We start from the raw sequence: 48,801 nt of genomic DNA on the forward strand, positions 1-48,801 counted from the left end.
CGCTAATATCTTACCTTAATTATAAAGTTTGAGCAACTATTTTATATTTCATGAACGAATTGGATTTCGGGAGGAATATACATGGCAAAATCGATTGATTTTCACGCGATTGAAGAGGCTATCTACGATCTGATGCTAGGCAAAGTGATTATTGTCGTGGACGATGAGGATCGCGAGAACGAAGGTGATTTTGTCGCTTTAGCGGAACATGCGAATGCCGATATCATCAACTTTATGATCAAGGAAGGCCGTGGTCTCGTGTGCGTGCCGATCACCGAAGAACGGGCGGAGCAGCTGGATCTTCCGCCCATGGTCAGTCACAATACGGATTATCACGGCACGGCATTCACCGTCTCCATCGACCATTATGATACGACGACCGGTATTTCCGCTTATGAGCGGGCCCGCACCATCCAAGCGATCATCGATCCTACGTCGAAGCCGCAGGAGTTTCGCCGTCCAGGGCATATTTTCCCGCTGGTTGCCAAAAAAGGGGGAGTTCTACGGAGAACCGGTCACACGGAAGCGGCTGTCGATCTTGCGCGCTTGTGCGGCTCATATCCGGCGGCTGTGATCTGTGAAGTCATCAAGGAAGACGGTGCGATGGCACGTGTGCCTGATCTGATGGAAATCGCAGCCCGGCATGACCTGAAAATCATCACCATTCACGACTTGATTCATTACCGTAACGAGAAAGAAATGCTTATTCGTCGTGAAGTGGAGGTCAAGCTGCCGACCGAATTCGGCATGTTCACGGCGATTGCCTATACGAACGAGATTGATGATAAGGAGCATGTAGCGCTCGTCAAAGGAAAGATCAATCCGGAGTTACCGACACTCGTCCGCGTGCACTCCGAATGCTTGACCGGCGACGTGTTTCATTCGCACCGCTGTGACTGCGGATCGCAGCTTACCGCCTCGCTTCAGCAAATCGACGAGTACGGCTCTGGCTTGCTGCTGTATATGCGGCAGGAGGGCCGCGGCATCGGACTCATTAATAAATTGAAGGCTTATTCGCTGCAGGAGCAGGGATTGGATACGGTTGAAGCCAATTCGAAACTTGGGTTTGCCCCCGATCTTCGCGATTATGGGATCGGTGCCCAAATTTTGAAGGATCTTGGCGTTCGCCAAATACGGCTGCTTACGAACAATCCGCGCAAGATTAAAGGTTTGGAAGGTTACGGTCTGGAGGTTGTCGAGCGTGTACCGATCCAAATAGAAGAGAATGAAGATAACGCAGGCTACCTGCATACGAAGAAGTTTAAGCTTGGTCATATGCTGAACTTTGATGCTGTACGATAACATACTCGCGAATGGAAGAATGAACGGGCTTTGGAGTCCATGCTCCAAAGCCCGTTTTGCGTCGTTTACTCTATGCAGGCGGTTATAAATCTATCGATTGGATTCTATTTCACTTGAAACGAGCAGATACTTTTTTCTATAATAGAAGAATATATTATCCGAAGTAAAAAAGGAGCTTTCAATGGAACAGTTAATCCTAGAGTTCATTCATTTTTTAAAGGGGCTGTCATACGCTGGTATCGCTATCGCTTTAACCTTTGAATTCGTGCCAGCTGAGCTCATTCTTCCATTAGCAGGCTACTGGGTCTATCAAGGGGACTTCAAATTGATTCCGACCATCATAGCCGGAACGATTGGCGGCACCACAGGCCCTCTCACTTTGTATCTGCTGGGACGGTATGGCGGCAGACCGTTTATTGAAAAATATGGGAAATACTTTTTCATTCGCTCCCATCAATTGAATGCATCGGATCGTTTTTTTGAGAAATATGGAGGCGGCGTGGCCTTTTTCGGAAGATTTATTCCAGGGGTAAGAACGTTAATTTCGATCCCATGCGGTATAGCCAAGATGAATGTCACCAAATTTATGGTTTATACGTTTTTGGCCATGCTCCCGATCACATCCCTTTATGTATATCTGGGATACAAGCTAGGCCCGCAATGGGAAAACGTAGCTTCTCTGGCTAAGCAATACATGACGCCTATCGCCCTTGTGATCGTGGTAGGAATACTCATTTACGCTTTAGTGAAGCGCAAGCTGAGGCCGGCTTAAAGATTCCGCCTTACTATATCCTCCCGGAACCCAACGCATTAAAGCATGAGACAATGGTATATGATTTATTAAAGGAAAACTCCCACACTTTAGAAGCATGGGAGTTTTTGCGTTCCTTATTCCTCGGAAACAACAGGAGCCGGAGCAGGGGATTTAATAATCTCCACCTTACGAATGCGGTTACGATCTCTTTCTTTGACGACAAAAGTCAGATCGTTGAATACCCATTTACTACCCTTTTTCAGAGTCGTATTCTGGTTGTACAACCAGCCGCCGATCGTATCAAAATCTTCATCCTCGAAAGGTACATGAAGCAGCTCGCTCACCGTGGACAAGGGAACCTTACCGTCAACAATGATATGCTCGTTATTGATGATTTCGACATCAGGTTTTTCTTCGGCATCGAACTCGTCCTGAATTTCTCCGACAATTTCTTCTAGAATATCCTCAATCGTGATCAACCCTGAAGTGCCGCCGTATTCATCGTGAAGGATCACCATATGATTCTGCTGCTTCTGCATCAGCATCAACAGCTTTTGAATAGGCGTGGCTTCCGAAACCGAGAGAACAGGCTGCAGCAATTGGGATAGTTCAATTTCAGGATGATCGCTTCGTTTTAGAAAAAGCTGCTTGGTATTAATAAATCCGATAACATTGTCTTTCTCCGTATCAATAACAGGGAAACGGGTGAATTGCTCTTCCTTAATGATGGTCATGTTTTGTTCGGGAGTATTCTGGACATCCAGACATACCATATCCGTACGCGGCACCATAATTTCACGGGCGAGCATTTGGTCGAACTCGAAAATCCGATTAACATATCCATACTCGGATTGATTAATATTACCGCTTTTATAGCTTTCAGACAAAATGATACGAAGTTCCTCTTCCGTATGTGCTTCTTCATGTTCTTTGGCCGGTCTTAAACCGAACAATCGAATCAATTTGTTAGCGGAACCGTTCAGGACCCAAATAAATGGATACATAATTTTATAGAAGAAAATCATCGGAGGGGCGCAAATGCTGCTGACCATCTCCGCTTTTTGAATGGCAAGTGATTTTGGCGCCAGCTCACCTACTACCACATGCAAAAAAGTGATAAGGGAAAAGGCTGTGATAAAAGATATGAATGAAACAACATCAGCGGGCAGTAAACCTGCCAACAAGGGATTTAACAGTTTCTCGACGGTGGGCTTTCCCAGCCAGCCAAGTCCAAGGGCCGTGACGGTAATACCTAACTGGCAAGCGGATAAGTATCCATCGAGATTGCTTGTGACTTTTTGAACGGCAAGCGCGTTCTTCCTGCCTTCAGCCACCATTTGATTCACCCTACTGGGTCTTAGTTTCACGATGGCAAATTCTGTTGCTACGAATAGAGCGGTACCTAGGATGAGCACAACAATAAGCAGCAAATTAAGGGTAATCATACCAATCTCCTTTTAGTTTCACCTGATATATCATAAGATCATAAACGAGTTCTTATGAACTTATATTATAAAAGTTCATTAAAACTTTCAAGCTCGATTTTGAGTCAAAACTGTTGAATTTATGCTAAATTAACGCAGTATGAGGTTCGGGAGCGGGTTATCCTCAAATTATATTGCATTTTGACCCTATTAGCCTTCCCCCATAATATAGAAAAAATAATTTTAGATTTTTGAAACCTTTACTCAGAAGACTCGTAATACCAGTCATAGCCGCAAGGAGATAAAGACAAACAATTCTTTATCATTCTATGAAGGCTAACTCCAAAGGGGAGTAGCTGTACAATAAAGTCGTCATTTCGAGAGCAATCTCCGGCTTTATTGGCAACGTTACGTTGTTAGCGAGACCTTTGCCTAAGTATAGGTAGAGGTCTCTTTTTGTGAACCTTTACCTTACTGGTAAAGGTTTTTTATTTTTTAAAATAGGATGAGGAGTGGGTCTAATGGAAATGTCTTTATTGTTGGAGTATGGTTGGGTGCTATTGATCCTTATAGGGATCGAAGGTCTGCTTGCGGCCGATAATGCATTGGTGATGGCGATTATGGTAAAGCACTTGCCGGAAAAGGAAAGAAAAAGAGCCCTATTCTATGGGTTAGCGGGCGCTTTCGTTTTCAGATTAGCTTCGCTATTCGTCATTTCCTTTCTCGTTGGCGTGTGGCAGGTCCAAGCGATCGGAGCTCTATACCTTCTCTTCATTGCGTTGAACCATATCTTTAGAAAGCTTGTAATGAAAAAAGCTAACGAACGCGCGGAAGCAGAAGAGTCTCCATTGAAAACGGAGAAAAAAGGTTCCGGGTTTTGGACAACTGTTATCAAGGTAGAGCTTGCGGATATCGCGTTTGCGGTGGATTCCATTCTGGCGGCCGTCGCACTCGCAGTCGCGCTTCCCAAAACAAACCTTCCTCAAGTCGGGGGGATGGATGGCGGACACTTCTGGGTGATTTTTACAGGTGGATTCATAGGCTTGATTATTATGCGTTTCGCGGCTTCCTTCTTCGTTAATTTGCTGCAGCGCAAGCCAGGTCTTGAAATCGCGGCTTTCTTCATTGTTGGATGGGTAGGCGTGAAGTTGTCCGTATATACTCTCTCTCATCCGTCATTAGCGATTCTTCCAGATGGGTTTGCAAGCTCGACAGGATGGAAAATTACCTTCTATTCGGTCTTGGTAATCATCGCATTAGCCGGTTGGTTCTTGTCTAAAGAGAAAAGCGAAGAGGTAAAACCAGCAGAAGCCGTACAATAAAATGAGTAAACACACGGAGGGGCACTTAATGGGTGCCCTTCATGTATGTCTATCTTCAGATTGACAATAGGTGCGATTCCGGTATAATTAGCATAAGATTTTGGACGAGGGAGAATGTTATGAAGACTAAGGGTATGATCGAGGCCGAGGTCAGCAAAGCATTAACCCTGTGGGAGAAGGATTTTCTAGGCCGCGGGTCAGTTGAGGTTAGGACGGACATCCTACGCAATATGATCGTGGTCATGCTAAGGGGAGTGCTTACTCCTGCTGAGAAGCTTCTTTCAGAGCAAAAGGACGGAATGCTTTCGGTTAAAAAGATACGCTCGGAAATGGTGGAAGCGGGAATATCTCAGCTTAGTTCCCTCATTCTTGAGATCACCGGCTGTGAAGTCGTTTCATTTCATACGGATATCTCGACACGTACCGGCGAACGGATTATGGTGTTTATGTTAGATGAAAATTTGGGCGAAAGGTTGCCTGCCAAACGATAATCAGCTAGGAGATCAACAAGGCACCGCATGACGGTGAGTTGAAGATAACCGGCCAATATCTGCTTCATGCAAAAGATTTTGCGTGAGGTCGGACATTTGTCGGTTTTTTTGTTTTTTAAACCAGAGTATGCGTAGGAGGAATAATGATGTGGGATATTTTTATAGCTAATATGACGTCGCCGGCAGTTCTATTTTTTGCTCTAGGCTTGATAGCTTCCCAACTAAAGTCCGATTTGAAAATTCCAAACGGATTGAGTGAGACGCTAAGCATTTACCTCTTGGTGGCCATCGGTTTAAAAGGAGGGATTGAACTCTCAAAATATCCGTTGTCCGTGTTGGTGAGCCCGATCGCGGGAGGTCTTTTGCTGGGCTTAATCATTCCGCTATTGACCGTGTTCGTACTGCGCAAGCTAAAGCTAGATATGTATAATGCGGTAGCCTTGGCTGCGACTTATGGATCGGTGAGCATCGTAACCTTCGGTGCCGCGGTTGATTTTTTGGAGAAGACAGGAACATCCTATGAGACCTATATGAGCGCTATTGTAGCGATTATGGAGCTGCCTGCACTTATGATTTCACTATTCTTGTTAAACATGTTCAAAAACGCAGCCATTCCAAGCTCCGCGGCTCCATCAACCCTGTATTCCAGCCTGCTGCCCATCTTTCGCAAGGGGTTCGATTTCCATGTGATCAAGGAGTGCCTTTCCGGTAAAAGCGTTCTTTTGCTGCTGGGAAGCTTGTTCATCGGCTTATTGTCCGGCCAAGAAGCGCTGCCGATCGTAAAGCCGCTATTCATAGATCTTTACCGCGGTTTTCTGCTGCTGTTCCTGTTGAGTATGGGAATCGTATGCGGCGCTCAGATTAACGGGCTCAAACGGAACGGTTTCGTGCTGATCGGGTTTGCTATAACGGCTCCTCTGCTATATGGGGCATTAGGCATTTTGGTCGGGAAAGCCGCGGGCCTATCTATCGGCAGCGGGATGCTGATGGGGGTTTTGGCTGCCAGCGCATCCTATATAGCGGCCCCTGCCGCGCTCAAATCCTCAGTGCCGGAGGCTAATCCGTCGATTTACTTAGGCTTAGCCTTAGGGGTCACCTTTCCATTTAATCTTGCCATCGGAATTCCTTTCTACCTGTGGCTTACCCAAGTACTATATTCATGATCACGCTGGCGTTGATGCAGCTTCTGGAATTATCTCAAGACGAAAGAAAGAGCTGACGCGATACTCGCGTCAGCCCCCAAAGGACTCACGGAACGCTTTGCCGAGCACATTCGGCTCTACGTTCCATAAGGCGGCAACCTCGCCGCATACATTTTCATCGAACCAATCCGCCAGAACCTTACGGTTGCTGCCGTGCTCGGCAATATAAGGAAGGTTCATCAGAACCTTCTTATAGTACAGTTCATCCGCCTGCTTGATCAAATCGAGTGTAATATACCCCCCCATCTTTTTCCGTGCTCGGTACAGCTCGCGGCTGCACGTGCGGCGGATTTGCCGCGCGGACGGCAGAGACTTGTTATGCTTCATTGGGTTGACAGGATTCATGAGATCGGCACCCTCCTTCCTTGCTATATGCTATGCGGAAGGAGGGGTGCGGGTACACGTGGATCTATCGGCGGTTACGGCTTTCTTGCTTATTCTTCCACCACCAAATAGCCGATCATGGGGCCGTTATGAGCAATATCGGGGTGCGTGAGACATACGATCCGGTAGATACCGGGCTTATCGGCCTGGAAGGAAACGATGGTTTCCTGTCCTTTCTTCACCTCGCCCTTAATATTCATTCCGTCAATGATAAAAGGATGGCTGGCTCCGTTCACTCCATAAATGCTCAGGCGGATACGTTCGCCCTTTTTTACATAAATGGTACCGGGATCCCAGCGATAGGCTTCAATCGTCTTGCCGTCCTGACCCGTCGTTTTGAACTCGCCTGTCACCAGGTTGATTGTTCGTTCCGGAGCGCTGGAGCTCATGGCGGGGCGGATTTCGTTCTTCCCCCAGAAAAGCAAAGCGGTAGCGGCCAACAGCACGGCAGCGGCTCCGATTTTAAATTTGTTCAGGCCCTTCTTGCTAATAACGAATACTTTGCTCATGATCATCACCTGTAGGGTATAGTTTGTACCAATGTATGCGGGTACTTGTCTGATCATGACACGGCCGAATGAATATGCTTCCATATAGAAGAACCAGCGGGTTTACTCAGCGAGTCATGCGGTGGTAAGATGTATACGACTTAAGAGCCGGCTGGCGCAGCCATGCTTTTGCAGGAGCATCTGCGGATGCAGTAAGAATAATTATGGGCTAGAATACAATAGGCTAATAGAGACAAGTATGGAAATTCGTAAAGAAGAGAAAGAGGCTGGAAAAACATGAGTGAGCTGCTGCATGGCTTGGTGGGTTCGGCGCTGTTATTTATTGAAGGATTGGGTGTTTGGGGGATTTTGATCGGTCTGATGCTGGAGGTCATTCCTAGTGAGATTGTGCTGGCCTACGCAGGATATTTGATTTCGCGCGGGGAGATTTCTCTGATCGGAGCCATCGTGTTCGGACTCCTCGGCTGTTTATTGCAGCAGATTATTTTATATTGGATCGGTCGCTACGGCGGACGGCCCGCGCTGGACAAATTCGGCAAGTTTTTGCACTTGAAGAAAAAGCACCTGGATATCGCCGAAGGCTGGTTCAATCGATACGGTCCGGTCATGGTGTTCTTGGCTCGCTTCGTGCCGGTGCTGCGGCAGGCGATTTCTATCCCTGCAGGCATGGCGCGAATGCCGCTGCCAAAGTTTATGTTCTACACAACACTTGGTACCATCCCCTGGGTCATCATCTTCGTTTATCTCGGACGGTCGCTTGGGGATAATTGGGAGCAGATCAATGAGGTGGCAGGACCTTATATAAAGCCTTTTATTTTTGCAGCCATCGTTCTTGGCGCTGTGTACATCATATTTAAATGGACCAATCGCAATAAAGCCGTACCAAGATAAGAAGATGTACTTCGTTTGTTTGGTTTCCGTTCCGGTTGGAGCGGGAACTTTTTTTTGGTACAATAACCCATAGCAGCACATCTTTGAAGGAGGAATGGATTCCGATGAGCAAAAACTTAAGCAGCAAGCTTCGCAAAGGCCTATCCCCGCAGCAGTTTATGGACGGGATGACCAAGAACCAGGAGCAATTCAAAGAGTGGTACGATCAGTTCAAGTGGGAGAATGAAGAGGATAAGGAGTTTTTCGAATCGCTGAACAACCGCGATGACCTTCGCTGCCTTATTCTGGCCGCCGATTGGTGCGGCGATGTGGTGCGCAATGTACCGGCAGTATTCCGGGCATTGGAAATCTCGGGAATCCCGACGGAAGTCCTGATCAAAGAAGAGCATCCGGATGTCATGGAGCAGTTCCTGACCATGGGGGGAGAGGCGATTCCGATCATCATTTTCACCGATTTCAGTGGGTTCGTGCTGGGGCAATGGGGACCTCGTCCGAAGCACGTGCAGGAAGTGATGATTAAGTTCAAACAAGAGAATCCGGACCGCGGGGCTGCGGACTATCAAGATAAAATCAAGATCGCGAGAGAGGAAATGGGCCGTCAGTACGGCGAGGGCACCGGTTATCAGACGGTCATCGTGAAAGAGCTGCGCGAGCTGCTGTCCTCCTTCTAAGCCGATGACGATGGAAACCAAGGAACTTAAAATCGAAACGTTCTCTCTCGGGCCCCTGCAGACGAACGCGTACTTGATCTCGCTGCCGGGTGAGAACAAAGGGGTCGTGATCGATCCCGGGATGAACCCCAAGCCGCTCCTAAAGCGAGTCGCCGATATGGAGATTGAAGCGATACTACTGACGCATGCCCACTTTGATCATATCGGCGGGGTGGAAGAGCTGCGCCGATTGAAGGACTGCCCGGTCTATTTGCACGATGACGAGGCCGAGTGGCTGGTGAATCCGAAGAAGAATGGCTCCGCCAGATGGCCGGATTTGACCGGACCGATCACAACCGACCCTGCGGAGTACTCGCTAGCTGACGGACAGAATTTGTCTGTGCTGGGTCTCGGTTTCAAAGTATTTCATACCCCAGGCCATTCTCCGGGAAGCGTCAGCTTCCTCTACGGCAAGCATTTGTTCGGCGGTGACGTGTTGTTCAAGCTTTCGGTAGGACGTACAGACCTGCCGGGCGGCAGTCACCAAGAGCTGCTGGATTCGATCCACGGCAAGCTGTTCGAGCTGCCGGACGACACGATCGTATACCCCGGCCACGGACCGCGGACCAGTATTGGCTTTGAACGAGAGCATAATCCGTATGCGTAATCCAAGACGTCCTTCATTCTGCTGGGAACAGCGGGCTGAGGGACGTTTTTTTGAATCCAGCCGATGGATGGCGAACGTCTATTTTTCCAGGCATGGGTGAACACCGTGTTCCCGATAGGTGCATCACCATAGACTAATGGTGTGTTCAGGCAAGAGCACTTCAACAGTCCGCAGGAACGCATGAACGCGCAGGAATAGGATGGAAGGCTCTCACGTCCAGCGCTTTCGCCAAATTTTACGGAGGTGTTCATTCTATGGAAAAATATCAACCGATGGCTATGCCAAAACCAATGTCGGCTCAGATGCCGAGCTATACTCCAATGTCGGCTCAGATGCCGAGCTATGCTCCAATGCCAAACGTAGGTCCGGCCCCTACTGCCGTGTCGCCTGTAGCCATGCCTCAGCCGATATATCACGCACCGATTAATGTGCACGCCAGCTATGAAGAAATCAACATCTATGCACCGAAAAAACATCACCATCATTGGCATGGACACGGATTTACCTCAGCGGCACTTATTTTGGTACTCTACATTTTGCTGGTCATTGTCCTGCGCAGCATGCATCGCATTTAACGTTTTTGTGGGCGCAGGCGGTTACGCTCGGTAGTTGAATACCGGCTCCACCGCCACTGCGACAAGGCTCCCTGCGGCAGTAAAATCGGAATCGCGGCTGATGCTCGTGAAGACGGAACTGCCACTTAAGGATGACACTCGGTCATTCATTGCAAGAAGCGGGGAGCCTTGCGAGGGTGGAATCGTTTCATCGCTTCAAAGTCGGTTTAGTAAAAGCGTTGACAAAGAGCCGTTCTTTCACTTAATATTTAAACAAACGTTTAATTAAAATGAACGTTTAACGAAGTGAATACATAAAGGGAGAGAACTAACATGCTTCAAGCTTTACAAGCGTATATGAAAAATTCTGCAACGAAAATAGGAATCATCACAGCCATGATGTTTCAAGTGATATTCAGTCTCATCTGGATGACCGGATATGAGGGTGTGAATGAGAATATAAAACAGCTGAAGATCGCCGTCGTAAACGAGGATCCCGGACTCGGCAGGAAGGTGGGAGAGCAGCTTGCGAAATCACTTCCGTTTCATTTGATCTACGAAGGCTCGGCAGAGAAAGCCAAGGAGATGCTCAACGGCCGGGAGGTACAGATGGTACTGCATATTCCCTCGGATTTCACCAAGCAGATGCAAACGCCGGGTCAGCAGGCGAAGATCAACTATATGATCAACGAATCCAATCCGGCTCTGATCAAAAGCATGATGCAGAGTGTTGCCGGCGGCGTGACGGCTTCTGTGAGCAAAGAAGCGACGGTATCGGGGGCGCAGGCTATTCTGACGCAAGCCCGCGTCCCCGCACAAGAAGTGACAGCTATGGCGCAGGGCTTAACCGATAAAGTGGCTTCGAATTTCGACTATACGAATCCGGTACAAGGCATGAACAATCAGATGGTTCCGATGATGATGGTGCTCGCTTCGTTCGTGGGCGCCATGATCATGGGGATGAATCTGCAGCAGGCCACGGGGATGCTCGGAGCAGGCTATTCCAAATGGAATAAATTCGCAGCACGTATCTTCATCAATGCGTCGTCCGCCCTTGTGATTGCATTGATCGGGTCGTCGCTGGTGGTTGCCTTGGGAGGGCAGATGTCTGCCGGCTTCTTGTCTTTCTGGCTGTTTCAGACGTTGTTTCTGATGACGTTCATGTTCTTCTCCCAAATGTTTCTGATCGTATTCGGCATGGCCGGCATGCTGTTTAACATCTGCATGCTCTCGATTCAATTGGTATCCTCCGGGGCCATGATCCCGCGTGAGCTTCTCGGCAGCTTTTATTTTGCCATCAGCCAATATCTGCCTGCGACTTATGCTGTGGAGGGCGCCATGAACCTGTTGTTCGGCGGGCCGGGAGCGGGAAGCGATGCAGGCGCTCTGGCGCTTATCATGCTCATCTGCGCGGCGATCGGGCTTGTTGCGACAGGCTTGCGCAAGGAGAACGGAAGGATTCCGGGTACAGCTGCAAAAGCGCAGACAGCGAAAACCGCGGTAACGGGAGCCTAGGCAACGGCAAATCCCGAAGGCAGCGGATCTCCCTGTCTTCGGTGGCTTGCACTTAGCTGGGAAAAGTTACATAATGAGGATATCGAACGAGGGTAAGGGGAGGAATTATGACACAGACTGAATCCGAAATGAAGATCCGCATACTGCTTGCGGCCAAGAAGCTGTTTGCACAGCAAGGCTTTGACGGTACAAGCGTACGGCAAATCTGTGAGGAAGCGGGCGCGAACGTCGCTCTCATCTCTTATTATTTCGGAGGCAAAGAAAAGGTGTTCCACGCGATTTTCGAATCTTTTTTCCCCGGTCATCGAATGGACCAATATGAGGAAATGTTGAATGAACCGGAGGAGGGGCTGAGGCTGCTCGTTCATGAAGTCATCCGCTTCAATATGACGGATATGGAGCTTAGCACGATTTTACAACAGGAAATAACGATGAATTCGCCGCGTAAGCCCATCGTTACTTCGTTCACATATCCTGTGTGGTTCAAGGTTCGAGAGCTGCTGGGTAAAGGACGGGATGAGGGCAAATTTCAATTCGATTCGCTTGATCATGCTCTGATGATGGTCATTGGCCTTACCCTGGTGCACAATAAATATGACACGTTTCAGCCGCTGCTAACACAGACAGACCGCGACCCGGATTCCATTGCCAAGCATAGCTGGGAATTTATTATGCGCGCGCTTGGAGCATCCGGGGCATCCGCCTAAACCGTCCGGGCGATTCTCCGCATACAATAAATGGAGATTCAGAGGAACGAATAGAGGGTGAGTGAGCATGTTGAACAGGTTCCCTGCGGTCATCCGCAATGTGAATGAAGGCCTCGATGAAGTCATCAGCGCACTGGACAAAATGAGCTCGATCTATCAGTCGGCAGAGCAAATGTCTCCATTCCTTAAAAAGCTAGCCAAGCTGATTAACGAATCACAGGCGGCAGGCGGAAAGCCGATACGCCTGAGCGGGGCGAAGAACGGAAGAAGCTCTATCTCCACAGGCAGGAAAAGAAATCGCCACACAAGGCGCAGACCGAAGACGAAACGGTTCATGTAAACAGGAAGGAAAGTGAGGATTCAGGTCACTTTCCTTTTCTCATGATTTAAGTTGGCAACTTTCGCTTTTTGGTAAATTCCCTACGTTAAAAGTAAAAAAAATCACTAATAATTAAGATGAACACGAACATTTATTGATTATATCGTTGACAATATTCAAGGATTGGAATATCATTCTTTTTGTGTTCAACATCTTAAACTTACCTTACCGATCGTATATCCTTGACAATACGGGTCAAGGGTTTCTACCAAGGGACCGCAAATTCCTGGCTACGAAGGGTGCTTTTCCGCACCCTTTCGAAGCTGGGATTTTTTTGTTGCGTTCATTATGCTAAGGAGGCAATTTACCTATGAACAATCGATACGATGTCATTATTGTTGGAGCCGGACCCGCTGGAATTTTCGCAGCATACGAACTGACGCTGAAAGCGCCTCAGCTCAAGGTGCTGCTGATTGATAAAGGACATGATATAGACAGCAGAAGATGTCCCATCCTGGAGGAAAAAATTCAGCTTTGTCCGCCGCCTGCGGGCAAAAAAGAGTACGCCGGTTGTTTGCCCGCATGTTCTATTACCGGCGGCTTCGGCGGAGCAGGGGCTTACAGCGATGGGAAGTTCAATATTACAACGGAGTTCGGCGGTTGGCTGACAGACTATCTCACGCCTTCACGCGTGCTCGATTTGATACGTTATGTGGACGGTATCAATCTCAACCATGGGGCAACGGATAACGTAACCGATCCGACGACAGAGGTGGTCCGCTCTATAGAGCAACGGGGTTATGCGGCAGGACTGAAGCTGCTGCGTGCTCAGGTGAGGCATCTGGGTACGGAGCAAAACCTGGAAATCCTGCGTTCCATCAATGCCTACCTGAAAACCAAAATCGATATGCAGTTCAAGACCGAGGTAGCCGATCTGCTGACCGTAAAGACAAAGGACGGGCATCAAATCCGGGGTATCGTACTCAAAAACGGCGAAGAAATCGATGCCGGGAAGGTATTGGTCGCTCCCGGGCGGGACGGGTCGGCATGGCTCACCGAGGTGCTGCGCAAGCGCCGTCTCAAAATGTATAACAATCAGGTGGACGTAGGCGTGCGTGTGGAGACTTCCGATGTGGTGATGCGTGAGATTAACGAGCATTTGTACGAAGGCAAGTTCATTTTCAATACGTCGGTCGGCACACGGGTTCGCACCTTCTGCAGCAATCCATCGGGGCATGTGGTCGTAGAAAATCACTCCGGTGTAATGGCGGCTAACGGCCATGCATACAAGGATCCTGCGCTTGGCTCTGCTAATACGAACTTTGCGCTGCTGGTATCGCATCGGTTTACAGAGCCGTTCGATAAGCCGAATGAGTATGCACGGGAAATATGCGAGCGGGCTAACGATTTGTCGAGCGGCGGTGTCATCGTACAGAAATACGGCGATATTATTCGGGGCAGACGTTCCACGGAAGCTAGAATCAAGGAGGGCTTCCTGGAGCCGACGCTGAAAGAAGCGGTACCGGGGGATCTGGGACTGGTGCTTCCCTACAATACGATGAAAAGCTTGATTGAGATGGTGGAGGCGCTGGATAAGGTGACTCCGGGCATTGCTTCCGAGCACACGCTGTTTTACGGCGTAGAAGCCAAGTTCTATTCCGCTAGACCCAAGCTCACCGAGCAGCTGGAGACAGAGATCGAAGGTTTGTACTGCGGCGGGGACGGAGCAGGCGTCACGCGAGGGCTAGCGCAAGCAGGCGCGGCAGGCGTATGGGTTGCACGGAGCATGATAGAAAAGTTATAGAAGCAATAGAAAGCCGAGGGCGGCGTTTCTCCCTCGGCTTACTCGTATGCTTTGCTTACTTGCTTACGGTTTTGTTGTACTGTTGAATTTTGGTGGAAATTTCCTTTGCTGCGCCGTCAAGAGCTTCCTTCGGCGGCTTTTTCCCGTTCAGGATTTCCTCGATTGCGCCTTCGGTGAGCTGACGGGCTTCGGGGAATACGCCCATGACCGCGCCCTGCGTAGCCTTGTTTGCTTTCGTTTGGTGCAGCTGGTCTACCGCCGTTTCAAACTGCGGATATGTTGTCATGTTGTCCTTAACGAGCTGTTCATCGTATGCTTTTTTCGTAATCGGGAAGTAGCCCGTGTTTACAGACCAGAATGCCTGCTGCTTCGAATCGGTGAGGAATTTGATGAATTCCCAAGCGCCCTTTTGCTCGGCCTCGGATTTATTTTTCAGGATATACAAGCTCGCACCGCCTACGACGACTCCGCCGTCTTGAGCGTCCTTGGGTTTCGGCAGGAAGGCGGTACCGACTTCGAATTTGTCTGCAGCAGCGTTCACGATTCCGCGCAAAGATGCGGTGGAGTCCAGCGTCATGCCGATCTGGCCGGCGGCGAACGCTTTTTTCGTATCGTCCGTTTTGCGGCCGAGGTTGAGCATCGTTTTGTCGTCGATCATTTGCTTCCACCAAGTCATTGTCTTGACGCCCGCATCGCTTCCGAGCATCGATTCCGTTGCGGGGTTCGTCCGTCCGTTGCCATTATTGACGAGCTCGGCTCCCTGATTTGCGAAGAACTGCTCCATGAACCAGCCGTAAATCGCAAAGGAAGCGCCCGTTTGACCTTCCTTGGTCAGCTTCTTGGCGGCATCCGCTACTTCTTCATACGTAGTCGGCGGCTTTTCCGGGTCGAGGCCGGCTGCTTTAAACATATCTTTATTGTAGTAAAGGATCGGGTTGGATGTGTTAAATGGCATCGAATACAGCTTGCCGTCGAAGGTGTAATAGTTCAAAATGTTTTCTTCCAGGGTGGATACATCGAATTTCTCCGCATCGATGAACTGCTGCATTGGGGTGATTGCTTTAGAGTCAATCATGAAACGGCTGCCGATTTCATACACTTGGATCAGTGCAGGACCGCTTTTGGAATCCATGGACGCCTTCATTTTGTTCAGGCTCTCATCGTAAGTGCCTTGAAAAACAGCTTCCACCACGACGTTCTTCTGGGAAGCGTTGAAGTCCGATACCAGCTTGTCTACCGCCTTGCCGAGCTCTCCGCTCATCGAGTGCCACCATACGACTTTGAGCGGTTCGGAGGCCTTCGGCGCTTCTGTGCCATTCGTTTCGCCGGCTGCAGGAGCGGCGTTACCGCCGACGGCATTCGTTCCCCCGCATGCCGCCAGAAACAGCATGACGAAGGCGAGCAGGAGCGTCAAAGAGGATTTTTTGTTCTGCAGTACATGCTTGAATGGCTTCATTACGGTTGATCTCTCCCTAGAATAGATTTATATATAGAGCGCCGGACCAAGATAGAAGACCAATAGCGCGTTCTATTACCCTTTGACCGCTCCGGCGGTCATCCCTTGTACCAGCTGCTTAAGACCGAGCGCCAGCAGGACCAGCGTCGGAAGCATGACCATGACGACGCCTGCAAGCACCAGATTCCATGAGGTCATTTCCTCGAACTGAAGCATGCTGATGCCGATTTGCACCGTACGCATAGCTTCGCCGTTGGTGATGAGCAGCGGCCATAGGTACATGTTCCAATGTGTCAGGAACGAATACACCCCGAGCGTGGCGAGCGCGGGTCTGGACAATGGCAGCACCAGCCTGAAGAAGCTTCGGAGATGGCCACAGCCGTCCATTTTGGCGGCTTCGAATAGCTCGCCGGGAAGCTGCAGGAAAAACTGGCGGAGCAGGAACGTCCCGAACGCGGTAGCGAGGAAAGGGACAATCAAGCCTTGATAGGTATCGAGCCAGCCCCAGCTTTTGACCGTCAAGTAATTGGGGATAATCGCGACCTCCCAAGGGATCATCATGGTGGACATAAACAATGCGAACAGCGCTGCTTTACCTCTAAACCGCAGGAAGGCGAAGGCGTATGCGGCCAAGCTGGCCGTGATGATCTGCCCAAGCATAATGCTACCTGAGACGAGAAAGCTATTCGCAATGAACCGTCCAACCGGAATCAGCTGCGTCACGGAGAAGTAGTTATCAAAGTTCAGACTTCCGGGAAACAGCCTGGGCGGATACGTAGCGGATTCGGCATCCGTCATCATGGCGGCCGACATCGTGTACATGATCGGGTACAATGTGATTACTGCGGCTATTGTTAGCGACGAATAGATCAGCGTATGCTGCAGACGGGACGTCATTGGTAATGCACCTTCCTCTCGAGAAAGCGGAACTGAACTACCGTCAGGATCAGAATGATCGCGAACAATACGAGCGCCTGCGCACTGCCGATCCCAAAGCGGAAATTGACGAACGCGTCCTGATAGATGTTGAATACGATGACATCCGTGCTGTTCATCGGTCCGCCTTTAGTCAGAATGTGGATTTGCCCGAACGATTGAAAAGCACCGATCACCGATACGATTCCCACAAAAAAGAGAGTAGGGGAGATGAGCGGCAGGGTAATTCGGGCAAAGGTGCGCAGCGGCCTGGAGCCGTCGATCTTGGCGCTGTCGTAGATTTCCTCGGGCACGCCCTGGAGAGCGCTGAGCAGGACGATATAATTGAAGCCCAGATTCATCCATACTGTCATGACTGCGACCGAAAGCAGCGCCCACGCCGGATCGGTCAACCAATTGATCGTTCCTAAGCCCAATGACCTAAGAAAGTAATTGAGCGTCCCGAGCGTCGGATGATACAGCATCATCCAGATGACGGAGCCGGTTCCGACGGAAATGGCAACGGGAAGCGAGAAGATGAACCGGAACCATCGAATCCCGCGGAGCTTATTGTGCGACAGAGAAGCCAAGAGGAGCGCCAGTATGATGCAAGTCGGTACGGTCAGCAGGGTGAAAGAAAGCGTCACCTGAAGGCTCTTCACGAAGGCGTCCGAAGTGAATAGCTCTTTGAAGTTGTCTAGACCGGCGAAAGCCGCTATCCTTCCGCGAGGATCCGTCAAGTGAAGGCTGAGATACACCGATTTGAGCAGCGGATAAAACAGAAACACGCTGAACAGCAGCAGGGAAGGTGCCAAGAGGCCATAAGCCAGCGCCTGCTCCTTAAAGCGGACGGACCGCAATGATTGAAGCCTGAGGCCTTTGGAGAGAGCAAAGTTCTTTTTTTTCAAGGTCCTACGCGCCAAGGCGTTGTTTTCCAACATGGACATGAAGGAACTCCTTTCCGGGATGGTTTGCTTCTAATCCATGACTTATTATAGAGCGCTCATGTTTTCCCAAGGTTAATTGGGTGTAAATCATTTGTGGATGTATGGGGGGAATTTACAAAATGTTAACGAGACTTGAGTGAAGTGAAAATTAAAAAGGTTGAACATTTGGGAAAAATATGCTATTTTATTAAAAAATCCATATTATGTGCGGAGGAACCGCCTTATGTCATGCTGATCCGGCATGCGTAAGGCGTTTTTTTGCCGTTCGGGGAACGGCTTTACGGAAGAAAGGGAAGGTGGATTATGGCAAGGCTTCCTATGGGATTGAAGCTCGGAGACGTACTGGCGGGACGCTACAGGATTGCGGCGCAGCTCGGAAGAGGAGGAATGAGCAGCGTATTTTTGGCGGATGATTTAAAGTTGAAGGGAAAACGCTGGGCGGTGAAGGAGACGTATGTGGGCGATGGAGCCGCTCATGGAAGTGACGAAGTGGAAACTGAAGCAGCCAAGAGGAGGCACATTCTGTTATCGGAAGCGGAGACCATGAGCCGACTCAGCCACCCGAACCTGCCGGATATCGTGGATTATGTTCCGCTTACCCGACATGGCTTCCTCTATCTGGTGATGGATTATATCGAGGGAGAAACTCTGCTGCAGCGTTTTGAAAGGCAGGGAAAGCGGATGACGGAGAGGCAGGTCGCCGAGCTGGCGCTGCAGCTGTGTGATCTGCTCGATTACCTGCACTCGATCCGTCCGGAGCCGATCATCCACCGGGACTTAAAGCCGTCCAATCTGATGCTGGACGCCAGCGGTCGGCTGCGGCTCATCGATTTCGGCACCGCACGAAGCTTCAAAGCGGACAAGAGTGCGGATACCGTCTGCATCGGGACGGTCGGGTTTGCCGCTCCCGAGCAGCTGGAGGGACGGCAGAGCGACCCGCGCACCGATTTGTACGGCTTAGGGGCGCTGATGTATTTTCTGCTGACCGGCGGCGTGTACTACAGCGCTCAGCGCTCGCCCAGCGAGGCGGCGGCATTGCCTGCGGGGATCGCGCCGCTCGTGCTGCGGCTGCTGCGCGCGAGCCCTGAGAGCCGCTGCTCGAGCGCACGCGAGGCGGGTTCGGAGCTGCGCCGTTGGCTCGCGCCGGCGCGGCCCCCGGCTGGGCCCGCGGCAGTGGCGGGAGCGGCGTGGACACCGCCGCTCGTAGTAGCGGTCGGCGCGTTGTACCCCGGCGCCGGCGCAACCTTTGCCGCGCTCGCGCTCGCGCGGCTGCTGCACGATCAGGGCGTGCCGCACGCCGTGATCGAGCCGTCTACGCCGCGTGCTGAGCTGCACGCGCTGCTGCTGGCGGAAGGGCATGCGCCGCCAGGGTACCGCTGCTACAACGCTCCGGGAGGCGGCTTCGGCCAGGCCGAGGAGCGCAGATGGACGGACGGCCACACGCTGTGGCTTCCCGCGGAGCCCGAGGAACAAGCCGGGTCGCCAATAGCAGACCCGAGCTACTGGTTCAAGCTGTTCCATGCCATCCGCCGCCCTGTGCTGATCGCCGACATTGGCGCTCAGTGGGAGCATCCTACTGTTAAGCAGCTGCTTGAGGTAGCGACGGATATCGTGTACATCGCCGATCCGTTCGTGCACAAGCTGGAGCTTCCCGCCGTACAGCGAGTGCTTAGACAGGTGCAGGCTTGGGTCGGACCGGGCCGACGGCTGCACTGCTTTGCCAACAAATGCCCGCGCAAAGCCGAGGCCTGGCTCCGCTTATTGCCCCAGCGTCCGATATGCGTGCTGCCTGCTCTGGATATCGCCGTCCTTGCTGCTGCTGAATGGAACGGCCGTCTGCCGCACGATGCGCCGCCCGTTCGGAGGACGCTTCGTGAGTCGATGCAGCCATGGATAAACAACCTGCTGCCGTCCGAAGCGAGCCCGTCCGGCGGAGGAGGCGGTAAGCTGCTGCGGCTTTTTCAAAGGAGTCATCAAGGGAGGAAATATAGATGAAAAGAGCTTGGGTCGTCGCTCTGCTGGGCTGTCTGTTGATGGCCGGATCGGTTGCGGGGTATTGGCAGTTCATGAAGCATACGCAGTTTCAGGTCGCCACCATGGAGACCGTCAAGCCGGTGCGCATGCTGCACAGCGGCGAGGTGATTGAAGCATCCATGCTGCGTAGAGCTATCATTCCGGTTGCGGCGCACCATCCGGAGGCCGTAACGGATGCCGGTTCGCTGATCGGTCAAACGGTGTTGGTTCCCATAGCGGACAACGAGGAGCTGGTCCTCTGGAAGCTGTCGGACCGCCGTCTGGTACCGAAGGAAGGCGAACGGTATTTCAGCTTCAAAACGGATGCGGCTGCGAATGTGGGCAATATGGTTCGGAAGGGCGACCGTGTGGACGTTTGGGTGGAGTTTGAAGCCCCGAAGCTGATCAAGACCGCTTCAGGTGCCGTATGGAGCGTCGGTGCGGTTAAAGTCATTGAGCAGCTCCCGGTCACCGGTGTGAAAACGCCTGAAGGACCGGAGGTGACCGATGCTTCAACAGTGGAAGCGGTCGTGCAATCGAACCGTCAGCAGCTCCAGAATACCCGGTCCAAGCCGAACGGAAAGCCGGAGCTAAACACCTATCTCATGAACGATGAAGTGTATGAGGCATTTGTGCTGGGGAGTATTGCCGGCAGGATCAAGCTGGCTTTGCCCGATCTGACCGAGCCTGGTTCAGACTCAGGGGCCGTCACGGGACTGTTTCGCGAACTGAAGGCAGCCGATGCTTTTACCCAAACGAAAGAACAAATTCAAGTCAGAGGTGAGCTCGATCAAAGGCAGGTCAGTGGTAATGGAAACATTGAAACAAGCTTAGAAACAAGCTTAGAAACCAAGGAGGTGCAGCCTTCATCATGACCAAGCTATTACTTGTTCACCCAGAGACGGATGCGGCAGATCGTCTGAGCGCCATGCTGGGAAGCGTTCGCGGATATGATATTTGCCATACGAGAAACAGGGATCTGTTTTTTTCACGAATGGAAGAGCCATTCGATATCGTGCTCGTGCATGCGGGATTATTATACGACTTGTATCCGTGGGAATGGATGCAGGCGCTGCGCAGAAATCAGCCGCAGGCACGGGTAACCCTTGCGCTTGACGCATCGGTTTATGATTCATTTCTGCTCGAGACGATCAGCCGAATGGCCGACCTGTTTCATTTTAGAACCGTTCCGGTCGGTCTTACCGATGACGAGATGCTTGAAGCGTTTGCCGCTCAAGTGAATCGTCGTCAATCGGACAATCCCGCTCACCGGGGAGGATCGCTCACCGCTATATGGTCTGCGGCGAGCAAAGACGGCGCTACGACGATTGCCGTGAGCACTGCACTCTCTTTGGCCGCTTCGAGTGGGATGACTATTGGTCTCATCGATGGCAACCTGCATAATCCCGAGATTCGCTCCTTCTTGAATCTGACCGATCCTAACTATAGCGGATTCAAGCTGCGGTCAAAGCTGCAAACTCAGACGCTTACCCCGGGCGATTTAGTCGATGCGTGCGTATCGTACCGAAAAATCTCGAATCTTCATATCTTAACCGGTTCCCGGCGGCGTGACACGGCTCTGGATGTGACTCCGGAAATGATGATTCATCTGCTGCACACTTGCAGAGCGGCTTTTGATATCACCATCGTTGATTTGAATTCCTATCCGGACAACGCGGCAACTATTTGTACGGTGCGCGAGGCTGACCATCGCTGGCTTGTCGCCCAGAACAATTACGCATCGTTTCAAATGAGCTGGGGGGAATGGTACGAATGCTATTGGAAGTATGCCGGACTCACTCCTAAGGATATTTCACTTATTATGAACCGTACCATGGCTGAAGATAAGCCCGAGCGAATCGCGGAGCTTCTCCGTATGCCGCTTGCGGCGGCAGTGCCGAATATCCAGGGCGGGCTCGGCCGCAAAGCGGTTCATGAAGGAATTCCCCTTTATCAGACCTCGGGAACGGATAGCTTCACAGAACAAATCGACGGCCTAGCTGCGCAGCTTGCTCCCAAGGATGAACGAATCGGGGCTGGAGCACCTGCGGCAGCAGCGGTACGCCGCAGAGGGGGCTTTCTGCAGCGGTGGACCGCGCTGTTTGGATAAGGAGGGGGACTTTTATGGCACCGATCGAAAGGTTATCGCCTTCCATTCAGCCAAGAATCCGTTTTGATGCGGGACAGTATCTTAAAGACATGATGCAGGCGAAGCAGACCCAGAGCCGGATGGCAGTCCTGCCGTCTCAAACGGAACACCGAATGACGCTCCGGGAAGCTTCCAAACTGGTTTACGAGCATTTGACGGAACGGTCTAAGAAGGATCAGGCGCTGTATGAAGACATTTTACAGGCTGGACTTGGGGATCCAGTGGCCGGGGCGAGAATGAAGGCGGTCATTGATATCCTCTTAATGGAATACCGGATCGATATGGACCCAGACACGCTGATTTTCCCTTTATCCCCGACGGAATGCGTATTTGCCGAAACGTGCGGCGCCGGATTGATTGAGGATCTGTATCGTCTGCCGGATGTGGAGGAGATACAGGTGATCGGCTGCGACATTTTTCTGCTGCGAGGGGGAGAGATGACCCGGCACCACCGGAAATTCGCGTCCCTTGCAGATGTGCTGCTTCTGCAAGACCGCCTGTCGCTTTGCGGCAAAAAGCCGATCAACCAAAGGCAGCCTTTCATCCAATCGTATATGTGGAATCGCTCTCGTCTTGTCATGACTCGTCCGCCGTATTCGGACGTTCCGAGTATCCATATTCGCAACTTCATTGTGAAGGACGTGACACTTGGGCATCTTGTGGAGCTTCAAACGATCGATGAACGGATGGCTCGGCTGCTTCAGCTCTTGGTACGCTATCATGCGAGCTTTTTGATCGGCGGGGGGACAGCAACGGGCAAGACGACGTTCCTGTTTGCGTTGGCGCAGGAAATTCCCGAGAATGAACGGATCCGGACGCTGGAGAAAGAGTTCGAGGTTGCTCTGCGAGATCGGCTGCGTGGTACCCGGAACATTCTTGCCGTGCGGGAAGTGGAGGAAATCGGCCTTACGATGGAAGAATCGTTCAAGCCGCTGCTTGTCATGAGCCCCCATTGGGTTATTGTCGGCGAAGCCAAAGGGTCAGAGGTGTCGCAGATGGTGCAGGGCGCTTTAAGGGGCCACGACATGATGGGTACAATGCACACCAAATACCGCGAATCGTTCATCAGCGATGTGGTAGACATGATAAAGCAGGATGGGCGGCAGCACGATCATAAAGATGCCGTTCGCCGTGCAGCCAGGGCTTTTAACATAGTTGTTTTCCTGCGTCTGATTCGGTGGAACGGGAAGCATGTGCGCATAGCCACGGAGATCACAGAACTGTCCGTGGATGAGCAACACGAGGTACGTATCCGCCCTTTGGTCGAGTGGGATTATCAGCGGAACCACTGGCGCTTCACCGGTCAACCGCTCAGCAAACCTTTAATAGATCATCTGGTAGCAAATGGAGCGAATCCGGACGAATTTCGCGAACTGGGAGTGTGGGGAGAGTGAGCGTATCTGCTGAGCTGATGCATGGCAGTCTGAAAGGCTTATTGCTCGGAGGCTGGGCCGCCGGTTCGTTTCTGCTGCTTGTTCTTTTGTTAAGAACGCTCAACGCGGTGCTGGTACGGAGAAAAAGATTCCGCTCGTTCGGCATACACGACTCCCGCAGGGGGACGCTAGCTTCCATCGCTCAGCTGAAGCCGGTAAAGCATTTGGCTGACGAAATGGAAGTAGCCGACATGAAAATCGGCGTAGAGATCGTCCTGGCCTTCATGCTCCTGCTGGCGCTTACCGGATTCTTCGGATCGGATGCCGCCATGGGATTGCTGCAGCAGAGATACGCTTATGGGGGTATAAGTGCACCCGACTACCATGTATGGTCGCTGAGTGGGGCAGTCGCAATATTGATCGGGTCGCTGCCTTATTTTTACGTCCGGTTTCGGGTGCAGCGTAAGCGACACCGGATTGCGTTTCGTATGATCATGCTGGTCCAGAATCTGATCGGTCACTACCGACCCAGCCTTACGCTTGCCGACGTCATCGTCAAGTCGTCCCGAACGATGCCTGATGAAGTGAAAAGCGAGTGGAGGCGGCTTGAGCTAGCACTGCACATGAAATCGGTAGATGAGGCGCTGTACGAATTCGCGAGGCGAGTTCAAAGCGTATGGGCCGACGACTTGGCCGATCTTCTATTGATCGGAGTCCATTACGGTACGGACATGACGGAGTCGCTGCATCATCTGGTCAGCCGAATGCAAACGGCCAAACGCAACGAGGAAAACCGGCTGGCCATGATTACGGTGTATCGGCTCGGGACCTCGTTTATGATCGGTTTCGCCTTTTTCGTGGTAGGATTCAACATTTATGCTGATGCAGCGAACTACAGCCATTATTTTCTTGATTCCGGCGGTAGAACGCTGCTGATCGTCTCTTTTGCCGTCATGTTCGTATCCATGCTGCTCGTGGTTCGGTCGGGACGGAAGGCTTTTTAACGGAGGATAGCGGAATGCTCGGTGTATTTTGGAACGTGTGGATGGTGTCTCATCAAGCTGTATTTATAGGTATGTTTACGGGCGGCAGCGCCTTGCTCTGGTTTTCACTTCTAGGACGGCTGCGCATGGGCCTGGGGCGTGCAAGCCGGTTAGCTCTTATGCTGGAGCGGATGAAGAAAAGGGAACGGGATTTCCTCTCGATGGAAAAAGAGCTTGAGACGCTGAGTCCTAAGGCGCGTGCTTTTGCGGAAAAAGCTCGTCTCGCAGGTCTTCCGTCCGATTGGGGCTACTATCGGTTTCAGATTTTACGTTCAGGGATGGCTCTGTCGCTTTTATCGTTAGGCTTTGTTGCGCAGGTGGCGAATCTGGAAGGGTTGTACAGCCTGTCCGCTGGATCTTGGATATGGATTACGCTCAAGGGTGGCATCTGCGTTGCGGTGGGTTGGTGGATGCCTCTGCTGTTTGTGCACGCGGTGGCAAGCCAAAGGAAGGGTGAGTATTTGATGGAAATCGCGAAGCTGGCTGAACGTCTCTCGGTATGCGTGAGCGAGAAAGCGGATATTCGCGATATGCTGATCCGCGCGGGAAGGCCATTGAAGCTGCTGAGCCCGCACCTTCAGGAACTGACGATCAATTGGGGCAGGGATCGGCGCGCCGCCATCTGGAGATTTAAGGAGGCTGTAGGTATTTCCGAAGTGTTTCCGCTGGTCAATGCGCTGGAAGCGATCAGCCAGGCTGATGCCAAGGAAGTAGCCCAGGTGCTCAAGGAGCAAACCGAGAGCATTGAAACGACGCTGGCGGCCGAGATCAACCGGAGAATCGAGAACGCGCCTGTCTGGATCAGCTTTTATATCATGATTCCCTTCGGCATGATTGTGCTTCTGTTTTTGTACCCGTGGGTGATTACCATCTCCAAGCAGCTCATGACAAGCTTTCAGGGATAACGAATTAATAATATAAGAGAGGATGATTTTAAATGGGTAAATTGGTTATTGCTTGTCTTCTTACCGTATTGCTGGGGGGCGCTGCCATGTTTATTGCGGGAACGCAGGTAGGGCCAGCCGTTGGAACCAAGGGCACGAGTCTCAGCACGAGCATTTCGACCGCTACAGTGAATCAGGTAAGCGGTGCAGTAACGGCGACTGCGCCTTGAAAGAGCTGCTGAGCCGGGAGGAGGGCAGCGCGCATTTACTGCTGTTCGCTCTTTTCGGCATCATAGCGGCTGTGATCCTCTGGGTTACGGCATTTAACTGGATGATGCAAACGCACAGCCAAAGCAAAACGAAACCGCTGCTAGACCGTATAACTCATGCGGCTTCTTTGAATATAGACCCAAGGGAGGCGGCCCTTGGCCGCTTGGTTTGGGACAGTGTGCGGGGGACGGACGATTTTTACAAGTATTTGCGGCTGAACCTTAAGCTTGGACCGGATTTGACTCCTTTACCGGGAAGCCATCTGAAGGAAGCCCCGATCATTCATCACTTGGAGCATGTGACCAGTCCAACGTATCCTCATGTGCTGAGCCGGACTATCACTGTCCACAGCGCCACCGACAGACAAACGACCCGAAGCGTAAACGTCACCATTTACGGACCGTCCATTGTCGCCATCGTGGAAGTGAACCGTTCCCTTTTGGGCCAGCAGCACAGCGAACCGATCGTCCTCAGCAGTGTGGCAAGTGTGAGATTTCGTTAGGTGGTGCCATTTGGATACGATTACCTGTAAAAAACCGGTACATAAGCTACAATATACCTATGATTGGAAGTGGCTGTCCGGGAGAAAAGTCCTGACTGGTGGACGTTGGCTATACGAAAATTTTACCGATAGCTAACCCAACTTAAAGCTGCTGCGGACAACAAATTAGGGGAGTGTAAATGATGAAAAAATCACTAATTTTTACGGTACTGATGTCCATGCTCGCAACCGGCTGTTCGGTTCAAACCTATACTGTGGTCAATGCAGCCGCACCGATTGCTCTGAAAGATATAGATAACCACTGGGCCAAAGATAGCATCACCAGAGCTATAGAAAAGGGCTACGTCGATGGTTATGAGGATGCAACGTTTCGTCCCGATCAAACCATTACCCGAGCCGAGTTTATTAAAATGGCCGTTACCGCTCAAGGGATCGCTAAAGGGGAGGCCGGTAAAGAGTGGTATCAAGAGTATGTAAACGCGGCACTGCAAGGCAGCATACATAACGAAAAAGATTTCAAAGAATACACTTCGTCGATTTCCCGGTTGGAAATGGCCCGCATCTCTCTGCGGTCTTTGGATAAAAACCAGATCGGAGAATCCGATGATCAAAAGCTGATTTACGATACGGTGAAGCTAGGCTTGATGCAGGGGATGCAGGGCGGGGAATTGGCCTTGGATCAAACTACCACTCGTGCGCAGGCAGTAACAATCATCGAGCGAATTTTGTCGGTACAGAAGGGTGAAAAGCTTCCGGTTGATAAAACTGCACTGAGTTATGCGGAAATTGACTATCGTCACAGCAACATTGAAACGATGACGGGGATGACGCCTACTAATTTGCCTATCACTCACGAAGTCAGCGGAGTTACGATGACGGTGAAGCAGGTAATCGTTGTCGATATGACTGATCCAAACAGCGCTTATTATGATTACTTTAGGTCGCGAGGGGCAACTAAAGAATATCGTGCAGAAGAAAAATATCCGATAACGGAAGACTATTTCATTGCTATTCGTTTGGCCATCACCAATAAGGAAGAACGATCAGATGCTGAGAACGTGTCGTTGAGATTTATTGCAGATATGGGAGGTTTTTATAGTGCTGCTTTGAGGAGCGACATTGCACCTGTAATTGATTATTCGAAACTGGGTACTGTTGAGGGATGGTATTGCTTTGCGAAGAAAAAGGAAAAAGTAGAAGCAGAAATTAAGCAGTATAAAAGTTTTCCATTATACCTTACTACGACAACAAGTGGAGCTGATTTCATCTTCTCTAAATAAGGAAGTGAACTATTACTCATGTTTCGAAGAAAACGGACATGGATTTCCCTAATAGCCATAGCCATTATTAGCGCTATGGCCTTTTCTCTAATATTAGACACTACACATGCGCAAACAAAATATGTAAATTTTGCTACTAATAATTTAAGCGATAATCCTGTAGGCCCAATAGATCTACCAACCGAAACTCTAAACTTAAATTTAGACATCACAGGTCCTGGGCCTGTGTTGAGCGCTAAGTTATACATGAAAAAATCAGATGGGAATTATGAACTTCATACGACGCTACGCAAAGGGGCTAGCAGTATAACAGCAACCGTTAATGGTAATATGAAACCCGTCTACGGCTATAGTTATACCAATCCAGGACACCATGTGTTTCGCTTGCCCAATGGTCAGCGATGGGAACATAAAGGTCAAGAGACTGATGTAATGCAATTTTCAAACGAATCAACTTTCGAGGGAGGATCATATTCTAAATACCCCGGAAATATCCCTAATTGGGGGTGGATTAAACACAGCGATACGAGTTATACTCCGGTTTCCGAATATCGAACGGATTTAAGATATGCATATAACTACGATAACGCGAAATTGCCGGAAGATCGTAGACCTGATCTTAGGCCTAATGATAATTATGTTGGGGCAGCTGTTACCCACGATTATGTTGTAAGGTCACCAGAAGTATGGAGGATTGCTAGAGATGACGTCAATAACATGCCGAACGGAAAGATAATAGAAAGTGAAAAAATTGACAAAAACACAATCGAAATTTACGATGCAGGGCCTGTAGATGATTATGAAAATAGACCCAACCCCTTTTACTGGGGTAAATCCAAAAAAGAATTAGGCAAAGGTGATGTTAAAGTTCGCATGCATTTGTCTAATGACCTGAGACAAGCTAGTACACAAGAATTTTTTGATGGTGACTACTACATCAACCCCAGCTCCCTCGTCCCACCTTATGGTCATGACCGTAACTATCTGATGGGAGTGAGAACATTCTGGAAAGCGTTGACCTACACATACGAGGGATACGTTGAAATCGAGTATGATTTATCCAAACCTGATCTAGTGGCGCAAGATATAAAATCGCTTAACGGACAACCCGAAATCGGCGTTCCTGCCACCCTGCAGCTGACGATCGGATCCCAAGGTAAAGCTGTAAAACCGGACGACGCGTTTGTGGTCAAGGTGTTTCTCAGGAACGCAACGCAATTATACAGTCATACGTTTCGAGGGAGCGATTTTTCTGGCTCATTAACGATCTCCGACACGTTCATTTATACGTTCCCAAGCGTGCAGCCGCAAGAGTTTATACTACACGTGGACTATTACAACCAGATCGCTGAAGAAAACGAGAATAATAATAAAAAGAACGTTACCATTACGCCTGGCTTTGGAATCAAGGGCAAATTCAACCTTACCCCATCGACAATCAAATACAGGGAACCATTTACGCTAACTCCAAGGGATTTTGAAATTCCAGCCGGCTGTACCTATAACGGACATTATTACAAGATCGCACGTACGAATGGCGATTGGTGGATTACACCGAAGGTCATGGGGGAAATGACATCTTCTACTCACAGCTATCCAGCCTATAGAGATTACATACTTGTTGGTGAGAATAGGATAACTCTCAAAATCTCCACGAATTGCGGAGATACGGATTGGATCGATGAAAAGCCACTCAACGTGATTGAAGATCCGAATAACGAGCCTCCGGTGTTTACGGCAGGATGGTTCTATGACGGCGATCGGAGAAGTGTGCAACCGCCCCCGTATTTCGTAGTCGGGGATATGGTAAATGTCCGCATCATTAATGAACCGAATGCGACGCCACCAAGACCGTATGATCCGGATAATGATCCGATCTTTTATCAGTGGCATTTTTTTACGAATACGGATCCTTGGATTAAAAAAGTAGGGGAGATTTTGAGGGGGCAATACGGCAATGTTCTCAATGATGAACATTATGGGAGGATTCTTGCCGATGAAGCAGGTGAATTTTTCGTTCAAGTAACGGGTAGCGACGGCCGTGGTGGTGAAACGACGCGAAGTGCTTGGATGAGCGTATTGGAACCGAATCCGATTCCGGTCTGCAGCGTACCGGCAAAAGTGAAAGAAAACCGACCTGTACCCGTTGGATCTATTCATGCTAACAAGAGTTGGAGCCCTCCTAATCGCTCCATTGACCATGCCAAAGATGTGTGGACGAATAAGCTGGATAGATATCCGAATGGCACGCTCCAGGATGTCATCGCTACGGTCACTTTGGAGAAAGTTACGGACAGCTCCGGACTTGAATCAAAATCAACCAGTACATGCAGCATCCTGGTCCATCCAGACTTCCCGCCGATAGCAAAAATCCCGGTTCCAAGCGTTGGCATCAGGAATCAAAAGATTCATGTTCCAAATCAGTCATACTCTCCGGATGGAGATATTGTTGTTTTCATGTCGTACAAGTACAAATACGACAGCAATAACAACGGTTTTGCTGATGATACGTGGCAATTGCTAACGGGTAGCATGAACGGATTTGACTTTACGCCGATGAAGGTTGGAAGGTACTTATTTTACGCTTATGCTTGCGAAGATTACGGAAAATGTGGAGATACAAGGGAACAGCCGGAAGCGAGTCTTATGCTGGATGTTCTCAATGATGCTCCGGAAGTATCCTTTACAGTGGATGGGAAAAATCAACAGCCGGATTTGAATCCACCCCAGGCATTCCCGGCCAGTACGATTTTATCCCGATGGTCGTTGTTTCATGTCAACTCGAACCAGTCATTAAGTAACCGTTCCTATGCTTGGAGCATTAAGAATGGAGTTCTATCCGCAGGAGCAGGGAAGGGGATGGAAAAGCAGTACGAGTATTGGAACAGTCAAGCACAAAACAACTCGACTAGCGGACCGTATATTACTTTTACAGCGTTTCAAGATGCGGGGCTTGGGCCTAATAGTATATCTCCATATAAAGGGATGATATCTAGTACTAGGGACTTGTCGAGGTCACAGCCGATTCTTACACCTTATCCACGATCAACGGATGTTAACCAACCATATACTGGGTTAATTCCTGCTGAAATGGGTAAATTGATGCGATCAAATGAAACTCATTTGTATTTTGATCAGATCGATGATTATTATAAGAAAACTTACTTCTATGCTTACAATAAACATAGAGTTCCAAGGCATACGGCTCTAATGGAAACAGGTGGACAAGGAAGCCAAGCGCAAGGCCGGCTGGTTCATAAATGGCTTGATCCGAGTCCTTATGATTATATGTTGGATGTAACCATTTTCCCTGAACAGGCGCGTACTAATGTCCCTGTATTTACGACTTCCGATCAAAGCAGAGATCCAAACTTCCGTACAAAGGCGAGTAACGGTGATTTTAGCGGAGCATCTTCAAGTACTCCAGTTAATGGTGGAGCCGTGCAAAAGTACGAGGTTTCAGGGGAAACTCTCTATGTCATTTATAAAATCAATCGTCCTTCGTATTACTATCAAGCTTATGGGGAAGATGGCATTTATGCTACCCCAGGTGGGTATCATGAAGGTTATTCTGGATCTCAAGATATCGTGGCAGTAACGTATGATTTACATACGGGAGCGTATATATCGCACAGTAATGTGTCGAGTAACCCGATGTTTATCAAAACGAGAAGCGCTAGTGACCAGTTTCAGCTTATGCCTAAAGGCGATAATATGATCGTTTTCGTCCGATATGATTATAACGGCGCTATGGATTATATTGAATATGATAGAAACGGGAAAGTTGTTACCTATGGAAATCTAGCATTTCCTACCGCTTCTTTCATGTACACGTATTCATATGTGAATTGGATGGGCAATGTTGTTAGTGATTCAACTCCTCAGCCATATTATTGTTCTTATCGACCCAACATAGAGAGAGAATTTTATAAGGACGATAGTGAGAATGTTTACTTCTTTGCCTTTAATACGTGCAGACAAGTGAGTGGAGACACGAATAAAGATCTGAACCAATACAACCATGCAGATACGCCGGTTGGGTTGTATGTCATGAAGGTGAATATGGAGACATTCGCCTTTACTCCTCTTGCGAGAACAAGCGGAAACAGTACTAACTACCCTTCGCAATCTCCATTCTCCATACCGTCAGAAAATTTGGGGATCATGTCGCTTAATTCCTTTACGGGTGATTTGTTTGCACGCACGTTCCGTGTGGATTCAACAACGTTAAAGGGTGAATTTAATGAGCGCATAAACATCAACACCGGAAGTAAATCCGTTTGGGGTATTGCGCTTAAAGAAGCAGCCCACCGATTTGTCCCTAATTTCTTTATGCGTACAGATGCTCAGTATCCTTCGGGGCGATGCACGTACACATCTAGCGGAAGTTGTGATTGGTTCGATTGGCATCACAATGAAATCATCGGTGAATCCTGGAATGCCGCTGGAACAAATCGGGATTATGCTATAGACAAAACATTCGGCCAATACATCGGGGACGGTCAATACTTATCCATCTATGGTGGAAATGTCGGAGGGAACAAAGCATCAAAAAAGTTCATGTTTCTTGATGTAGGTACGCCACAAACAAATGAAATCTTTAATGGCATCAAACTTGGGCAGTTTGTCTCGGATGTCGACGCCGATCATATGCAAGTTACCTTTTCCATGACACTGAGGAAACCGGCTGCTAGTCAAACGAAACTGGCCGGGTATTCTTTCCGGATGCTTGATCCGATGAACCGGTATGCGGTGGAGTCAGATGGGAACACGGTCTATTTGAGCCGCTATGTCGGAGGTAATCTAACCGTGCTTCGCAGCGCGGGGTATCCATTTGCAGCGAATCAAGCATATAGCTTCCGTATTAAAGCAGTCGGCAGCCGCATAGACGTATGGCTCAACGGTATCCCTGTCTTTTCGGATGTACAGGACACTACCTTCACCAGTGGCAAAATGGGGCCGTTTACGGACAAGCCTTATGTAGATTTTGGAGGTATTTCAAGTAAGGCCGTCAGTGAGGATATCCAATGGCTATCCAATTATGTGATTTGGGAAGAAGGGACGGCTACCGCGGAAGTAAGGTACAACAATATTACCTTTACAGATCCGGAGAATGACCCTATAGCTGGATCATACCAATGGAATTATATGCATACACCTAAATTTTTGAAGCATCAGGGGCTTTCGTCTCTCAATGGACAAACCTTTTCATCAGAACGCTTGACCTTTGATAAGGTTGGTCTGTATGCAGTAACACTTCGGGCCAAAGACGACCCATTCCCGGCACCGCAGTATAAATATCCAAATATGACATTTGATTCATATCGGAAAAACTCAAATCCATTCCAGCAGATGATCACGGTTCACCGCAGGCCCATTGCACAATTTACGCTTTCAACGGGTTCTGGCGGCATAATCAACTGGAATGATACAAGTTATGACCCGGATCGTTACGATCCGGCGACCCATACGTTTTCTTCTTCAGATGAAGGAAAGATATACACCAGCAATCGTGGCGTCTTTGAACGAAAATATTGGTACGCTAAACCATCAGGAGTGTACGTCGAAGGGAAATTGACGAGGCCCGACGAAGCTGGAACCTATGAAGTGTTCTTGTCCGTGCGCGATGAATATGGGGCGTGGTCCCAACCGGCAAGTCAGACCATGGTTTCAGCCGGTAATGTCCCGCAAAATGCTAAGCCAACAGCGACACTAACCTTTCCGAACGGAACGAATGCGGCTCCAAGTCTTTTATTTACAAGCAAGCCGCAAATCCAATGGAATCAGTACGATACCGCAGGGACCGTGTTCCAGGGATATCACGTAAAGGTGATGCATGAAAACGGACAAATCTATACGGAAAGCGGAGAAGCAGCGCAATCGACAACCAGCAATTCGGCATCATGGAACGTACCCATTGATCTGCCGGTTGGAGTGAAGCTTCAAGTACAAGTTCGCGTCAGTGACGGAGAAGCTTGGTCCGAATGGTCAAACATCGGTTGGATGCGGGTGAACAGTCCGCCCACAGCAACGCTCACGTATCCCAATGGCGCGAATGAAACGACACCGAACATCATCAATACGCGTCAGCCAACCCTGTCTTGGATTCAAAATGATATTGACGGTCAGAGTTTGCGAAGTTTCAGGCTGCAGATCATTCAACGTCATTCACATGGTGCGGAAACGATCGTTTACGATGTGACGAGAGCACAGAACGATCCAGCAGGAACGAAGCATTTTACGGTGGATAGCGACTTGCCTAATGGTGTTCTTCTGTATGCGAAAGTTATGGTTTCCGATGGATTCCTATGGTCCAATGGGTCGAATATCGGATGGTTCCGGATTAACTTTGCGCCGGCAGTTCACTTAACGTTCCCTACGGGGACTTATGCGTATCCATCCATAGGCGGTGTGCTGCCGCTTATTACTTGGAACCAGACAGATCCGGATCCGGATACGAGCTACTCAAGGTATCAAGTGATTATTGCAAGAGAAAATGGAACGGTTCTTGTAGATACGGGACAAATATTGCAAAACACAAGAACTGGTCATGGAAGCTATCAAGTACATCATCCCCTGCCTTCTGGTATTAAAGTTCAAGTTAAGGTGAAGATATGGGACGAGTATACGGAATCGGCCTGGTCTCCCTTAGGGTGGATGTACACCAACCGTTCGCCTACAGGCAACCTTACATTCCTCACACCAATCTATGAACATGATAGGCCAACATTCACGGTTAGCCAGACGGACCCGGACGGGGATGCCATGAGGGTTCTCGTCGAGGCAAGCTTTAACGGTGGGGCTTATACTCAAATCGCGCAATGGGATGATGCGGCTTCCGGCGCAAGGCAAACCTTCACTTATGGACCGCTTCAACAAGGGAATTACACGCTTCGCTTATCCCTTGACGATCGCAACGGCGGAACCTACTCGCAAATATACACATTTGCCGCACTTCCTTTGCATATTACGGGATGGGTAAACCATACGCCGGAGTGGGAAAGTTACCGCCAGACTTGGAACGCAAAATATCCGCAGCAGCAGAGGGGGACCGGGGATTTTTGGGCCGGAGAAGCGTTTGAACTGTCCGCTCAGGTAACGGATACCGGAGTCAGCACGACGAAGCCCCAGTACCTGGATGTAACGCTCATGGAAACGGGAGAGAATGTTCTTCTTGCTTCGGGTGACGACATTCGATTCACGGGCCAATTGCTGAATACAGACCACGCTCGACTGCTGCAGAACGGAGAGGAGTACACTTTCCGGTTCAGAGTCCGTTGGACGAACGGTTTGGAGCAAACAACGGAGGTGCCAATAAGCATCGTTGGAAGCATATACGACGTTATAGTGAACCAAATCCGGCACTAAATGGCCGAAAAAGCGGGGAATTCGCGACGAATTCCCCGCTTTGCTTATGTACGCTGTTGGGGATCACTTAAAGGATGATTCGGCCTTCCTGCTCTATATAGTGGCATGATCATAGAACAATGATCGTACTCTCACTAGCAATTGCTTAGCCCCCAAAAAAGTGATAAGATTAATAGGGTTAATTTGAATGCTTCTGGTACCAGTGCAATAACGATTCATGGGACACCTCATCGTTACTATTCTATCAAAAATTTATCATATAGGATTTTAGACATGAATCAAGAGGCAAGGGCCGGTAGGATCAAGAGGGGGAACGTCCATGCTGCGGTTAGGACAAAAAGTATATATTGTCGGGGACAGTTTCGAACAAAATTTGCCGATCGATGAATATGGCTATATCATTGCGTATGACCGCAATGCAGATAATGTATTCGATTATGTGGTGCGTGTGCCTAAGGCGAACAAGCATTATTTTGTACCTGGAGCGGATGTCGAGCTGGAGGAAGTGCTTCTGCAGCAGGAGGTCGACCGGGTGGAGCGGGAGGCGCTGATCGATTATGCGCTTGCCACGAAGAATGAAGAGCTGTTCCGCCGCGTTATGAATGGCGATTCGGAGGAGCCTGTCGCCGAGACGAACAAGGACGTGCAGACGAGCGAAGACTTTATTAAACAAATCCATTTGAAAGCGTGGATTTAACGGCGAACGAAACGCCGATACAACTAAACGGTCAAGAAAATCACCGCCAGAAGGTGATTTTCTTGACCGTTTTTGTTAATTCTCCATATCCGGAAGCGGCCTGGGGGAAGGTTTACCAAGCAAATAGCCTTGGGCAAGCTGGATGCCAGAAGCCTTGCAATACTCCCATTCCTCCGAGCGTTCCATCCCCTCAGCCAGTACAACGCCCCCGAAGGAGCCGGCTCGGCGGATGATTTCATGAATTTTTTGCTGCTTCTCGACATCTTCATCACAGTGATCAGTTAACCCGCGGTCGATTTTCACATAATCTGGCCTAAGCGCCGACAGGACACCCAAGGTAGCAAAGCCGGAGCCTACGTCGTCGAGCGCTACCTTTACCCCATGCTGACGGTAGACGGCAAAAATATTTTGCAGGTGTGTGATATCTGCAATTTTCTCGGTCTCTACCACCTCAAACACAAAATCCTGCGGATCCAGCGACAAGCGCTCGATCGCCGCGAAGGTATGGGTCAGGCAGTAGTTCGGATTATAAATGGATGAAGGTAAAAAATTAACGAAACGCTTATACCCGGTGGGAAGATACTGAGCGCTTGTCTGAATGGCCGAGATTCGTGCGGATCGGTCGAGAAACGAGTGAAGACCTGTTTGCTGGGCGACGGTAAACAGGTCGAAAGGTTTAAATAAAGGGCCGTCTTCCGAGGCCCGCAGCAAAAACTCATAACCGAATATCTTTCCTGTTGCCGTCTCGAAAATCGGCTGCATATGGCTGGTGAACTGTCCGTCTAATATGATGCGAACCACATCCTGATGCTTCATCCGTGCGAAAAATTGCTTGAAGGAGACGGCGTCCGAAAGCTCGGCTGTATCTTGTGGACGCTCTGATTCGGTAATGCGGAGTTTTACAAGCTCCTGCTCTTTTTCGCTGATAGCGGCTTGCAGTGCGCTTAGAGATTCGAGCAGCTGTTCTTTGGAATCGTAGCGAAAGGAGAGTCTTAAATCCTTTTTCTCTTGCATGATCATTAACGATGTGCTTGTTTCCTGCAGCTTTTCCGCAATCGAAGGTTCAGTTGATTGAACGAGCAACCATCCTTGATCCTGTATCGGAGCTACCCGGCTGCACCCAGAACAACTCATGAATTCAGTCTCCTATTCTAGTTCTAAAATGTGGATTCTATTATATCATTTATTACCTACCCGGCCTATAACCTGCTCACAAACAATTGAGTTCAAAAACCATCTAGGCTATAATAAAAAGAATGATTGCTGAAGAGTGAGGTGCAGGAAATGAGTATCACAATCAAGGATGTGGAGCACGTAGCCGCATTGGCCAGACTTGAACTTGGGGATCAGGAGAAGGAGCGGTTCACCGAGCAATTGAATGCCATATTAAAATATGCAGAGCAGTTGGATCAACTGGATACAGACGGTGTCGAGCCGACTAGCCATGCGATGCCGCTCGTAAACGTCATGCGCGAGGATGCCGTTAAGCCGTCTTTGCCGATCGAGAAGGTTCTGCTGAACGCGCCGGATGAAGAAGACGGACATATCAAGGTGCCGGCGGTATTGGAATAACGTAAGATTTACGAAGGGAGGATTTTCGCTTGTCTTTGCTTAATTTACGTCTTCAAGAATTACATAACAAGCTTCATGCCAAAGAAATCACCGTCTCCGATCTGGTGGACGAATCGTATAAACGAATTGCTGCAGTTGACGGCAAGGTGAAAGCTTTTCTTAAGCTGGATGAAGATAGCGCGCGGAAGGCGGCTAAAGCTTTGGACGAGCAATCCGGAGAGGGGCATCCCCGCGGACTGCTTTTCGGGTTGCCTATCGGTGTGAAAGACAACATTGTTACCGAAGGTGTAACGACGACTTGCGCGAGCCAATTTCTTAGCAATTACAATCCGATCTATGATGCAACCGTTGTGAGCAAGCTGAAGGAAGCAGAGGCCGTCTCTGTAGGCAAGCTGAACATGGACGAGTTTGCCATGGGAGGTTCGGGTGAGAATTCGAGCTTTTATCCAACGCACAACCCTTGGAACCTCGAACATGTTCCGGGGGGCTCCAGCAGCGGTTCCGCTGCGGCGGTAGCGGCGGGCGAGGTGTACTTTTCACTTGGCTCAGATACCGGGGGATCGATTCGTCAGCCGGCAGCATATTGCGGCATTGTTGGAATGAAGCCGACATACGGCCTGGTGTCTCGTTATGGTCTGGTGGCATTCGCCTCCTCCCTCGACCAAATTGGGCCGCTGACCAAGAACGTCGAGGACAGTGCTTACTTGCTTCAAGCGATTGCCGGTCATGACCCTAAGGACTCGACATCACTAAACACGGATATTCCAGATTATATTGGCTCCTTGACGGGAGACGTCCAGGGACTGCGCATCGCCGTGCCGAAGGAATACCTTGGTCAAGGGATTGATCCGAAGGTGAAGGATGCCGTGCTTACGGCATTGAAAGTGTTTGAAGGCTTGGGAGCCGTCGTCGAAGAAGTATCGCTGCCGCATTCAGAGTATGCCGTTGCCGCATATTATCTTTTGGCGTCCTCGGAAGCGTCCTCCAATCTGGCTCGTTTCGACGGAGTACGGTATGGTATACGCGGCGAAAATCCGAAGAACCTGCTGGACGTCTATCTTAAATCCCGCAGCGAAGGTTTCGGAAATGAAGTGAAGCGCCGAATCATGCTCGGCACCTATGCTTTAAGCTCCGGTTATTATGATGCATATTATTTGAAGGCGCAGAAAGTGCGCACTTTGATTAAACGCGATTTCGACCAAGTGTTTGAAAAATATGACGTGGTAATTGGGCCGACTGCTCCGACAACGGCTTTTCGGATCGGTTCGCAGACGGACAACCCGTTGACCATGTATTTGAACGATATCCTGACGATCCCCGTCAATCTGGCCGGCATTCCGGCGATCAGCATTCCTTGCGGGTTCTCGGACGGATTGCCGGTTGGTCTGCAAATCATCGGCAAAGCGCTCGATGAATCGACGATTCTGCGCGTAGCCCATGCTTACGAGCAGCACACCGACTTCCACAAGCAGCGTCCGCAGCTGTAATAGAAAGGAGCAACCTAAGTGACAGCAGCAACCGATAAGAAATACGAAACGGTCATAGGACTTGAGGTGCACGTAGAGCTGCACACGAAATCCAAAATTTTCTGCGGCTGCTCCACCGCATTTGGAGCTCCGCCGAACACGCATACGTGTCCGGTTTGTTTAGGACATCCCGGCGTGCTTCCCGTGCTGAACAAGCAGGCGGTGGAATATGCCATGAAGGCAGCGATGGCGCTCAATTGCCAGGTTGCAACGGAAAGCAAATTTGACCGAAAAAACTATTTTTACCCCGACTCCCCTAAGGCTTACCAGATTTCACAGTATGACAAGCCTGTGGGCGAGCATGGCTGGATCGAGATCGAAGTGAACGGCGAGACGAAGCGTATCGGCATTACGCGTGTGCATTTGGAGGAAGATGCGGGCAAGCTTACTCACGTGGACGGTGGTTATGCTACGCTTGCCGACTACAACCGGGTAGGCACTCCGCTGATCGAAATCGTATCCGAGCCGGATCTCCGCTCTCCCGAGGAAGCGCGGGCTTACCTGGAGAAAATCAAGGCGATCATGCAGTACTGCGACGTTTCCGACGTGAAGATGGAGGAAGGGTCCCTTCGCTGCGACGCAAACATTAGTTTACGGCCGTTCGGACAGAAGGAATTCGGTACGAAAGCCGAGCTCAAGAACATGAACTCGTTCCGCGGCGTACAGCGCGGCCTGGAATACGAGGAGTGGAGACAGGCTGACGTGCTCGAAGGCGGGGGTAATGTCGTGCAAGAGACGCGCCGCTGGGATGAGGCACAGGGCAAGACGCTGACGATGCGCAGCAAAGAGCAGGCCCACGACTATCGTTATTTCCCGGACCCGGACTTGGTATCCATGCATATCGACGAGGAGTGGAAAGCACGGGTGCTTGCGTCAATTCCTGAGCTGCCAGATGCGCGCAAAAAGCGTTACGTGGACGAATATGGTCTGCCGAGCTACGATGCGGAGGTTATTACCTCTTCCATCAAGGTGGCTGATTTCTTCGAGGAAAGCTTGAACTTTACGAAAGACGCTAAGGCGGTTTCCAACTGGATTATGGGAGACCTGCTCGGGTATTTGAACGCAAACAACCTGGAGCTTGGCGACGTGAAAATTACCGGTAAAGGTCTTGGAGAAATGATTGGCCTTTTGGAAAAGGGGACGATCAGCAGCAAAATCGCTAAAACCGTATTCAAGTCCATGCTGGAAACCGGCAAAGATCCTCAGACCATTGTTGAAGAGCAGGGTCTGGTGCAAATCAGCGACGAAGGGGCGATTAAAGCCGTTGTCGATCAGATTGTAAGCAATAACCCGCAATCGGTTGCCGATTTTAAAGCGGGCAAAGAAAAAGCGGTCGGGTTCTTGGTTGGACAAGTCATGAAGGAAACCAAAGGCAAAGCCAACCCTGGATTGGTGAACAAGCTGATAATCGAACGCCTTAACAGTTAATGTGAATCAAGTGGTATGCTCCTTTGTCCGGCCCATAATTGTGAGTCGGACATTGGGGGACATACCGCTTTTTTTATGTATAATAAGGGGGCTGCATCCATGATTCGTGCAATCGATTTGGCTGATATGCAGGAGGTGCTTGCTTTCCTATTGCTGCAGCAAACCGCTTACCGGGTGGAGGCGGAACGGATCGGCTTTGATGAGATTCCTCCTCTGTTTGATTCTCCGCAGAGCCTGCGGGATTCCGGGGAATCATTCTTCGGCTATTATGAAGGCAGCAAGCTCCATGGTGCCGCGGCATGTAAGCAGAGCCCCAAGGAGGTCGTCATTTGCCGCATGATGGTGCATCCGGACTGCTTCCGCCGCGGTATCGCAAGCAAGCTTCTGAAGCACCTCGAGCAATTCGCGCTGCCAGGCATGAAAATGATCGTATACACGGGTACGAACAATACACCCGCCGTTGGGCTGTATGATAAGCATGGCTACGAACCGTTTCATATGCAGCTATTGGCTCCCGGGATCACATTAACGCAGTTTCAGAAAATGTTGTAATGCTGAAGTTCTGCTTCACCGATTATCACAATATGTAAATACTAAGGAAAAGGCCTGTTCTCCGGGCCTTTTTGTATTTCCATAAGATTTTCTCCGGAGATAGAGAGGTATAATTGTTGATTCTTACGATGCATTATACGTGTAATGATTTGGTATCCTGCCTTTCACCCTTGTTTTCCGCTCGTATAAAGGGTTATCTGTCTAAATTCATTATATTGGGCCGTGAAGCGGTTAGCATTTTTTTGGTAAATGTCTCCTGAAGCGGTCCTTTCATGTTACAATAATCTTCATTATTCATGAGGAGGCGACGGTCTATGAATGATCCGTGGACAATTGATACGCTGCATATCACTCTTCGTTTACTGTTAGCCTTATTGTTAGGCGGAGTCATTGGGATCGAACGGGAACAAAACAACCGTGCGGCAGGACTGCGTACTCACATTCTCGTATGTCTTGGGTCTACACTCATCATGCTGTTATCTATGTATGGGTTTTCCGAATTCGCTAAGCTGGATAACGTACGTTTGGATCCTGCCCGACTCGCGGCGCAAGTGATTAGCGGCATCGGGTTTTTAGGGGCGGGTACGATTCTTTTTACTGGTAAGTCTATAACCGGGCTTACGACGGCGGCTTCTTTGTGGGTTGTCGCAGCCATTGGCCTTGCTGTTGGCGCCGGTTTTTATTATGCTGCGGGGCTTACCTGTGCGCTTGCTTTGATCAGCCTTTTTTTATTGAATCTCGTCGAGCAAAAATACTTCCATACGAAGAAATTACGCTTTTTGAAGTTGGAGGCTACAGATAGTCCCAGTCTGCTTGGACGGGTCGTCGCTATGCTCAGCAAACAAGGTAATGCGATTCAAAAGCTTTCCGTTGAAGAAATTCCCGGGGAACAAGGGAACCGGATCCAGATTACTTTAACGCTTCGCTTGGCCAAAGATATTAAGATGGCCCAAACGGTGGAAGAACTGATGAGCTTGGACGGAGTAAGCTCTGTTTCGTGTGATTAATTTTTACAATAAATTGAAGGGTTCATTGGAGACGCCGCGTCAAAGAGGTTGAATATGAAGGAGCAAGGCGGTGAAACGGTGGAAATCATGACGGATGAACAGTTGGTCGAGTTGGTTCTTCAAGGCGATCATGAAGCATATCGAGTGCTGATGGAACAACAAGGACTATATTTATACACTGATTTACCGTATGGTTGAGCATCGCGAAACCGCCGAGGATCTGACTCAGGAGGTTTTTATCAAGCTTTATCGTTCGTTGGACCGTTTTCACGGAGATTCTCAGCTGAAGACTGGATGTACAGGCTCACTGTTAATTTGGTTTCCGATTACCGGCATTCCCGGAGCCGAAGGCCATATGAAGCGGTTTTAGACAAAGTCAAGAGCTGGTTCGGCGACCGAAAGCACGAACCGGAAGCACGTGCAGTTCAGAAGGAAGATCAGCAAACGATGCCGACATTGCTTGCCGGCCTGCCTGAGAAATACAGGTCTATTATGATTCTTTACCATTATAAACATCTGACGTATCAGGAAATATCGGAGGCTATCGGGTTGCCGGTCAAAACGATTGAGACGAGGTTATATCGAGGGAAAGCACTGCTGAAAGAAAAATGGCTCGAGGTGCGGGGTCATGGTTATCATGCATCTGAACGATCAAGAGCTGCAACGATATCTGAATAGAAGAAGCTCCGGGAAGGAAAGTCGACGAATCTCGACTCATCTCAAGACTTGCTCCGCCTGCCGAAGGAGAATTTCTGAATTTCTTGATATGGAAACGGATTTGGAGGAGCTCCCTGTCCTGCAAGCTCCGAGCGATCTGACGCATCGGGTGATGTCTGTGATCGAGGGTGCTGCGCAAACGGCCGTTTCCGGGATGGATGCCGGTCGAATTTCATCAAACCACAAGCGGCGCTCCTACTGGCGCTCTGAATTGGTCAACGGGCTTGTCGCTACAGCTGCAACGTATTTATTTATTTCAACCGGCATCGTAGGGAAATTGATAACCCTTGATGCGATCCGGCTTGAGGCTGGTTTACGTACCGGTGCCATCCAATTATTCCAGGCCGTCGAAGCAGTTTCACGGAATTTGCTGTCCTAAGGAGGAGTACACCGATGCAGGATCAGGATCAGTCGAAAGGTCCGAATATCCATGATGACGATCAAGAAGACGCTTTTTTGCGGGAGAGGATGGAGCGCTACGGGCAAGCCCGCAGGCAGCAGCCGTATGACCCGTTCTATGATCACCGAATGCCCCGTAAAAATAAATGGATCGCCGGTATTCTTTCCCTTGTGATCCCCGGTACGGGTCAGCTCTACCTGGGTCTTATGCAGCGCGGCATGAGCATTATGCTGCTGTTGATTGTCGATATTTTTGCTATTGTTTTCTTTGCTACGAACGGGGCGACAAGCATTCCACTCATCGTTTTGTTCTCACTGCTTGTACCTGTTATTTATTTCTATAATATTTTTGATGCGCTGCAGCAAACGGACAAGGTTAATTATTCCGGCTCTTCTTATGAAGTGGATGGGCGGGCGGAAGAGTGGATGACCTTCCCGGGAGAGGAGCCCGTGAAGCGAAAGCTTAGGGGGAATGGGTTCGGTTACGTATTGATTGCTGCTGGAGCACTCCTTTTTCTCGTGAATGGTAAGCCGGCTTGGCTTGATCGAGTGTTTGATTTCTTAGGCTCATCGATCGGCGCTGTTATTCTGATTGCCGTTGGAGTCTACATGTTCTTTAAGGAATCCATGAAAAAGTAAGGGGAGACACTTATGCATAAAGCAGGTCGCTATACGGCGGCGCTTCTGCTCGTGCTGGTCGGCGGTGCTGTGATTGCCGACAGGATGATGAGTACGAGCTACACCGTGGCACTTATAGAGTGGTGGCCGCTGCTATTCATCTTTTTGGGCGTCGAATATATTTCGTTAAATATGAAATACAGAAACAGTGAGCGCCAGTTGAAACTGGATTTGGTGGGCGTTATCTTTGCCGTCATGATCTCAGCTGTTGTCATTGTGAGTACACAAACCACCAATTTCATGAAAAAATTCGAGGAATTCAATATTTCGGAAGCTATTGATTCAATGACTTCGGAAGGTCGCCGATTTGATAAGGAGAAGACAGCAATTCCGCTTTCCGCTAGCACGGAGAATATCCGAATCATTAACCCGTCGGGGAATGTCGTTCTGCGTCCGGGTCAAGTCGACCAAGTGCAGGTAGAGCTTAGTGTTATTGTGAAAGCGGAGAATGAGAACGAGGCCAAGACGATTGCCGACGAGTCGAGGCTGGAATTTAGCGAAAGCGGCAATACGCTCGAACTTCAAGCCGTCGCTAAAGAATATTCAGGCTCTTACTTTGGAAGCCGCAAACCTCGGGTGGATCTGGTGGTTACCCTGCCTGAGAAGCAGGAGGTCAATCTGGAGATGCGGCTGGGAAATGGTAAAATCAGTGCTTCACGGCTCCCGATAAAGGAACGTTTGACTGGGGAGACTACGAACGGCGAGATCCGAATATCTGAACTGAAGGGTGAATTGCGTTTTAAAACTTCCAATGGTCTGATCAGTGCAAGTCAGACGGCAGGCAGCTTGACTTTAGAAACGTCAAATGGACGAATTGAATTAACTAACCATGAAGGCGATGCGGTTATGGAATCCACGAACGGAGAAATTCGGGCAATGAATACGTCGGGGACGATTCAAGCGGAAACTTCCAATGGGGCGATCGTGATTGATGGGTCACTGAGAGGGCTTAAGGCGCATACGAGTAACGGCTCCGTAGATATTTCCAGCCGAACGGTGGATGGAGACTGGGATGTCGAGACGTCCCACGGAAAGATCGACTTGAAGCTTCCGTCAGGCGGCGACTACCGAATCGAGGGGGAAGGCAATGAAGGCGTTATTGAAACAAACCTGCCGCTGAGCATTCAGAAAGATACGATCTCAGGAACCATCGGAGCCGGTACGCATCGAATCCGTCTGGAAACGAATGGATCGCTTTCGATTCAAATGATGAATTGACAATTTGCCTGACTTGCGATTAGAATAAAGAGATATAATTTCCACGAGTTGGGTGGTGAACACCATGAATCATTCTCTAGAACAAGCGTTAAATAAACTGAAGACGATGGGCGTCCGGATGACTCCGCAGCGCCATGCCATCTTGTCTTATTTGCTCGATACGATGATTCATCCTACGGCGGATGATATTTATAAGGCACTATCTCCGCGTTTTCCCAGCATGAGTGTAGCTACGGTATACAATAACCTCAAGGTGTTTATCGAGGTGGGGCTGGTGCGGGAGATGACGTACGGCGATCATTCCAGCAGGTTCGATGCCGACTTGTCCGATCATTATCATGCGTTGTGTGAGCATTGCGGCAAGCTGGTTGATTTTGCCTACAAGCCGTTGAACGATTTGGAGCAGGCGGCTGGACAAATGACCGGTTTTCGTGTAAAGAGTCACCGAGTCGAAGTATACGGCGTATGTTCGGATTGCGCTATGCAACCGACATGATAGTTTAATAGGTTTAAGGTATAATGGACGTGTTCGGTTTCCGCCTGTCGGTGGACGAATGCGTCCTTTTCTTTTTTCAACATGTTGATACGGGAGTGAAACCATGAAAGCACCAAACGGACGAGGAGGAAGTCCGCGTCGCAGAGCAAATCGTAAGCTGTCCCTTCTGCTTATGACGTTCGCCGTGATGTGCGGTATCGTCGTCGGCCTTTACTATTGGTCGGTATATGTGCCGAGTTCAAAGCATGAAAAGCCGATCTTCGAAGGTAATTCAAAACCGGTGTTCTATCAAGGTGTGATGCTGGATGAACCGGCAATCGGGCAAAAGGAAAGCTTGAAGCTCCCTTTTGATATGGTTAAAGAGCATATCGATCCATCCTTGATATATGAGCAATCATCCGAATCTACGATTATAACGACGCGAGATAAGGTTGTGCGGCTGCGAACAAGCGAGCTAACGGGAATGCTGAATGAGAAGCCCTTCAAACTCCGATTCCCGCTCGAACAAAAAGACAGTAAGCTGTACCTTCCCATCGATCCGTTAAAGGACTTGTATGAGATCGAACTGCGTGAGTCCGAGGATACAGGGGCAGTGCTTATGTTTAAGGAAGGCGATATCATACGTTGGTACAAGACGCTTTCCTATTCTGACAAGCCGGACAGGACGATACCCATGCGTCGGGATTCCTCGATTAAAGCACCGATCTTAGTCGATCTGAAGCAGGACGAGAGGGTAATGGTTTGGGGGGAACAAGAACAATGGCTGCGCGTACAGCTGCAGAGTGGGTATATGGGTTATATTCTTAAAGAACATCTGATTCCTGATCAGGAGGAGATGATTCCCAAGAAAAAGCTCAAAGCCAAGTTCGTTCCAAAGCAGCAGATCAGTGGGAAAATTAATTTGACTTGGGAGCACGTTATCACCAAAAATCCCGATACATCCAAAATTCCTCCGATGCCGGGTGTAGGTGTCGTCAGCCCTACTTGGTTTCATCTGGAGGACGGTGAAGGGAATTTGAATAACTTGGCAGACCCAGCCTATGTCAAATGGGCGCATGAGCAGGGTTATCAAGTTTGGGCGTTGTTCAGCAACGGGTTTGATCCGAAAAGGACTACGGAAGCGTTATTCACTTACGATAAACGAATGACGATGATCAAGCAGCTGCTAGCTTTTGCGCAGATGTATTCGCTAGAAGGCATTAATATCGATTTTGAGAACGTGTATCTGAAGGATAAACAAAACCTCGTTCAATTCGTTCGCGAAATGACACCGCTTATGCATGAGCAGGGTCTTATCATCTCGATGGATGTTACGCCAAGATCAAACAGCGAGATGTGGTCTCTCTTCTATGACCGTAAAGCACTCATTGAGTCGATTGATTATATGATGCTGATGGCATATGACGAGCATTGGGCGAGTAGTCCTAAGGCTGGTTCCGTGGCATCTCTGCCTTGGGTGGAGCGGTCGATTATAGGACTTCTTGAGGAGGATGAGATCCCTCCGTCGAAGCTTATTCTTGGCATTCCGTTTTATACAAGGGAATGGACAGAGGAAGTGAAGGACGGCCAAACGAACGTAAGCTCTAGGGCTGTGTTCATGGATAGGCCGCAAAGAGTGATTAAGGAAAAGAACCTTACACCGGTTTTCTCCGAAGAAACTGGACAAAACTATATCGAATACGAGGAAGACGGGAAGCTCAAAAAAATTTGGATCGAGGATGAAACCTCTGTTAAAACGAGGATTGCCCTGGTGAACAAATACAATTTGGGTGGTGTCGCTTCCTGGCGCCGGGGCTTTGAGAATCCGCAGGTTTGGGGCTGGATTCATTCGGTACTGGAAACGAAGCAATAAAAAAGAACTGGCTTTGCCCTACGCATGCTGCGTGGCAAAGCCAGTTCTTTTTCCTATTCTTAAGATGTAGAGGTCGTTTCATTTTTGCTGTTTGAAGAATCGGCTGTACCATCTTGTTTTTCAACGGGAGCGTGCTTGGGGTCAAACGATAAAATCGTTTTGCAGTACATGCAGCGGTCTGTTTTACCCAGCATTTTGGTATGCTTTCCGCATTCAGGACACTCCAACGCCGTGGCGCTTGTTGACATCATGCCCGCAGTGAAATAAATGGCCATACTGACCAGCATGGAGATTCCGCCGAGAACCATACTCGTTGCCGCAAGGATGCGTCCCGCTTTTCCCCATTCAAAAACGATACCCGCAAGTCCGGTAATCATGAGCAGCATCCCGCCCAATGTCAGCAGCAGCCCCCATAATCGAAATTCATTTACCTTACTTGATTTGAGCTTCATGTACGTCACTTCTTTCGCATTAATAATTATGTGAGTTTTGTAACAAAACTTTGGCAGGAAACTGAGATTCAATGTAGAAATAAACATAAATATTGCATTAATTGATTCATGTGCTCACAGTCAGGAGGCTTACTTCAATGGAATCAGTAAAACAGTATTGGGTGGAGAGACTCCGGCAGGATGAAGCAGTTATCAGCGTGCTGGTCGTAGATAACCCTTCTATGTTCTGTTCCGTCACAGACGGGTTTGACATTCTGCTTCTTGTCGTCAGCCATGACAATGAACGCACTTATCAACAAATTCATTATATAAAAGACAACCTTCGTATACAAGAAAGATGGATTAGTCCGGATGTGCTGGAGCAATGGATCCTGCATGGAGAACACCGTAACTTGATTTATTGGGTCTTAAAAGGAGAGATACTTTTGGATCAAAATACTTATTTGGAGAGCCTGCGGCATAAGGTACTTGAATTCCCGCATGAGCTGCGAGAGCGCAAACTGCTTATTGAGTTCTCCAAGTTTTTGCGGTGCTACCTACGGAGCAAAGAATACATACTGAACGAGCACTTCCTGGACGCTTATCATAATATTCTCGAAGCACTGCACCATTGGGCACGGATCGTTATTATTGAATCTGGGAGTCATCCTGAGGTTACCGTCTGGCGTCAAGTGAGAACCATTAATCCCGGTGTTTACAAATTGTATGAAGAGCTCACTTTAAGCAAGGAAACGTTAAAACAGCGGGTGCAGTTGGTTTTACTGGCGAGCGAATTTTCCGTGATGTCCAAAATGGAGAACTGCTGCAAGCTGCTGATTGATTTGCTTGCGAGCAGGGAGGAAGTTTGGAGCCTTCAGGAGCTGCAGCAGGTGCCTAAGCTTGCGGAAGTGAAAGCAGAGCTTCCGCTTTTGATGGGCAAGCTGGTCAAAAAATCACTTGCCAAAGAGGTCTTTTTTACGATTGATCCCGAACTATCTGTGCTTGAGCTTCGTTATAAGGATGTCAAGAGCCAAAGTTTATGATATAATGTCAACAATTGAATAACCACTGGGGGAGCTTCAATCTAGCGAGGCTGAGAAAAAGAGGCGTATTCTTTGACCCTTGGAACCTGAGTACGGTAGTCTGCAAGACGCGGATTACGACTGGATCATGCCAGCGTAGGGAAGTGGCCGAATGATTACGAATTGTTGTAAGGCATTTGCTCATGATGTCAACCCGCTCTGGGTTGGCTTTTTTTGTAATGAATGGAAGTCAGGGGAGGTGAGCGGATGCAACTCATCGTGAACGGAGAGCCAAGAGAAGTAGACGACGCTTCGACGGTAGCTGAAATGCTAGCGGCGTTCAAGCTGGAGAACAAAATATTGGTAGTGGAGTTAAACAAGGAAATTATTGAACGCGGTACGTATGATGTGACATGGCTAAGTGACGGCGACCGCGTGGAGATCGTCCATTTTGTCGGCGGCGGTTGACATATCTTTGTAGAATGAAGGAGACAATGAACATGAGTGAAAC

The 48,801-nt window shown here is 49.4% G+C and carries 46 protein-coding genes, 1 pseudogene and 1 riboswitch (1 of these 48 running past the window's edge); of the genes and pseudogenes, 39 read left to right on the top strand and 8 right to left on the bottom strand.

What is annotated here, in order from left to right; all coding sequences use genetic code 11:
• Positions 1–81 precede the first annotated feature (81 nt).
• Together JOE45_RS20005 and JOE45_RS20010 are read left to right on the top strand one after the other, a co-directional pair.
• Positions 82–1,302, top strand: coding sequence for a bifunctional 3,4-dihydroxy-2-butanone-4-phosphate synthase/GTP cyclohydrolase II (locus JOE45_RS20005; RefSeq protein WP_210022669.1), 1,221 nt, complete (start codon positions 82–84; stop codon positions 1,300–1,302).
• A gap of 181 nt (positions 1,303–1,483) precedes the next feature.
• Entirely contained in the window at positions 1,484–2,074 is a 591-nt protein-coding gene (locus JOE45_RS20010; RefSeq protein WP_210022668.1) for a DedA family protein, read from the top strand.
• Positions 2,075–2,190: 116 nt separating this feature from the next.
• On the opposite strand, the gene JOE45_RS20015 is transcribed toward JOE45_RS20010, so the two are convergent.
• A complete protein-coding gene (locus JOE45_RS20015; RefSeq protein ID WP_210022667.1) occupies positions 2,191–3,501 on the bottom strand; it encodes a hemolysin family protein in 1,311 nt (436 codons plus the stop codon).
• Between the two features lie 500 nt (positions 3,502–4,001).
• On the opposite strand from JOE45_RS20015, the gene JOE45_RS20020 reads away from it, so the two are divergent.
• The 3 genes from JOE45_RS20020 to JOE45_RS20030 all read left to right on the top strand — a co-directional run bounded on the left by JOE45_RS20020 (position 4,002) and on the right by JOE45_RS20030 (position 6,456).
• Entirely contained in the window at positions 4,002–4,802 is an 801-nt protein-coding gene (locus JOE45_RS20020) for a TerC family protein (RefSeq protein ID WP_210022666.1), read from the top strand.
• A 119-nt stretch (positions 4,803–4,921) separates the two neighbouring features.
• The gene (locus tag JOE45_RS20025) at positions 4,922–5,293 is read left to right on the top strand and encodes a Na-translocating system protein MpsC family protein (RefSeq protein ID WP_210022665.1); all 372 of its coding nucleotides are present in this window, start codon (positions 4,922–4,924) and stop codon (positions 5,291–5,293) included.
• Between the two features lie 146 nt (positions 5,294–5,439).
• Complete coding sequence (locus tag JOE45_RS20030; protein WP_210023554.1) at positions 5,440–6,456, top strand: sodium-dependent bicarbonate transport family permease; 1,017 nt, start codon at positions 5,440–5,442, stop codon at positions 6,454–6,456.
• Between the two features lie 69 nt (positions 6,457–6,525).
• On the opposite strand, the gene JOE45_RS20035 is transcribed toward JOE45_RS20030, so the two are convergent.
• Both JOE45_RS20035 and JOE45_RS20040 read right to left on the bottom strand, forming a co-directional pair.
• On the bottom strand, positions 6,526–6,840 hold the full coding sequence (locus JOE45_RS20035; RefSeq protein WP_210022664.1) for a dehydrogenase: 315 nt from the start codon (positions 6,838–6,840) through the stop codon (positions 6,526–6,528).
• A gap of 89 nt (positions 6,841–6,929) precedes the next feature.
• Positions 6,930–7,388: a cupredoxin domain-containing protein gene (locus tag JOE45_RS20040; RefSeq protein WP_210022663.1), complete on the bottom strand. Its 459-nt coding sequence runs from the start codon at positions 7,386–7,388 to the stop codon at positions 6,930–6,932.
• A 285-nt stretch (positions 7,389–7,673) separates the two neighbouring features.
• Here JOE45_RS20040 and uptA point away from each other — a divergent pair, with 285 nt between their 5' ends.
• From uptA to JOE45_RS20080, 8 genes are all read left to right on the top strand, one after another.
• The gene (gene uptA / locus JOE45_RS20045) at positions 7,674–8,279 is read left to right on the top strand and encodes an undecaprenyl phosphate transporter UptA (RefSeq protein WP_210023553.1); all 606 of its coding nucleotides are present in this window, start codon (positions 7,674–7,676) and stop codon (positions 8,277–8,279) included.
• Positions 8,280–8,383: 104 nt separating this feature from the next.
• Positions 8,384–8,950, top strand: coding sequence for a thioredoxin family protein (locus JOE45_RS20050; protein ID WP_210022662.1), 567 nt, complete (start codon positions 8,384–8,386; stop codon positions 8,948–8,950).
• Positions 8,951–8,960: 10 nt separating this feature from the next.
• Positions 8,961–9,596 carry an MBL fold metallo-hydrolase gene (locus JOE45_RS20055; protein WP_210022661.1) on the top strand — a complete coding sequence of 212 codons (636 nt, stop codon included), beginning with the start codon at positions 8,961–8,963 and terminating at the stop codon, positions 9,594–9,596.
• Between the two features lie 254 nt (positions 9,597–9,850).
• Positions 9,851–10,171, top strand: coding sequence for a sporulation protein YjcZ (gene yjcZ, locus JOE45_RS20060; protein WP_210022660.1), 321 nt, complete (start codon positions 9,851–9,853; stop codon positions 10,169–10,171).
• A gap of 312 nt (positions 10,172–10,483) precedes the next feature.
• Positions 10,484–11,665: a YhgE/Pip domain-containing protein gene (locus tag JOE45_RS20065; protein ID WP_210022659.1), complete on the top strand. Its 1,182-nt coding sequence runs from the start codon at positions 10,484–10,486 to the stop codon at positions 11,663–11,665.
• 107 nt (positions 11,666–11,772) lie between these two features.
• Complete coding sequence (locus tag JOE45_RS20070; protein WP_210022658.1) at positions 11,773–12,372, top strand: TetR family transcriptional regulator; 600 nt, start codon at positions 11,773–11,775, stop codon at positions 12,370–12,372.
• A gap of 67 nt (positions 12,373–12,439) precedes the next feature.
• Complete coding sequence (locus JOE45_RS20075) at positions 12,440–12,712, top strand: hypothetical protein (protein WP_210022657.1); 273 nt, start codon at positions 12,440–12,442, stop codon at positions 12,710–12,712.
• Between the two features lie 191 nt (positions 12,713–12,903).
• A riboswitch (purine riboswitch) is annotated at positions 12,904–13,004 on the top strand.
• Between the two features lie 57 nt (positions 13,005–13,061).
• Positions 13,062–14,495 (top strand): NAD(P)/FAD-dependent oxidoreductase, encoded by a 1,434-nt coding sequence (locus JOE45_RS20080; protein WP_210022656.1) that lies wholly within the window; start codon positions 13,062–13,064, stop codon positions 14,493–14,495.
• Between the two features lie 55 nt (positions 14,496–14,550).
• On the opposite strand, the gene JOE45_RS20085 is transcribed toward JOE45_RS20080, so the two are convergent.
• The 3 genes from JOE45_RS20085 to JOE45_RS20095 form a co-directional block, all read right to left on the bottom strand.
• On the bottom strand, positions 14,551–15,951 hold the full coding sequence (locus tag JOE45_RS20085) for an ABC transporter substrate-binding protein (RefSeq protein ID WP_210022655.1): 1,401 nt from the start codon (positions 15,949–15,951) through the stop codon (positions 14,551–14,553).
• A gap of 75 nt (positions 15,952–16,026) precedes the next feature.
• Positions 16,027–16,848: a carbohydrate ABC transporter permease gene (locus JOE45_RS20090; protein ID WP_210022654.1), complete on the bottom strand. Its 822-nt coding sequence runs from the start codon at positions 16,846–16,848 to the stop codon at positions 16,027–16,029.
• A complete protein-coding gene (locus tag JOE45_RS20095; RefSeq protein ID WP_210022653.1) occupies positions 16,845–17,813 on the bottom strand; it encodes a carbohydrate ABC transporter permease in 969 nt (322 codons plus the stop codon). Before JOE45_RS20095 ends, JOE45_RS20090 begins: the two co-directional genes overlap by 4 nt.
• A gap of 318 nt (positions 17,814–18,131) precedes the next feature.
• On the opposite strand from JOE45_RS20095, the gene JOE45_RS20100 reads away from it, so the two are divergent.
• The 11 genes from JOE45_RS20100 to JOE45_RS20150 all read left to right on the top strand — a co-directional run bounded on the left by JOE45_RS20100 (position 18,132) and on the right by JOE45_RS20150 (position 35,392).
• Positions 18,132–19,808 carry a serine/threonine-protein kinase gene (locus JOE45_RS20100; RefSeq protein WP_280875169.1) on the top strand — a complete coding sequence of 559 codons (1,677 nt, stop codon included), beginning with the start codon at positions 18,132–18,134 and terminating at the stop codon, positions 19,806–19,808.
• Positions 19,805–20,701 (top strand): CpaB family protein, encoded by an 897-nt coding sequence (locus tag JOE45_RS20105; protein WP_210022651.1) that lies wholly within the window; start codon positions 19,805–19,807, stop codon positions 20,699–20,701. The genes JOE45_RS20100 and JOE45_RS20105 overlap by 4 nt, the downstream gene beginning before the upstream one ends.
• The gene (locus JOE45_RS20110) at positions 20,698–21,936 is read left to right on the top strand and encodes a CpaE/TadZ family protein (protein WP_210022650.1); all 1,239 of its coding nucleotides are present in this window, start codon (positions 20,698–20,700) and stop codon (positions 21,934–21,936) included. Before JOE45_RS20105 ends, JOE45_RS20110 begins: the two co-directional genes overlap by 4 nt.
• Positions 21,937–21,950: 14 nt before the next feature.
• Entirely contained in the window at positions 21,951–23,369 is a 1,419-nt protein-coding gene (locus tag JOE45_RS20115) for an ATPase, T2SS/T4P/T4SS family (RefSeq protein ID WP_210022649.1), read from the top strand.
• On the top strand, positions 23,366–24,352 hold the full coding sequence (locus JOE45_RS20120) for a type II secretion system F family protein (protein WP_348632564.1): 987 nt from the start codon (positions 23,366–23,368) through the stop codon (positions 24,350–24,352). Before JOE45_RS20115 ends, JOE45_RS20120 begins: the two co-directional genes overlap by 4 nt.
• Before the next feature lie 14 nt (positions 24,353–24,366).
• The gene (locus tag JOE45_RS20125) at positions 24,367–25,296 is read left to right on the top strand and encodes a hypothetical protein (protein ID WP_210022647.1); all 930 of its coding nucleotides are present in this window, start codon (positions 24,367–24,369) and stop codon (positions 25,294–25,296) included.
• A 32-nt stretch (positions 25,297–25,328) separates the two neighbouring features.
• On the top strand, positions 25,329–25,505 hold the full coding sequence (locus JOE45_RS20130) for a hypothetical protein (protein ID WP_210022646.1): 177 nt from the start codon (positions 25,329–25,331) through the stop codon (positions 25,503–25,505).
• On the top strand, positions 25,502–26,047 hold the full coding sequence (locus JOE45_RS20135; protein ID WP_210022645.1) for a hypothetical protein: 546 nt from the start codon (positions 25,502–25,504) through the stop codon (positions 26,045–26,047). The genes JOE45_RS20130 and JOE45_RS20135 overlap by 4 nt, the downstream gene beginning before the upstream one ends.
• 179 nt (positions 26,048–26,226) lie before the next feature.
• Positions 26,227–27,327, top strand: coding sequence for an S-layer homology domain-containing protein (locus tag JOE45_RS20140; protein WP_210022644.1), 1,101 nt, complete (start codon positions 26,227–26,229; stop codon positions 27,325–27,327).
• 717 nt (positions 27,328–28,044) lie between these two features.
• Positions 28,045–34,695 carry a glycoside hydrolase family 78 protein gene (locus tag JOE45_RS20145; protein WP_210022643.1) on the top strand — a complete coding sequence of 2,217 codons (6,651 nt, stop codon included), beginning with the start codon at positions 28,045–28,047 and terminating at the stop codon, positions 34,693–34,695.
• A 319-nt stretch (positions 34,696–35,014) separates the two neighbouring features.
• Entirely contained in the window at positions 35,015–35,392 is a 378-nt protein-coding gene (locus tag JOE45_RS20150; RefSeq protein ID WP_210022642.1) for an ATPase, read from the top strand.
• Positions 35,393–35,467: 75 nt separating this feature from the next.
• Here the strand turns inward: JOE45_RS20150 and JOE45_RS20155 are convergent, their stop codons facing one another.
• Complete coding sequence (locus JOE45_RS20155; RefSeq protein ID WP_210022641.1) at positions 35,468–36,526, bottom strand: EAL domain-containing protein; 1,059 nt, start codon at positions 36,524–36,526, stop codon at positions 35,468–35,470.
• A 150-nt stretch (positions 36,527–36,676) separates the two neighbouring features.
• Between JOE45_RS20155 and gatC the strand changes: the two genes are divergently transcribed.
• The 12 genes and pseudogenes from gatC (at position 36,677) to JOE45_RS20210 (ending at position 46,837) form a co-directional block, all read left to right on the top strand.
• A complete protein-coding gene (gene gatC, locus JOE45_RS20160; protein ID WP_210022640.1) occupies positions 36,677–36,964 on the top strand; it encodes an Asp-tRNA(Asn)/Glu-tRNA(Gln) amidotransferase subunit GatC in 288 nt (95 codons plus the stop codon).
• 29 nt (positions 36,965–36,993) lie between these two features.
• Positions 36,994–38,451, top strand: coding sequence for an Asp-tRNA(Asn)/Glu-tRNA(Gln) amidotransferase subunit GatA (gene gatA, locus JOE45_RS20165; RefSeq protein WP_210022639.1), 1,458 nt, complete (start codon positions 36,994–36,996; stop codon positions 38,449–38,451).
• An 18-nt stretch (positions 38,452–38,469) separates the two neighbouring features.
• The gene (gene gatB / locus JOE45_RS20170; RefSeq protein ID WP_210022638.1) at positions 38,470–39,918 is read left to right on the top strand and encodes an Asp-tRNA(Asn)/Glu-tRNA(Gln) amidotransferase subunit GatB; all 1,449 of its coding nucleotides are present in this window, start codon (positions 38,470–38,472) and stop codon (positions 39,916–39,918) included.
• A gap of 99 nt (positions 39,919–40,017) precedes the next feature.
• Positions 40,018–40,470, top strand: coding sequence for a GNAT family N-acetyltransferase (locus JOE45_RS20175; protein ID WP_210022637.1), 453 nt, complete (start codon positions 40,018–40,020; stop codon positions 40,468–40,470).
• Between the two features lie 314 nt (positions 40,471–40,784).
• Positions 40,785–41,477 (top strand): MgtC/SapB family protein, encoded by a 693-nt coding sequence (locus JOE45_RS20180; protein WP_210022636.1) that lies wholly within the window; start codon positions 40,785–40,787, stop codon positions 41,475–41,477.
• A 54-nt stretch (positions 41,478–41,531) separates the two neighbouring features.
• Positions 41,532–41,675: a hypothetical protein gene (locus tag JOE45_RS23660; protein WP_245247091.1), complete on the top strand. Its 144-nt coding sequence runs from the start codon at positions 41,532–41,534 to the stop codon at positions 41,673–41,675.
• A gap of 84 nt (positions 41,676–41,759) precedes the next feature.
• Positions 41,760–42,155: pseudogene (locus JOE45_RS23670) on the top strand (RNA polymerase sigma factor); the annotation flags it as partial.
• Positions 42,106–42,573: an anti-sigma factor family protein gene (locus tag JOE45_RS20190; RefSeq protein WP_210022635.1), complete on the top strand. Its 468-nt coding sequence runs from the start codon at positions 42,106–42,108 to the stop codon at positions 42,571–42,573. The pseudogene JOE45_RS23670 and the gene JOE45_RS20190, both read left to right, overlap by 50 nt.
• A gap of 14 nt (positions 42,574–42,587) precedes the next feature.
• Positions 42,588–43,232 (top strand): hypothetical protein, encoded by a 645-nt coding sequence (locus JOE45_RS20195; protein WP_210022634.1) that lies wholly within the window; start codon positions 42,588–42,590, stop codon positions 43,230–43,232.
• Positions 43,233–43,244: 12 nt separating this feature from the next.
• Positions 43,245–44,489: a DUF4097 family beta strand repeat-containing protein gene (locus tag JOE45_RS20200; protein ID WP_210022633.1), complete on the top strand. Its 1,245-nt coding sequence runs from the start codon at positions 43,245–43,247 to the stop codon at positions 44,487–44,489.
• Positions 44,490–44,553: 64 nt separating this feature from the next.
• Positions 44,554–44,985: a Fur family transcriptional regulator gene (gene perR, locus JOE45_RS20205; RefSeq protein WP_210022632.1), complete on the top strand. Its 432-nt coding sequence runs from the start codon at positions 44,554–44,556 to the stop codon at positions 44,983–44,985.
• A 103-nt stretch (positions 44,986–45,088) separates the two neighbouring features.
• Positions 45,089–46,837, top strand: a complete 1,749-nt coding sequence (locus JOE45_RS20210) for a glycosyl hydrolase family 18 protein (protein ID WP_210022631.1) — start codon at positions 45,089–45,091, stop codon at positions 46,835–46,837.
• Positions 46,838–46,896: 59 nt separating this feature from the next.
• Here JOE45_RS20210 and JOE45_RS20215 read toward each other — a convergent pair whose 3' ends face one another.
• Positions 46,897–47,289 (bottom strand): DUF2614 family zinc ribbon-containing protein, encoded by a 393-nt coding sequence (locus JOE45_RS20215; protein WP_210022630.1) that lies wholly within the window; start codon positions 47,287–47,289, stop codon positions 46,897–46,899.
• A 137-nt stretch (positions 47,290–47,426) separates the two neighbouring features.
• Here JOE45_RS20215 and JOE45_RS20220 point away from each other — a divergent pair, with 137 nt between their 5' ends.
• The 3 genes from JOE45_RS20220 to JOE45_RS20230 form a co-directional block, all read left to right on the top strand.
• The gene (locus JOE45_RS20220) at positions 47,427–48,311 is read left to right on the top strand and encodes a nucleotidyltransferase-like protein (protein ID WP_210022629.1); all 885 of its coding nucleotides are present in this window, start codon (positions 47,427–47,429) and stop codon (positions 48,309–48,311) included.
• Positions 48,312–48,557: 246 nt separating this feature from the next.
• Positions 48,558–48,758: a sulfur carrier protein ThiS gene (thiS, locus tag JOE45_RS20225; protein WP_210022628.1), complete on the top strand. Its 201-nt coding sequence runs from the start codon at positions 48,558–48,560 to the stop codon at positions 48,756–48,758.
• A gap of 32 nt (positions 48,759–48,790) precedes the next feature.
• Positions 48,791–48,801: the beginning of a thiazole synthase gene (locus tag JOE45_RS20230; protein WP_210022627.1), read on the top strand. 763 nt of this gene lie beyond the right edge of the window; only the first 11 of its 774 coding nucleotides appear in the window; its start codon is at positions 48,791–48,793; the stop codon falls past the right edge of the window.

It is taken from the genome of Paenibacillus sp. PvR098 (assembly GCF_017833255.1).
In the GTDB taxonomy this organism is placed as follows: Bacteria; Bacillota; Bacilli; order Paenibacillales; family NBRC-103111; genus Paenibacillus_G.

What these genes read in the sequence shown, in the direction of transcription:
- JOE45_RS20140 (WP_210022644.1), top strand. Translation starts at nt 26,227, where the DNA reads ATGATGAAAAAATCACTAATTTTTACGGTACTGATGTCCATGCTCGCA.
- thiS (WP_210022628.1), top strand. Translation starts at nt 48,558, where the DNA reads ATGCAACTCATCGTGAACGGAGAGCCAAGAGAAGTAGACGACGCTTCG.
- JOE45_RS20175 (WP_210022637.1), top strand. Translation starts at nt 40,018, where the DNA reads ATGATTCGTGCAATCGATTTGGCTGATATGCAGGAGGTGCTTGCTTTC.
- JOE45_RS20115 (WP_210022649.1), top strand. Translation starts at nt 21,951, where the DNA reads ATGGCACCGATCGAAAGGTTATCGCCTTCCATTCAGCCAAGAATCCGT.
- JOE45_RS20180 (WP_210022636.1), top strand. Translation starts at nt 40,785, where the DNA reads ATGAATGATCCGTGGACAATTGATACGCTGCATATCACTCTTCGTTTA.
- JOE45_RS20125 (WP_210022647.1), top strand. Translation starts at nt 24,367, where the DNA reads ATGCTCGGTGTATTTTGGAACGTGTGGATGGTGTCTCATCAAGCTGTA.
- JOE45_RS20085 (WP_210022655.1), bottom strand. Translation starts at nt 15,951, where the DNA reads ATGAAGCCATTCAAGCATGTACTGCAGAACAAAAAATCCTCTTTGACG.
- yjcZ (WP_210022660.1), top strand. Translation starts at nt 9,851, where the DNA reads ATGGAAAAATATCAACCGATGGCTATGCCAAAACCAATGTCGGCTCAG.
- JOE45_RS20095 (WP_210022653.1), bottom strand. Translation starts at nt 17,813, where the DNA reads ATGTCCATGTTGGAAAACAACGCCTTGGCGCGTAGGACCTTGAAAAAA.
- JOE45_RS20190 (WP_210022635.1), top strand. Translation starts at nt 42,106, where the DNA reads ATGGTTATCATGCATCTGAACGATCAAGAGCTGCAACGATATCTGAAT.
- JOE45_RS20050 (WP_210022662.1), top strand. Translation starts at nt 8,384, where the DNA reads ATGAGCAAAAACTTAAGCAGCAAGCTTCGCAAAGGCCTATCCCCGCAG.
- JOE45_RS20070 (WP_210022658.1), top strand. Translation starts at nt 11,773, where the DNA reads ATGACACAGACTGAATCCGAAATGAAGATCCGCATACTGCTTGCGGCC.
- JOE45_RS20035 (WP_210022664.1), bottom strand. Translation starts at nt 6,840, where the DNA reads ATGAATCCTGTCAACCCAATGAAGCATAACAAGTCTCTGCCGTCCGCG.
- JOE45_RS20090 (WP_210022654.1), bottom strand. Translation starts at nt 16,848, where the DNA reads ATGACGTCCCGTCTGCAGCATACGCTGATCTATTCGTCGCTAACAATA.
- JOE45_RS20025 (WP_210022665.1), top strand. Translation starts at nt 4,922, where the DNA reads ATGAAGACTAAGGGTATGATCGAGGCCGAGGTCAGCAAAGCATTAACC.
- JOE45_RS20155 (WP_210022641.1), bottom strand. Translation starts at nt 36,526, where the DNA reads ATGAGTTGTTCTGGGTGCAGCCGGGTAGCTCCGATACAGGATCAAGGA.
- JOE45_RS20030 (WP_210023554.1), top strand. Translation starts at nt 5,440, where the DNA reads ATGTGGGATATTTTTATAGCTAATATGACGTCGCCGGCAGTTCTATTT.
- JOE45_RS20105 (WP_210022651.1), top strand. Translation starts at nt 19,805, where the DNA reads ATGAAAAGAGCTTGGGTCGTCGCTCTGCTGGGCTGTCTGTTGATGGCC.
- JOE45_RS20100 (WP_280875169.1), top strand. Translation starts at nt 18,132, where the DNA reads ATGGGATTGAAGCTCGGAGACGTACTGGCGGGACGCTACAGGATTGCG.
- JOE45_RS20065 (WP_210022659.1), top strand. Translation starts at nt 10,484, where the DNA reads ATGCTTCAAGCTTTACAAGCGTATATGAAAAATTCTGCAACGAAAATA.
- JOE45_RS20150 (WP_210022642.1), top strand. Translation starts at nt 35,015, where the DNA reads ATGCTGCGGTTAGGACAAAAAGTATATATTGTCGGGGACAGTTTCGAA.
- JOE45_RS20215 (WP_210022630.1), bottom strand. Translation starts at nt 47,289, where the DNA reads ATGAAGCTCAAATCAAGTAAGGTAAATGAATTTCGATTATGGGGGCTG.
- JOE45_RS20195 (WP_210022634.1), top strand. Translation starts at nt 42,588, where the DNA reads ATGCAGGATCAGGATCAGTCGAAAGGTCCGAATATCCATGATGACGAT.
- JOE45_RS20130 (WP_210022646.1), top strand. Translation starts at nt 25,329, where the DNA reads ATGGGTAAATTGGTTATTGCTTGTCTTCTTACCGTATTGCTGGGGGGC.
- perR (WP_210022632.1), top strand. Translation starts at nt 44,554, where the DNA reads ATGAATCATTCTCTAGAACAAGCGTTAAATAAACTGAAGACGATGGGC.
- JOE45_RS20010 (WP_210022668.1), top strand. Translation starts at nt 1,484, where the DNA reads ATGGAACAGTTAATCCTAGAGTTCATTCATTTTTTAAAGGGGCTGTCA.
- gatC (WP_210022640.1), top strand. Translation starts at nt 36,677, where the DNA reads ATGAGTATCACAATCAAGGATGTGGAGCACGTAGCCGCATTGGCCAGA.
- JOE45_RS20040 (WP_210022663.1), bottom strand. Translation starts at nt 7,388, where the DNA reads ATGAGCAAAGTATTCGTTATTAGCAAGAAGGGCCTGAACAAATTTAAA.
- JOE45_RS20210 (WP_210022631.1), top strand. Translation starts at nt 45,089, where the DNA reads ATGAAAGCACCAAACGGACGAGGAGGAAGTCCGCGTCGCAGAGCAAAT.
- JOE45_RS20145 (WP_210022643.1), top strand. Translation starts at nt 28,045, where the DNA reads ATGCCGAACGGAAAGATAATAGAAAGTGAAAAAATTGACAAAAACACA.
- JOE45_RS20080 (WP_210022656.1), top strand. Translation starts at nt 13,062, where the DNA reads ATGAACAATCGATACGATGTCATTATTGTTGGAGCCGGACCCGCTGGA.
- JOE45_RS20110 (WP_210022650.1), top strand. Translation starts at nt 20,698, where the DNA reads ATGACCAAGCTATTACTTGTTCACCCAGAGACGGATGCGGCAGATCGT.
- JOE45_RS20220 (WP_210022629.1), top strand. Translation starts at nt 47,427, where the DNA reads ATGGAATCAGTAAAACAGTATTGGGTGGAGAGACTCCGGCAGGATGAA.
- JOE45_RS20015 (WP_210022667.1), bottom strand. Translation starts at nt 3,501, where the DNA reads ATGATTACCCTTAATTTGCTGCTTATTGTTGTGCTCATCCTAGGTACC.
- JOE45_RS20005 (WP_210022669.1), top strand. Translation starts at nt 82, where the DNA reads ATGGCAAAATCGATTGATTTTCACGCGATTGAAGAGGCTATCTACGAT.
- JOE45_RS20075 (WP_210022657.1), top strand. Translation starts at nt 12,440, where the DNA reads ATGTTGAACAGGTTCCCTGCGGTCATCCGCAATGTGAATGAAGGCCTC.
- JOE45_RS20020 (WP_210022666.1), top strand. Translation starts at nt 4,002, where the DNA reads ATGGAAATGTCTTTATTGTTGGAGTATGGTTGGGTGCTATTGATCCTT.
- JOE45_RS20200 (WP_210022633.1), top strand. Translation starts at nt 43,245, where the DNA reads ATGCATAAAGCAGGTCGCTATACGGCGGCGCTTCTGCTCGTGCTGGTC.
- JOE45_RS20055 (WP_210022661.1), top strand. Translation starts at nt 8,961, where the DNA reads ATGGAAACCAAGGAACTTAAAATCGAAACGTTCTCTCTCGGGCCCCTG.
- JOE45_RS23660 (WP_245247091.1), top strand. Translation starts at nt 41,532, where the DNA reads ATGAAGGAGCAAGGCGGTGAAACGGTGGAAATCATGACGGATGAACAG.